Annotated in this window: 53 protein-coding genes and 1 riboswitch (1 of these 54 cut by a window edge); of the genes, 34 read left to right on the forward strand and 19 right to left on the reverse strand. The window is 34.2% G+C overall.

Features of this window, described 5'->3' with window-relative positions; genetic code table 11:
* Positions 1-139 precede the first annotated feature (139 nt).
* Complete coding sequence (locus CD29_RS07370) at positions 140-1,519, forward strand: NCS1 family transporter (protein WP_036184810.1); 1,380 nt, start codon at positions 140-142, stop codon at positions 1,517-1,519.
* A 104-nt stretch (positions 1,520-1,623) separates the two neighbouring features.
* Here CD29_RS07370 and CD29_RS07375 read toward each other — a convergent pair whose 3' ends face one another.
* A complete protein-coding gene (locus tag CD29_RS07375; RefSeq protein WP_036184812.1) occupies positions 1,624-3,282 on the reverse strand; it encodes a PucR family transcriptional regulator in 1,659 nt (552 codons plus the stop codon).
* Between the two features lie 199 nt (positions 3,283-3,481).
* Between CD29_RS07375 and CD29_RS07380 the strand changes: the two genes are divergently transcribed.
* From CD29_RS07380 to arcC, 9 genes are all read left to right on the forward strand, one after another.
* Entirely contained in the window at positions 3,482-4,861 is a 1,380-nt protein-coding gene (locus tag CD29_RS07380) for a uracil/xanthine transporter (RefSeq protein ID WP_235801795.1), read from the forward strand.
* Between the two features lie 387 nt (positions 4,862-5,248).
* Positions 5,249-6,493, forward strand: coding sequence for an allantoate deiminase (allC, locus tag CD29_RS07385; RefSeq protein WP_081976183.1), 1,245 nt, complete (start codon positions 5,249-5,251; stop codon positions 6,491-6,493).
* Between the two features lie 88 nt (positions 6,494-6,581).
* Positions 6,582-7,355 carry a (S)-ureidoglycine aminohydrolase gene (allE, locus tag CD29_RS07390; protein ID WP_036184816.1) on the forward strand — a complete coding sequence of 258 codons (774 nt, stop codon included), beginning with the start codon at positions 6,582-6,584 and terminating at the stop codon, positions 7,353-7,355.
* A 66-nt stretch (positions 7,356-7,421) separates the two neighbouring features.
* On the forward strand, positions 7,422-8,471 hold the full coding sequence (allD, locus tag CD29_RS07395; RefSeq protein WP_036184817.1) for an ureidoglycolate dehydrogenase: 1,050 nt from the start codon (positions 7,422-7,424) through the stop codon (positions 8,469-8,471).
* Between the two features lie 31 nt (positions 8,472-8,502).
* Positions 8,503-9,552 (forward strand): ureidoglycolate dehydrogenase, encoded by a 1,050-nt coding sequence (gene allD, locus CD29_RS07400; RefSeq protein ID WP_036184818.1) that lies wholly within the window; start codon positions 8,503-8,505, stop codon positions 9,550-9,552.
* Positions 9,553-9,670: 118 nt separating this feature from the next.
* A complete protein-coding gene (fdrA, locus tag CD29_RS07405) occupies positions 9,671-11,416 on the forward strand; it encodes an acyl-CoA synthetase FdrA (RefSeq protein ID WP_036184827.1) in 1,746 nt (581 codons plus the stop codon).
* A 199-nt stretch (positions 11,417-11,615) separates the two neighbouring features.
* Positions 11,616-12,890, forward strand: a complete 1,275-nt coding sequence (locus CD29_RS07410) for a YlbE family protein (protein ID WP_036184830.1) — start codon at positions 11,616-11,618, stop codon at positions 12,888-12,890.
* Entirely contained in the window at positions 12,891-13,805 is a 915-nt protein-coding gene (locus CD29_RS07415) for a DUF2877 domain-containing protein (RefSeq protein WP_052124047.1), read from the forward strand.
* 11 nt (positions 13,806-13,816) lie between these two features.
* The gene (arcC, locus tag CD29_RS07420; RefSeq protein WP_036184833.1) at positions 13,817-14,752 is read left to right on the forward strand and encodes a carbamate kinase; all 936 of its coding nucleotides are present in this window, start codon (positions 13,817-13,819) and stop codon (positions 14,750-14,752) included.
* Positions 14,753-14,863: 111 nt separating this feature from the next.
* Here the strand turns inward: arcC and CD29_RS07425 are convergent, their stop codons facing one another.
* On the reverse strand, positions 14,864-15,265 hold the full coding sequence (locus CD29_RS07425; protein ID WP_088322118.1) for a hypothetical protein: 402 nt from the start codon (positions 15,263-15,265) through the stop codon (positions 14,864-14,866).
* A 268-nt stretch (positions 15,266-15,533) separates the two neighbouring features.
* Between CD29_RS07425 and CD29_RS07430 the strand changes: the two genes are divergently transcribed.
* From CD29_RS07430 to CD29_RS07450, 5 genes are all read left to right on the forward strand, one after another.
* The gene (locus CD29_RS07430; protein WP_036184836.1) at positions 15,534-16,472 is read left to right on the forward strand and encodes a nucleoside hydrolase; all 939 of its coding nucleotides are present in this window, start codon (positions 15,534-15,536) and stop codon (positions 16,470-16,472) included.
* 536 nt (positions 16,473-17,008) lie between these two features.
* Entirely contained in the window at positions 17,009-18,946 is a 1,938-nt protein-coding gene (abc-f, locus tag CD29_RS07435; RefSeq protein WP_036184839.1) for a ribosomal protection-like ABC-F family protein, read from the forward strand.
* Between the two features lie 99 nt (positions 18,947-19,045).
* A complete protein-coding gene (locus CD29_RS07440) occupies positions 19,046-21,094 on the forward strand; it encodes a catalase (protein ID WP_036184842.1) in 2,049 nt (682 codons plus the stop codon).
* Positions 21,095-21,357: 263 nt separating this feature from the next.
* Complete coding sequence (locus CD29_RS07445) at positions 21,358-22,209, forward strand: DegV family protein (RefSeq protein WP_036184844.1); 852 nt, start codon at positions 21,358-21,360, stop codon at positions 22,207-22,209.
* A gap of 126 nt (positions 22,210-22,335) precedes the next feature.
* The gene (locus CD29_RS07450; protein WP_036184848.1) at positions 22,336-23,184 is read left to right on the forward strand and encodes a pyridoxamine kinase; all 849 of its coding nucleotides are present in this window, start codon (positions 22,336-22,338) and stop codon (positions 23,182-23,184) included.
* 84 nt (positions 23,185-23,268) lie between these two features.
* Here the strand turns inward: CD29_RS07450 and CD29_RS19630 are convergent, their stop codons facing one another.
* Positions 23,269-24,324 (reverse strand): transglycosylase SLT domain-containing protein, encoded by a 1,056-nt coding sequence (locus tag CD29_RS19630; RefSeq protein WP_052124048.1) that lies wholly within the window; start codon positions 24,322-24,324, stop codon positions 23,269-23,271.
* Positions 24,325-24,759: 435 nt separating this feature from the next.
* Here CD29_RS19630 and CD29_RS07460 point away from each other — a divergent pair, with 435 nt between their 5' ends.
* Positions 24,760-25,269, forward strand: a complete 510-nt coding sequence (locus tag CD29_RS07460) for a YehS family protein (RefSeq protein WP_036184849.1) — start codon at positions 24,760-24,762, stop codon at positions 25,267-25,269.
* 213 nt (positions 25,270-25,482) lie between these two features.
* Here CD29_RS07460 and CD29_RS07465 read toward each other — a convergent pair whose 3' ends face one another.
* Together CD29_RS07465 and CD29_RS07470 are read right to left on the reverse strand one after the other, a co-directional pair.
* Positions 25,483-26,586, reverse strand: coding sequence for a GH25 family lysozyme (locus CD29_RS07465; protein ID WP_052124049.1), 1,104 nt, complete (start codon positions 26,584-26,586; stop codon positions 25,483-25,485).
* 189 nt (positions 26,587-26,775) lie between these two features.
* The gene (locus CD29_RS07470) at positions 26,776-27,348 is read right to left on the reverse strand and encodes a uracil-DNA glycosylase (RefSeq protein WP_036184850.1); all 573 of its coding nucleotides are present in this window, start codon (positions 27,346-27,348) and stop codon (positions 26,776-26,778) included.
* Between the two features lie 140 nt (positions 27,349-27,488).
* On the opposite strand from CD29_RS07470, the gene CD29_RS07475 reads away from it, so the two are divergent.
* Both CD29_RS07475 and tlp read left to right on the forward strand, forming a co-directional pair.
* Entirely contained in the window at positions 27,489-28,268 is a 780-nt protein-coding gene (locus tag CD29_RS07475) for a formate/nitrite transporter family protein (protein ID WP_081976177.1), read from the forward strand.
* A 74-nt stretch (positions 28,269-28,342) separates the two neighbouring features.
* Complete coding sequence (gene tlp, locus CD29_RS07480) at positions 28,343-28,579, forward strand: small acid-soluble spore protein Tlp (protein WP_036184852.1); 237 nt, start codon at positions 28,343-28,345, stop codon at positions 28,577-28,579.
* Positions 28,580-28,635: 56 nt separating this feature from the next.
* On the opposite strand, the gene CD29_RS07485 is transcribed toward tlp, so the two are convergent.
* The 3 genes from CD29_RS07485 to CD29_RS07495 form a co-directional block, all read right to left on the reverse strand.
* A complete protein-coding gene (locus tag CD29_RS07485; RefSeq protein ID WP_036184854.1) occupies positions 28,636-29,322 on the reverse strand; it encodes a DUF4386 domain-containing protein in 687 nt (228 codons plus the stop codon).
* Between the two features lie 88 nt (positions 29,323-29,410).
* Complete coding sequence (locus CD29_RS07490) at positions 29,411-29,635, reverse strand: helix-turn-helix transcriptional regulator (RefSeq protein ID WP_036184855.1); 225 nt, start codon at positions 29,633-29,635, stop codon at positions 29,411-29,413.
* Positions 29,636-29,638: 3 nt separating this feature from the next.
* Positions 29,639-30,085, reverse strand: coding sequence for a hypothetical protein (locus tag CD29_RS07495; protein WP_036184856.1), 447 nt, complete (start codon positions 30,083-30,085; stop codon positions 29,639-29,641).
* Between the two features lie 289 nt (positions 30,086-30,374).
* Between CD29_RS07495 and CD29_RS07500 the strand changes: the two genes are divergently transcribed.
* From CD29_RS07500 to CD29_RS07510, 3 genes are all read left to right on the forward strand, one after another.
* Positions 30,375-30,770, forward strand: coding sequence for a VOC family protein (locus CD29_RS07500; RefSeq protein WP_036184859.1), 396 nt, complete (start codon positions 30,375-30,377; stop codon positions 30,768-30,770).
* Positions 30,771-30,983: 213 nt separating this feature from the next.
* Entirely contained in the window at positions 30,984-31,721 is a 738-nt protein-coding gene (locus CD29_RS07505; RefSeq protein ID WP_036184861.1) for an alpha/beta fold hydrolase, read from the forward strand.
* A 119-nt stretch (positions 31,722-31,840) separates the two neighbouring features.
* Complete coding sequence (locus CD29_RS07510) at positions 31,841-32,212, forward strand: cytochrome-c oxidase (protein ID WP_036184870.1); 372 nt, start codon at positions 31,841-31,843, stop codon at positions 32,210-32,212.
* 94 nt (positions 32,213-32,306) lie between these two features.
* On the opposite strand, the gene CD29_RS07515 is transcribed toward CD29_RS07510, so the two are convergent.
* A complete protein-coding gene (locus CD29_RS07515) occupies positions 32,307-33,551 on the reverse strand; it encodes an aminopeptidase (protein ID WP_036184872.1) in 1,245 nt (414 codons plus the stop codon).
* A gap of 179 nt (positions 33,552-33,730) precedes the next feature.
* Here CD29_RS07515 and CD29_RS07520 point away from each other — a divergent pair, with 179 nt between their 5' ends.
* Positions 33,731-34,099, forward strand: coding sequence for a DUF1801 domain-containing protein (locus tag CD29_RS07520; RefSeq protein WP_036184874.1), 369 nt, complete (start codon positions 33,731-33,733; stop codon positions 34,097-34,099).
* A 34-nt stretch (positions 34,100-34,133) separates the two neighbouring features.
* Here CD29_RS07520 and CD29_RS07525 read toward each other — a convergent pair whose 3' ends face one another.
* Positions 34,134-34,526: a thiol-disulfide oxidoreductase DCC family protein gene (locus CD29_RS07525; RefSeq protein WP_036184877.1), complete on the reverse strand. Its 393-nt coding sequence runs from the start codon at positions 34,524-34,526 to the stop codon at positions 34,134-34,136.
* Positions 34,527-34,735: 209 nt separating this feature from the next.
* Between CD29_RS07525 and CD29_RS07530 the strand changes: the two genes are divergently transcribed.
* Positions 34,736-35,521: a hypothetical protein gene (locus CD29_RS07530; protein WP_036184879.1), complete on the forward strand. Its 786-nt coding sequence runs from the start codon at positions 34,736-34,738 to the stop codon at positions 35,519-35,521.
* Positions 35,522-35,622: 101 nt separating this feature from the next.
* Here the strand turns inward: CD29_RS07530 and sstT are convergent, their stop codons facing one another.
* Positions 35,623-36,843, reverse strand: coding sequence for a serine/threonine transporter SstT (gene sstT / locus CD29_RS07535; RefSeq protein ID WP_036184882.1), 1,221 nt, complete (start codon positions 36,841-36,843; stop codon positions 35,623-35,625).
* 662 nt (positions 36,844-37,505) lie between these two features.
* On the opposite strand from sstT, the gene CD29_RS07540 reads away from it, so the two are divergent.
* Together CD29_RS07540 and CD29_RS07545 are read left to right on the forward strand one after the other, a co-directional pair.
* On the forward strand, positions 37,506-38,915 hold the full coding sequence (locus CD29_RS07540) for a DHA2 family efflux MFS transporter permease subunit (RefSeq protein WP_036184885.1): 1,410 nt from the start codon (positions 37,506-37,508) through the stop codon (positions 38,913-38,915).
* A 286-nt stretch (positions 38,916-39,201) separates the two neighbouring features.
* Positions 39,202-39,699, forward strand: a complete 498-nt coding sequence (locus tag CD29_RS07545) for a CarD family transcriptional regulator (RefSeq protein WP_052124051.1) — start codon at positions 39,202-39,204, stop codon at positions 39,697-39,699.
* A 63-nt stretch (positions 39,700-39,762) separates the two neighbouring features.
* On the opposite strand, the gene CD29_RS07550 is transcribed toward CD29_RS07545, so the two are convergent.
* Positions 39,763-40,179 carry a DUF1284 domain-containing protein gene (locus CD29_RS07550; protein WP_036184896.1) on the reverse strand — a complete coding sequence of 139 codons (417 nt, stop codon included), beginning with the start codon at positions 40,177-40,179 and terminating at the stop codon, positions 39,763-39,765.
* A gap of 201 nt (positions 40,180-40,380) precedes the next feature.
* Positions 40,381-40,905, reverse strand: coding sequence for a ribonuclease H-like YkuK family protein (locus tag CD29_RS07555; protein ID WP_036184899.1), 525 nt, complete (start codon positions 40,903-40,905; stop codon positions 40,381-40,383).
* A 123-nt stretch (positions 40,906-41,028) separates the two neighbouring features.
* On the opposite strand from CD29_RS07555, the gene CD29_RS07560 reads away from it, so the two are divergent.
* Complete coding sequence (locus CD29_RS07560) at positions 41,029-41,781, forward strand: DUF3298 and DUF4163 domain-containing protein (RefSeq protein ID WP_081976179.1); 753 nt, start codon at positions 41,029-41,031, stop codon at positions 41,779-41,781.
* Between the two features lie 336 nt (positions 41,782-42,117).
* On the opposite strand, the gene CD29_RS07565 is transcribed toward CD29_RS07560, so the two are convergent.
* On the reverse strand, positions 42,118-43,170 hold the full coding sequence (locus CD29_RS07565; protein ID WP_036184902.1) for a tartrate dehydrogenase: 1,053 nt from the start codon (positions 43,168-43,170) through the stop codon (positions 42,118-42,120).
* Positions 43,171-43,284: 114 nt separating this feature from the next.
* Positions 43,285-44,175, reverse strand: coding sequence for a 4-hydroxy-tetrahydrodipicolinate synthase (gene dapA, locus CD29_RS07570; protein WP_036184904.1), 891 nt, complete (start codon positions 44,173-44,175; stop codon positions 43,285-43,287).
* Between the two features lie 119 nt (positions 44,176-44,294).
* A riboswitch (Lysine riboswitch) is annotated at positions 44,295-44,474 on the reverse strand.
* A 286-nt stretch (positions 44,475-44,760) separates the two neighbouring features.
* Between dapA and CD29_RS07575 the strand changes: the two genes are divergently transcribed.
* Complete coding sequence (locus CD29_RS07575; RefSeq protein WP_169716163.1) at positions 44,761-45,222, forward strand: hypothetical protein; 462 nt, start codon at positions 44,761-44,763, stop codon at positions 45,220-45,222.
* An 80-nt stretch (positions 45,223-45,302) separates the two neighbouring features.
* On the opposite strand, the gene CD29_RS07580 is transcribed toward CD29_RS07575, so the two are convergent.
* Positions 45,303-45,758, reverse strand: coding sequence for a hypothetical protein (locus tag CD29_RS07580; protein ID WP_036184908.1), 456 nt, complete (start codon positions 45,756-45,758; stop codon positions 45,303-45,305).
* A 230-nt stretch (positions 45,759-45,988) separates the two neighbouring features.
* Here CD29_RS07580 and CD29_RS07585 point away from each other — a divergent pair, with 230 nt between their 5' ends.
* A complete protein-coding gene (locus CD29_RS07585; RefSeq protein ID WP_036184910.1) occupies positions 45,989-46,201 on the forward strand; it encodes an alpha/beta-type small acid-soluble spore protein in 213 nt (70 codons plus the stop codon).
* An 89-nt stretch (positions 46,202-46,290) separates the two neighbouring features.
* On the opposite strand, the gene CD29_RS07590 is transcribed toward CD29_RS07585, so the two are convergent.
* Positions 46,291-47,214 carry a ketopantoate reductase family protein gene (locus tag CD29_RS07590; RefSeq protein WP_036184912.1) on the reverse strand — a complete coding sequence of 308 codons (924 nt, stop codon included), beginning with the start codon at positions 47,212-47,214 and terminating at the stop codon, positions 46,291-46,293.
* 103 nt (positions 47,215-47,317) lie between these two features.
* The gene (locus tag CD29_RS19635; protein ID WP_052124053.1) at positions 47,318-47,986 is read right to left on the reverse strand and encodes a restriction endonuclease; all 669 of its coding nucleotides are present in this window, start codon (positions 47,984-47,986) and stop codon (positions 47,318-47,320) included.
* A 196-nt stretch (positions 47,987-48,182) separates the two neighbouring features.
* Between CD29_RS19635 and CD29_RS07600 the strand changes: the two genes are divergently transcribed.
* Both CD29_RS07600 and CD29_RS07605 read left to right on the forward strand, forming a co-directional pair.
* Positions 48,183-49,445: a cytochrome P450 gene (locus CD29_RS07600; RefSeq protein WP_036184914.1), complete on the forward strand. Its 1,263-nt coding sequence runs from the start codon at positions 48,183-48,185 to the stop codon at positions 49,443-49,445.
* A 24-nt stretch (positions 49,446-49,469) separates the two neighbouring features.
* On the forward strand, positions 49,470-50,645 hold the full coding sequence (locus tag CD29_RS07605; protein ID WP_036184916.1) for a DHH family phosphoesterase: 1,176 nt from the start codon (positions 49,470-49,472) through the stop codon (positions 50,643-50,645).
* Positions 50,646-51,045: 400 nt separating this feature from the next.
* Here the strand turns inward: CD29_RS07605 and CD29_RS07610 are convergent, their stop codons facing one another.
* Positions 51,046-51,702, reverse strand: coding sequence for a hypothetical protein (locus CD29_RS07610; RefSeq protein ID WP_036184918.1), 657 nt, complete (start codon positions 51,700-51,702; stop codon positions 51,046-51,048).
* 236 nt (positions 51,703-51,938) lie between these two features.
* Between CD29_RS07610 and CD29_RS07615 the strand changes: the two genes are divergently transcribed.
* The 4 genes from CD29_RS07615 to CD29_RS07630 form a co-directional block, all read left to right on the forward strand.
* Positions 51,939-52,991 carry an LLM class flavin-dependent oxidoreductase gene (locus tag CD29_RS07615; RefSeq protein WP_036184920.1) on the forward strand — a complete coding sequence of 351 codons (1,053 nt, stop codon included), beginning with the start codon at positions 51,939-51,941 and terminating at the stop codon, positions 52,989-52,991.
* 315 nt (positions 52,992-53,306) lie between these two features.
* Complete coding sequence (locus CD29_RS07620; RefSeq protein ID WP_036184924.1) at positions 53,307-54,608, forward strand: glycosyltransferase family 2 protein; 1,302 nt, start codon at positions 53,307-53,309, stop codon at positions 54,606-54,608.
* 182 nt (positions 54,609-54,790) lie between these two features.
* Complete coding sequence (locus tag CD29_RS07625) at positions 54,791-55,564, forward strand: DUF4097 family beta strand repeat-containing protein (protein ID WP_169716164.1); 774 nt, start codon at positions 54,791-54,793, stop codon at positions 55,562-55,564.
* Between the two features lie 159 nt (positions 55,565-55,723).
* Positions 55,724-57,671: the 5' portion of a polyprenyl synthetase family protein gene (locus CD29_RS07630; protein WP_036184926.1), read on the forward strand. It continues 425 nt past the right edge of the window; 1,948 of the gene's 2,373 nt are visible here — the first part of the coding sequence; the start codon lies at positions 55,724-55,726; the stop codon falls past the right edge of the window.

The raw sequence follows: 57,671 nt of genomic DNA on the forward strand, positions 1-57,671 counted from the left end.
AACTACCTAATATTGGGGAGGAAAATTATTATTCAAAATGCAAACACTAACTAATGTGAATTAATAAACAAAGTGTTTAAACTTTTACTTATCGTTAATATATCGCAGCAAAATACATCAAGAAAAAGGAGTATGTCATATGTCAAACGATACTAACATGACAAATATTGAACAAGTTTCGGTTTTGGATAAATCACTACACCCAAAAACTGATAATGAAAGAACTGTCAATTCAAAAGATTATATATTCATGTGGATTGGCGATGGAGTTAACATAGGGAATATGACGTTAGGTGCCAGTGTAATTATTGCAGGGATCGCAACGTTAAACCTTTTCCAAACTATTTTGGCAGCATTAATTTCAATCGCAATTATTTCAACGATTTTCGCATTAAATGATCGACTTGGTTATAAATCAGGTATTCCATACGTTGTCCAATTGAGAATGGCTTTCGGAACAAAAGGTACAGTTATTTCTTCATTACTACGAGGGGTACCCGCTATCGTATGGTATGGTGTTCAAAGTTGGATCGGTGGTACAGCATTAAATGAGATAGCTAAAATTGTAACAAATGGATCTTTTGACAACATTTTTATCTGTTTCGTAATTCTTCAATTAGTACAAATTGTAATTTCACTTTACGGTTTCCATGCTATTAAGTGGGTAGAGACAATTGCATCTGTAATCTTCATTATCGGACTTATTTATGTATTTTGGATTCTTGTAACACAGTATGGTACTGAAATTACTACAACTTGGGTACAAGCTGAAGGTACTTGGGGATTACCATTCTTCGCATTAATTATGGTGTTCTTAGGTAACTATGCAGGTATTTTCGTAAGTGCTGCAGACTATTCAAGAGAATTAAAAACAGGTCTAAGCAATACTAAGCGTGGAGCATTATACTTTATTCCAATTACACTTTCATACGGTTTCGTTATTGTAATTGGTGCAATGTTAGCTGCAGCAACAGGAATAACAAATCCTGCAATTGCATTACCAGTAGTACTTGATAATGATATTCTTGCAGTAGCTGTTTCAGCGTTTATCGTATTTACAGTAATTGCTACAAACATGGTGGCAAACGTTATTCCACCAACATATGTAATTCAATTATTAACTAAAATGAAATACAAACCAGCTGCGATTTTAGCAGGATTACTTGCACTAGCTGCATTCCCTTGGTTACTAATACAAGAGTCTTCAGCACATGGACTAAATATGTTCGTACTAATCTACTCAGCATTTTTAGGACCAGTTATCGCAATTCTTTTAGTGGATTATTATATTATTCGTAAACAAAAAGTAGATATTACTGATTTATACAACGACGGAGGTTCGTTTGCGGGGTACAATCCTGCTGGTCTAATTGCAATGTTCGTCGGTGCTGGAGCAGCATTTATCCTAGTAGACATCGCATGGATTATTGGGTTAGTTGTAGCAGGACTTACTTATTATTTACTTACAAGATATGCATTTAAAGGTTCAAGCTTCAAAAACGGAACATCTTTTAAATAGTTAGCTTAAAACAATACCTCATGGTGAGTATCTCCCATGAGGTATTGTTTTTGTCATTTTAAAATGAGTCCAGTTTTCTCACTAGACTCATTTTTAGATACATATTAATGGTTTACTACATTTTCATCTTCATTTAGTATTGCGCCAATAACAAGTGCAACACGTATTCTCAAAGAATCAGCTGGATCGCGAAGGGAACAGTTTAGCACTTCCTCTGCTTTTGCTATTCGATATTTCACTGTATTTCGATGGACAAATAATTTTCTAGAAGTTTCGGAGATTTCGCATTGAGAATCCAAATAGACTTGAATTGTTTTTATTAACTCTATGTCTTCTTTTGTTTTTGGAAAAGCTAATGATTTTAATGTATTTTCATAAAGCGCTTTTATATCTTTCCGAGGAAGCGCTTTTAATAATTCCTCTAAATCCCTTGTTTTGTAATATTTAATAAAACCATTTAATTTTTGTTCATAACCTTGGGTAATTGCTTCTACAGCTTCCTGATAGATTGTAGGTATTTCTTTAAGGGATGGAACAGAATGGCTTACACCAAATGAAAGGGTAAAGTCCCCATTGAAATTTGTTTGGATTTTTTCTAGAAATTGAGTAATTATATTAACTTGCTCATCACCATATTTCTGGAACTGTACAACCATTGCAAAGTATTTTCCCTTTGTGAATAGCGTAGCTGTTACACCTTCATTAATAATTTCATCTTCGATTTGATCGTAAACAGTATTATGAAGTTCACCTATTTTTTTTTCGTAAAGTTGTAACGATTCGTACTCTTCACCTTTTGTATCGATTGTGCAAACTATGCAAACATTCTCCATATTTTTTTGTAGTCCGTAATAGTTTGATCGACTTAATATTTCTTCGTCTGATTGAATCTTCATTTCAATAAGATCTGCGAAGAAATTGTTTTTTAACAATCTAGCATTTTCTTCGATTGCTTGCTCCTTGACTATTGTAAACGATATAACGTTACCAGCTTGTTCTATTGCCATTTGTGATGAAGGGTAAGGTAGAGTAAGTGAGTCAAATATAACGAGCATACTTGGATATTGCCGTTTCGTATGAACTGAAAATGTTGTAACACTTTCAAGTTCCCTTGAGGGAATTGTGAAAGTAGTACCTTCTCTTGCAAGAGGTAAGTCTTCTTTTACTTTCTCAATAACTTCCTCTTTAACTTGCTTCATGGATTCCTTTATAAAATGGTGACTTTGAGCAATTTCCTCACCTCTATGGTTTAACAAAAGGCAAGGTCGTGCCAAAAGGTGACCTAATTGTTCTAATAATGCACTAAGGCTATAACCTTTAATTAGCATATCAGAAAACTCTTTTTGAACATGCAACGCATAATATAATTGCTCGGCCTCATGATCATTTAAGTAATTTAAAATATGACGGGAAACTTCCCCTAATGTATGTGCTGTAGGTAAGTCGATAATCGGAAATGCTAAATTATCAGCTAATAGTTTTACTTCGGTCGGCAGCTGATGGAAGAATCGATTAATTTTAATTACAATGCCTGAACAATTTAGGTCGTTCATCTGTTTTATTAACTCACAAAATTCTTGCGTATTATCCTTAAATGCATATCCAGTTGACAAAAGAAGGAAATTTTCTGCCAAAAAATTAATTGCATCCGGCGTATCTGATATATTTACAAATTGTACATTTCTAGTGAGGCCGCGATGGCCAGCAAGTACAACTGCTTCTCTCATACCTTCTAAAATAAATAAATCATTTACAGTTTTCATTCGAGGTTCCTCTCTTTTATCGTACAAATTTTCTGCTTTAGTTACAATTCTGTTCATTTTACGGTATACATAAACAAAAATCAAAGCAAAATTTGTTCATTGTAAACAATAATTTTATTTAAACAGTACTTGTAATCAACTATACGAATAGGTAGAATTATCGAAATATAGAAGTAACCTAACTTTTCATACAGAAAGGGTGATTGTTATTAATGAATTATTAAAATCGAGTAACTGGATCTCAGGCTTGCAATGGCTCTTTTTTATTTTTACCAACATAGTAATTATTCCGATCACTGTTGGAGCAGCATTTGAGCTTTCTCCAAACACAATTGTCAATATGCTACATCTTTCCTTTATCGTGACAGGGTTGGCATGTATTGTTCAAGCTATCTTTGGGCATAGACGTGCCATTATGGAAGGGCATTCTGGGCTATGGTGGGGTGTAATTTTAACTTTATGTAGTTCGGCTGTAGCGCAAGGGATGCCTTTATCACTTTTAGGAGGCAGTTTAACTGTTGGAGTAATAATTACTTCGATATTGACTTTTTTAATGGGTATCACTGGAGTCGGACCACGAATTGCTAAGTTATTTAACCCTGCAGTAATGGGCGCATTTATGTTTTTGTTCGGATGCCAATTGGTTGGAATCTTTTTAAAAGGGATGCTAGGCATTCCATTTGGAAACCAAGCACAGAGTGTGCAAATCGATATTGCTGTATCTCTATTATCAATAGCAATCGCAATTATTGTAATTTTAATTAGTGTGAAAGCACCTTCAAGTATTCGACGTTATGGGTTACTCATTGGAATTATCGGTGGTTGGATTATTTATGCGATTATTTTCAGACCAGAAAATGCTGTAAGTGCAGGGACATCGCTTGGGTTTGAGCTATTTCCATTAGGGAAACCTGCATGGGATATAGGAATAATTGTTACTACAGTAATTGCAGGATTGTTAAACACTGCTAATACATTTGGGTCTTTAAAAGGAACCGAGGAACTGTATAATGTGAAAACAACAAATTCCGAATACAGAGCTTCTTTTACTATTACAGGAATTTTTACTTTTATAGCTGGTATTTTTGGACTTGTTCCAAATTCGCCTTACGTTTCATCAATTGGTTTCTTAAGTCAAACAGGAATAATAAAAAGAATTCCCTTAGTGTTAGGTGGATTTATGTTTCTTGTCATAGGACTCATACCACCGATTGGTAGTTTTTTCTCACAACTACCTTTAAGTGTTGGTAGTGCTGCACTTTTTGTATCATATTTACTTCTTTTCAATTCTTCCTTGAATTTCTTCAAACAGGTTGAATTTAATACTGTTAATATTTATCGTTCGGCTATTCCGATATTTGTAGGTGTTGTAATTATGACCCTTCCAGCTACTTATTTTGTCTCGATTCCAAGTGTGATTCGACCAGTACTTAGCAGCGGATTATTAGTTGGAATTATCCTCGCTATACTATTAGAGAATCTTATAAAATGGGATCGATACGGGGATATTGGGAAAAATCACAAGGAAAATGAAGATAGCTTAAATATAGAGAATTCAAAAGAATTAGAGCTAAAATAAAGAATTTCAATACAAGGCATCTACTCCAATACTGCTGAGTGGATGCCTTTTTCTATAATTTTAGGATGGATAATGGATTTTTAACGGGTTATAAAGTAGGTAAAATTTGGAACATTAGTAAGAGAACAAAGAAGTTATTACTACAAATGTACCTAATTTTTAAGGAGTTATCCATTTCGGAGAAATAATATAAATACCTTTATCTGCTAGTGCTAAAGAATATTTATTTGGTACCGTTTACAATGGTTATAGAACTAAAGATATTAAGTTGATATAAGACTTTAATGCATACTATCGTAAAGTCTACAAACAATAAATAGCGTTACAAACCAATTTAAAAAGAAATATTACATAACGTGGAAAAGGGTGGTGAAATAGGTGAACGATATGAAAAATATAGTGCAAAACCTTGATCTAACCGAAGAAACAGATAGCAGACTTGAATGGTTAGCGGGATACGGAAAAGATCCTAAAGGTGGTGTTTCTCGTTTACTGTATACAAAAGAGTGGGTTGAAGGTCAAAACGCACTGAAAGAATGGATGGAAAGCGAAGGCCTCGAAGCTCGTTTTGATGATATTGGAAACCTATTTGGTACATTAAAAGGTCAAAATACGAATGAAACTATTTTAACTGGCTCTCATGTGGATACTGTTACAAACGGCGGACGTTTAGACGGTGCATATGGAATTGTAGCCGGAATACTTGCGTTAAAGTACTTAAAAAAACATTTTGGTCAACCTTTAAGAAACATAGAAGTTGTTTCTATGGCTGAAGAAGAAGGAAGTCGTTTCCCTTACTCGTTCTGGGGTTCTAAAAACATCGTTGGTTTAGCTAAACGAGAAGATGTAGAAGGTATCAAAGATTTTGATGGTGTTCCATTTGTTGAAGCCATGAAAAACGCTGGCTTTGACTTTAGAGATGAATCTAAGGAAACACGTAAGGATCTAAAAGCGTTCGTAGAAGTTCATATTGAACAAGGTAGTGTATTAGAAAAAGAAGGAATCACTATTGGTGTAGTAAATAGCATTGTTGGACAAAGACGTTATACAGTTGAAATATCTGGTGAAGCGAACCACGCAGGTACAACACCTATGGGATATCGAAAAGATGCTGTTTTTGCTTCAAGTCATATTATTCATGAGATTATTACTATGGCAAAAGAAACTGGTGATCCACTTGTAACAACAGTTGGTAAATTTGAGGCTTATCCAAACATCGTAAATGTTGTACCAGGAAAAGTTATTTTTACAATTGATGTACGTCATACAGATAAACAAGCTATCATTTCCTTTACAGAACAAATGACAGCAAGAATGCAAGAAATCGCAAAAGAACATGAAGTTGAAATGAATATCGACCTTTGGATGGATGAAGATCCAATCCCAATGGATCAAAAGGTCGTTGAGCTGATTGAAAAGCAATGTGATGATAACGGCTTAAATTATAAAGTGATGCACAGTGGTGCAGGGCATGATTCTCAAATTTTTGCTGCACATGTACCTACTGCAATGCTGTTCGTACCGAGTCGTAAAGGTATAAGTCACAATCCGGCAGAATTTACTGAACCGAAAGACTTAGCTGAAGGTGTAAAAGGTCTTATCGGTGCTTTATATGAACTTGGTTATAAATAATTCGCAACATACAACATTGAATTAGCTTCTAACGTATGCGAAATTTAAAAATAAAAAATATTGAGGCAATCAAAGGAGATAAAGGATTATGGGATACCCAAAAGATTTACTTTCTAGCAGATCAATTATTAAACACGGTTTATACGCACTTATTACTCCAGAAGGATTAGTAAATAATATTATTCCTGGATTTGAAAATTGTACGATCTCAATTTTAGGTTCACCAAGATTAGGGGCTAGCTTCGTTGATTACATCGTAACAATGCATGAAGGCGGAAAAAACAGCCAAGGTTATTGCGGTGAAGCAGACGTTGAAACGTTTGTATATGTACTTAACGGTAAAGTGAAAGCAAAAGCTGGGGAAGAAGAATTTGTACTTGAAGATAGTGGCTACTTATATTGCCCACCTGGAGTAAAAATGTACTTAGAAAACTTAGAATCAGGTGATTCTCGCCTATTCCTTTACAAACAAAAATATAAACCGCTTGAAGGTAAAAAACCTTGGACAGTATCTGGCCATGCAAACCAAATTGAGTTCAGAGATTATGATGATATGCACAATGTTCATATTAAAGATCTATTACCAACAGACATTGACTTTGACATGAACTTCCATATCTTATCATTTGACCCTGCAGCAAGCCATCCATTTATCGAAACACATTACCAAGAGCACGGGGCATACTTACTATCTGGTGAAGGTATGTACAATCTTGATAACGAATGGATTCCTGTTAAAAAAGGTGACTATATCTTCATGGGTCCTTATGTACATCAAGCAGCATATGCAGTTGGTAGAGAGCCACTAGCATATGTATATTCAAAAGATTGTAACCGCGATGCATCACTAGATAAAAAATAATTTTAACACCCAAACTTCAGATTTTACTTAATAGCTTGTTCATCAAAAAAAGTAGGTGTCTAAAAAATGAGAGTAACAAAAGAAGAATTAAAACAATTAATAAAAAACAAACTCCATAAAGCAGGTTTAACTGAAAGTCATGCAGATACAGCTGCAGACGTACTAGTATTTGCTGATGCACGTGGAATACATTCACACGGATCAATGCGAGTAGAATATTATTCAGAACGAATTGCAAAGGGTGGAATCAATACAAATCCTAACTTCCAATTTGAAAAAACTGGCCCTTGTTCTGGTGTATTTCACGCTGATGGAGGCAATGGTCTAGTTGCGGCTAAAGAAGCAATGAAGGAAGCTATTGCAATTGCTAAAGAAAACGGTGTAGCAATCGTTGGTGTTGAAAATATGTCACACAGTGGTGCGATATCGTACTTTACTGAACAAGCAGCAGATGAAGATTTAGTTGCTTTAAGTGTTACTTTATCAGATCCAATGGTAGTTCCATTTGGTGGATCAGAGCCTTATTACGGAACGAACCCAATTGCCTTTGCAGCACCAAGTAGCGACGGAAGAAAAATTACATTAGATATGGCAACAACTGTCCAAGCATGGGGGAAAATCCTATATGCTAGATCAAAAAATGAATCAATTCCTGATTCATGGGCAGTTGATGCAAATGGAAATCCAACTACAGATCCACATAAAGTGAATGCATTATTACCTATTTCAGGTCCAAAAGGATATGGACTTATGATGATGGTTGACGTATTATCAGGAATTCTTCTTGGACTTCCTTTTGGTAACAAGGTTACTTCTATGTACAATGATTTAACAGAGTATCGTAAACTAGGTCAACTTCATATCGTTATTAATCCATCATATTTTACTGACTTAAATCAATTTAAACAAAATATTACACAAACAATGGCAGATTTAAATAACATTAAACCTGCTCCAGGCTTCTCTAAAGTATTATATCCTGGTCAAAACAATGATGAAGTAATTGAGAAGTATGAAAAAGATGGAATTGATATCGTCGATGATATTTATGAATATTTAGTTTCTGATGTAGTTCATAACAATAAATACGATAATAAAGACCCTTTTGCAGAGTAAATAGGTTTCTTATTGGAAAGTGGTGAATGGGATGAGAGTAAGTAAAGAAAAATTAAAAGAATTAATTACTAATAAACTTAACAAAGCTGGTTTAACTGAAGAACATGCAGCTGGTGTTGCAGATGTATTAGTTCATGCGGATGCAAGGGGTGTACACTCCCATGGAGCAATGCGTGTTGAGTATTATGCTGAACGAATTGCTAAGGGTGGTATAACTCATAATCCTGAATTCAAATTCGAAAAAACAGGACCTTGTACAGCAGTATTTGATGGTGACAACGGGGTAGGTCACGTTGCAGCAAAACTTGCGATGGACGAGGCAATTAAGATGGCAAAGGAAAACGGAATCGCTGTAGTAGGCGTAAGAAGAATTGGCCATAGCGGTGCCCTTTCCTATTTCGTACAACAGGCAGCGGAAGCTGATTTAATCGGAATTTCTTTATGTCAATCAGATCCTATGGTCGTACCGTTTGGTGGAGCAGAACCTTATTATGGTACAAACCCAATTGCTTTTGCAGCACCAGGTAAAGACGGCAAAAATATTACTTTCGATATGGCAACTACTGTACAAGCATGGGGGAAAATACTCCATGCTAGATCGAAAAATGAATCAATTCCAGATACTTGGGCAGTTGATAGCAATGGAGAACCAACGACAGATCCATTTAAAGTAAATGCTTTACTTCCAATCTCAGGGCCAAAAGGATATGGACTGATGATGATGGTGGATGTATTATCAGGAATTCTGTTAGGCTTACCTTTTGGTAAAAATGTATCATCTATGTACCATGATTTAACGGCAGGCCGTAATTTAGGGCAACTTCATATCGTTATTAACCCAGAATATTTTACGAATTTAAACACATTTAAAGAAGCAATTGCACAAACTATGCAAGATTTAAACAACATCAAGCCTGCTCCAGGATACAACCAAGTATACTATCCAGGCCAAAGAAGTGCAGAAAGAGAAGAAGCATATGAAAAAGACGGCATCGAAATTGTCGACCACATATATGACTATTTAACTTCTGATGTTATTCATAATAACTCATATGATCATAAAAGCCCGTTTGCAAAATAAAATGTAAAATTGCTGTACAAAAGGGGCGGCTAGAAGAAAAGTCGCCCTTTTTGTTTGGAGTTCTTTTCATTTAAATCTTTTATATAAGTACAAAAATAAAGAAGAGGTGCATTTAAACATGCTTTATACAATTGTAAAACAGAATTCATATCAGGATTCAGTTAACTTAATGCTTCTTACAAACAAAATTTCTACTATGGAAGGCATTAACAAAGTTCAAGTTATGATGGGAACTCCTGCGAACAAGGATATCTTCAAAGGTTCAGGTCTTTATACTGAGGAGCTTGAAGGCGCTGCTTCAAACGATATGTGTATCGTTGTTGACACTGACTCAGAAGAAAAAATTCAAGAAGTACTTGATGAAGTAGATAACTATTTAAATAACCAAGCTATTGCAGGTAGCAAAGAAGCTTTCGAAACTGTTCGTTCTTGGGATAAAGCAACAAAAGCTTTACCAGGTGCAAACTTAGCAATTATCTCTACACCTGGACAATATGCTGCAGAAGAAGCTGAAAAGGCTATTGATCGTGATATGCACGTATTAATTTTCAGTGACAACGTAACTGTTGAAGATGAGCGTCGTATTAAAGAAAAAGCACATGACAAAGGTCTATTAGTAATGGGTCCTGACTGTGGTACAGCAATCGTTTCTGGTGTACCTCTTGCATTTGCTAACGTTATGAAAACTGGAAAAATTGGTGTAATCGGTGCTTCTGGTACTGGTATTCAAGAAGTTATTACACAAATCGACCGTTTAGGTGCTGGTATTAGCCATGCAATCGGAACTGGTGGACGTGACTTAAACGATAAAATCGGTGCTATTACAATGTTAGATGGTATTAAAGCATTAGCACAAAATAGCCAAACTGAAGTTATTACATTAATTTCTAAGCCACCTGCAAAAGAAGTACGTGACCAAGTAGTTCAATTACTACAAAGTCTTTCAAAACCAGTAGTAGCAATCTTCCTTGGTGAAGACCCACACAACCATGAAGGTAATGTTTACTATGCAAATACTCTTGAAGAAACAGCTGCAATTGCTGTTGATCTTGTAAGAGGCAACGAAGTTAAACCAAACTACAACACTTTACAAGGTGAAGTACCAAGCGTTGAGCTAAAACCTGAACAAAAAACAATTAAAGCTCTATATTCAGGTGGAACTTTAGGATATGAAGCAGCTACTCTTATTGCTAGAGGCCTAAACTATGATAATTCAGGTGCTCACGAAGAAGGTTACTTATTAAGTACTGACGGATTTGAAGTAATCGACCTTGGAGATGATATTTATACTCAAGGTAAACCACACCCAATGATTGACCCTGATACAAGAATTCAATACTTCCAAAAAGCAGCTCAAGATGAGTCTACTGCAGTTATTCTTTTTGATGTTGTTCTTGGATATGGTTCTCATGAAGATATGGCTAGTGCATTAATTCCTGGAATTGAAAAAATCCAAAAAGAAGCACAAGCAAATGGCAAAAACATTTACTTTGTTGCAACTGTATGTGGTACTGACCAAGATCCACAAGGAATTGATGATCAAAAAGCTAAATTACAAAAAGCGGGAGTAATTATCCGTGACAGTAACAACCAAGCAGTATTAACTTCTTTAGCTATGTTAGACATGCAAATTGAAGAAGTACAAAAAGAAGTAGTTGCTGGTACTGAAGTAGCAAAAGTAGATGTAACAGTTTCTGAAGCAATCGAAAGATTATTAACTGAAAAACCAAACGTTGTTAACGTAGGGTTAAAGAAATTTACTGAAGCAATTACTTCAACAGGTGGAAGAGTTGTTCAATACGATTGGCGTCCAGTTGCTGGCGGTAACCCAAGAATGCGTAAAATTTTAAGTTTACTAAAATAATTTCGAATTCTAAAACTTCTACTTTAAACCCTTAAAAAAAGTCATAACTCACAAAAGGTGGTGTTCTTCACCTTTTGTGGCAGATCGACTCTGTAAAATTAGGTCGATAAAAAAATATCGATCTTGTACATAGGGGATAATCTTTGAAGTCGGATGGTTGTAAAAAATTGGAATTAATGAATGTTCAGGAGGAATTATAATGTACGGACAATATAAAACAATTGATGAAGCAAACAGAGCGGTTATCGATAAAGTTGTATCAAGTTCTCCATTTTTAGTGGATGTTGTTCCAGCTAAATCTGTTATTGAAGAACTAAATGGTAAAGTAATATTACACGCAGGTCCACCGATTAAATGGGAAAACATGACTAGCCCAATGCAAGGTTCTTGTGTAGGTGCAACTTTATTTGAAGGTTGGGCAAATGATGCTGATGAAGCACGTAAAATGTTAGAAAATGGCGAAATTGAGTTTATCCCATGTCACCATGTAAACGCAGTAGGACCAATGGGTGGTATAACTTCTGGAAGCATGCCTGTACTTGTTGTAGAAAATCGTGACGGTGGAAACCGTGCTTATTGTACTATGAACGAAGGGATCGGAGCAGTATTACGTTTCGGCGCATATTCTGACGATGTTATCAACCGTTTAAAATGGTTCAGAGATATTTTAGGACCAACTATTGCAAAAGCACTTAAAGTTAAAGGCGATGGCTTAAACGTTAACGTTGCTATGGCAAAAGCAATTACTATGGGTGATGAGTTCCACCAACGTAATATTGCTGGTTCTCTTATTTTCTTAAAAGATATTACTCCATACATCTTACAAACTGATGTAAATGAAAAAGACAAACTAGACGTTATTCAATTCTTAGCAGATACTGACCAATTCTTCTTAAATATTGCAATGGCTACTGGTAAAGTAGTAATGGATACAGCTAGACAAATTCAACATGGTACAGTTGTAACTGCAATGTGCCGTAACGGTTATGAATTCGGTATCCGTATTGCAGGAATGGGTGACGAATGGTTTACAGCACCAGTTAACACACCTCAAGGTTTATTCTTTACAGGATATGATCAAGATATGGCTTGTCCTGACATGGGGGATAGTGCAATTACTGAAACATTTGGTGTTGGTGGATTCGCTATGATCGCAGCTCCTGGTGTTACTCGTTTCGTTGGTGCAGGTGGTATGGACGATGCAGTAACTACAAGTAACGAAATGATGGAAATCTGTATTGATCACAATCCAAACTTCTCAATTCCAACATGGGATTTCCAAGGCGCTACTCTTGGAATCGACGCAAGAAAAGTTGTTGAAACAGGTATCGAACCAATTATCAACACAGGTATTGCACATAAAGAAGCAGGCGTTGGTCAAATCGGTGCAGGTACTGTACGTGCTCCATTAGCATGTTTCGAAAAAGCAATTGAAGCTTATGCTGTAAAACTTGGTCTAATTGACCCACAATAAATGAATAATCATACTCTTTTTGGAGAGGGATATAGTTATCTAATTCCTCTCCTTCTTTTTAAAAAAGAGAAGGCATTTGTTCATAGTCGTTTCACAAATGGCTTCAATATCAAAATGGGGGATTCTCTCATTTTTATCGGAACGACGAAAAACGGCCAACTTCCATTTGGAATCCATCTCCCTGAATATGATACTGCATTAGCAGTTACCTCAGTGAACAACGGTGAAGCTGTTCAATGGAATGAAAAAACGAATTCCATCGAATTTTATAACTTTGCGATTAGCTTGAACAAAGCAAATCCGTATAAAAATGAACTAATAAAATTAAAAAGTATAGAAATATTTGTAAGCAGCATTAACCAATTTAAATCCCAGTTAATGGAATTAGATGAACGCACTGGATTGGATGTCTTTATCAGAGATTTTATAAACGAGTTTCAAGTAAATAATAATCATAATCTAAGTGGTATTGATTTGTATTTGAACTTATTAATAAAATCGGCGATAACAAGTGATGAGCAAATGATGGACAAAGCATTTCGATACTTCCTAGGAAGAGGTAATGGCCTTACTCCATCAGGAGACGATATGGTTGTTGGATTACTTGCATTTGATGCTGTATCGCATTTCTTATCCCCCAGGTTTTATGAAAAACTTTCTGAACTAATAGAAGGTGAGTCCATTACAACTGATGTGGCAAGAGAATATTTGCGATATGCACTAAAACATGAGTTCAGCTCAACCGTTTCTAATATGGTCAATACACTTGCTAGCGGGGATACCGCTAAATTTGACATGAATTTCAAGGACTTGCTTGGAGTTGGACATAGCTCGGGACTCGATACATTATTTGGTATACTAATTGGTATGCTCACTTTTGAAACGATAAATAATACAACAGAAACTAATTTTTAAGGAGTGTTAATATGAGCAAAATCGTTCTAGCGATCGGTGGAAATGCCATCATCAAAGAAGGACAAAAAGGTACAATTGAAGAACAACAACAAAACCTTGTTGAAAGTGCTGGACCAGTACTTGATTTAATGGAACAAGGACATACAGTTGTAATTACTCACGGTAACGGACCACAAGTTGGTAATACGTTAATCAGAGGGGAAATGGCGAAATCAGTTATCCCTGAATATCCTTTACATGTTTATGGTGCAGAAACACAAGGTAACATCGGATATTTAATCCAACAAATCTTTAAAAATGAAATGGTTAAACGTAATATCAACAAAACAATTGCGACAGTTGTTACTCAGTCAGTTGTATCTTCTGATGATCCAGCTTTCCAAAGCCCAACAAAACCAATTGGACCATTCTATTCTGAAGAAGATATGGAGAAAATCGTTGCTGAACGTAACTTAACATTCGTTGAAGATGCTGGTCGTGGATACCGACGCGTTGTTGCATCGCCAAAACCAGTAAGAATTGTTGAGAAAGAAGCAATTGAAACATTGCTAAATAACGGGATTTCTGTTGTTTCTACTGGTGGCGGTGGTATTCCAGTTATCGAAAACAACGGTAAACTCGAAGGTATTGAAGCTGTAATCGATAAAGATTTCGCGAGTGCATTACTCGCTGCTGAAATTAACGCAGACTTCTTATTCATCTTAACGGGTGTAGAACAAGTTGCTATTAACTTCGGTAAACCAAATCAAGAAAATTTAGCTGAAATGACAGTTGAAGATGCTCTTCGTTATATGGAAGAAGGTCAATTCCCTAAAGGAAGTATGGGACCAAAAATTGAAGCTGCAATTCTTTTCCTACAAAAAGGCGGAAAAAATGTTATCATTACTTCAATTGACAAACTTCAAGATGCAGTAGAAGGAAAAACTGGTACTCGAATTGTTCAATAATTAAAAAAGCAAGCTAGGTTTGTCCTAAACTATTAATGAAAAGTACCTCTAATGTAGTATCGCTACTTTAGAGGTACTTTTTTTTATTTATATGAAAAATAAAAAAATCTGTTAACGCCAGCGCAAAACAACTAATAATTGGCAGCATTTAGATCTGAATTCTAATCTAATCCCATCAGGATTAAAGTAAACTTCTATTTGTGAAGTAACACCATTTGAACGAATTAACCGCTTAACTTCTTCTCGATTAGAATGTTGCGCTGCATCCATTACTTTTGTACTGAAATCTTTTGAAGTTGAAAACATTTCAACTACTTTATTAGCATCACTCATTAGCTTTTGAGTTTCCTTAGCGGATTCGTGTAAAAGAGTAGTATCGACTGGAGGCAATTGGCTACGCTGGGCGGTCTGATATAAAAGATGAGGGTTAACAGTAATAGGTGCTTGAACTATGTGATTAGCAGGATTTTGATAAAAGAAATTGTGTGGATGTGGCTGTTGAAAAAAATACATAAATATACCTCCTTCCACAATTGAATAACTTACTTCAAGAGTATGCCAAATTGTTTAATCTTTATGGGCAATGAACTGATTTTAAAACTTTTTGATAGTCCATAGAATGGGACTGTTCCAATGTAGTGGTTTAAACATAAATTCAGGATTTAGATATGAAAGATAAAGTTAAATCATATTGTATAAGTAAAATACAAATTACCAAATAATAGGTGATTAATTCCGCGATTGGAAGGATCATTGTGGATAATTATTGGAGAAAAAAGGAGTGCTATCTATTACAACTAAGAAGATTTTATTTTTCTGTGACCCTGGAATTGACGATTCTTTGGCAATTATGTATTCCATCCTAGATCCAGAAATTGAACTAGTTGGCATTGTAGCTAGTTATGGGAACATAACAAAGAATCTGGCTACAGCAAATGCCGCATATTTAGTGCAATTGGCTGGTAGAACTGATATTCCAGTTATACCTGGTGCATCTATGCCGGTTCAAGAAGATGAAACCTTAAGAATATATCCAGAAATTCATGGAAAGGAAGGTCTTGGTCCGATTCAACCGCCTCGTAATTTTCAATATCAAACATATCCTTTCGACATGATCCGCGTCATCATAGAAAAATACGGGAAAGAACTTATTATAGTAGATACAGGACGTTCAACTACCTTGGCAACGGTATTTAATTTGTATCCGGAACATGTAAAAATGGTTCATTCGTTTTATATAATGGGTGGAGCATTCTTTGTTCCAGGTAATGCATCAGCGCTTGCAGAAGCAAATTTTTATGGTGATCCAACCTCAACCAATATTGTTCTAAAGAACGCACATAACCTGACTATAACTCCTTTGAACGTTACACAATATGCTGTCATTTCTGAGGCTCTAATGAAAGAAATCACTCAAAATAATAAAAGTGTTTTTGCACCTTTGATGGAACCAATATACAAATATTATTTCGATTTTTATAAAAAAAGTAACCCTGGTATTTTAGGTGCACCTATTCATGATCTTCTCACTATTATGGTAGTAAAAAATCCAACACTTGTAGATTACATACAATATGATCCAACAGTAATTGAGAGTACAGATGCAAAGGGTATGTCATATATTGATATTCGACCAACAAGTGAAAAAGGGAAAACTAAAATTGCCGTAAATCTTCATTATGATGCATTTCTAGAAGAGTTTAAGAAAGTTGTGCTGTAAGGATTAAGAATCCTTATGTAGAAGAATTGGTAATAAAAGTATTTACAGAAAAAATATATAATGGCATAATGTAGATATTCTAATAAAAGGGAGAGTAAGTATTTATGATGCCATCTAATTGCTAATATTAATTTATTTTAGTATTAATAGGATTTATTTATGAGTGTGAAAATTGCCTAATTTAATTAGGTTTATTTGTTATGCTCTTTATGAATCGGGCAATTTAGAAGGATTACTTACTTAGCTAAATCTAGAATATTTATTGGTATGGGGTACTGTATCATCATTATGCACTTTTTTAATGATGGCATTTTAATGCGTTTACCTCACCAAATTAATTCATATTCAATGACTATTTAGGCTGTAAGAGGATTTTTCTTCTTACGGTCTTTTTTGTTACCTATTCTGCTAGGCACCCAAATTTTAGGACATCTCGAGTGCAAAAAATACTAGGAATTATGAAACTATAGTAAGGTCTTCTGTTAGCCCTTTCCATAAAAAGTGTAACTTTTACTATGGAAATGAGGGAAAAATTTATGTTTGAGTTAAAACTGATCGGAATAAAAAAATATATGGAAGCTACGCTTGTCGTAAATAATATATCCTTTGAGGCTTATGAGGGGGACAGAATTGGAATTGTTGGAGCGAATGGTAGTGGGAAAAGTACCATTCTTAAACTCATTGCGGGTATAGAGCAAATGAATTATTATCCTGGTTACCCCCAAACATCAAGTCCTGGTTATGACGAAGGGTTGATTAAAATGTCAAGAGGTGCAAGTTGTGCATACCTTGAGCAAATACCGACTTATCCTGAAGGGTTAAGAGTGAAAGATGTATTAAATTTAGCCTTTGAAGAACTTGAATTAATTGAAGAACAAATACGAGAGTTAGAAGGGAAAATGCAAACTTTAGAAGGAACCGACCTTGAAAAGACTTTAAATAGATATAGTGACTTAGTTCAACAATATGAACTAAAAGGCGGATATGAAAAGGAAGAAAAATTAAGCAAGGTTTGTACAGGTTTAAAGTTTGATGAGAGTTTTTTAAATAGAGATTTTGATCTATTAAGTGGTGGGGAAAAAACGACTGTTGTTTTAGGGAAACTTCTAATTCATAACCCAAACATACTACTACTCGATGAACCTACAAATCATTTGCATATGGACTCAATTGAATGGCTAGAAGGCTATTTAAATAGTTACAAGGGTATCGTCATCATCGTTTCACATGACAGATATTTTTTAGACAACGTTGTCATGAAGATTGTGGAGATAGAGGATATGGAATCTATATCTTATAAAGGAAACTATTCATCCTATGTAAGCCAAAAAGAAGAAAATATGCGGATTCAATACGAGCATTTCCGTGAACAACAGAAAAGTATAAAAAATATGGAACAACAAGTTAAAAATTTAAGAGACTGGGCTATGAGAGCAGACAATAACAAATTCTTTCGAAGAGCTGCAAGTATACAAAAGAAACTCGACAAAATGGATCGAATAGATAAACCTACTTTTGAAAGGCGAAATATGCGGCTGAATTTAACTGCAACAGAGCGTTCAGGAAATGAAACTATTAAAGCTGTTGAACTATCAAAGTCTTATGGCGATAAAATCATTTTTAAAAACGCAGATGTACTAATTAAGTACGGTGAAAGAGTTGGGTTGATAGGTCAGAATGGAAGTGGCAAAACTTCCTTTATAAAAATGTTATTAGGTGAAGAATTACCGGATTCTGGTTCTGTACAATTAGGTGCTAATGTGATGCCAGCATATCTACCACAAAAAATCGCATTTAATAATGAAGAAAGCACAGTTCTCGAAACATTTAGAGAAAATATTTCGATTTTGGAAGGAAAAGCTAGGGAATATTTATCGAAGTTCATGTTTTATAAAAGCACGGTCTTTAAAAAAGTAAAGCATTTGTCAGGTGGAGAACGAATCCGATTAAAGCTTGCTTTGCTATTATACCAAGATATTAATTTATTAATACTAGATGAGCCAACAAATCATTTAGACATTGAAAGTATTGAAACTCTTGAAGAAGCATTAGATGATTTCGAAGGGACAATTTTCTTTGTATCACATGACCGATACTTTATTAATAAAATTGGTCAACGTATAGTAGCTATTGATAACAATACATTTAAAAGCTATCCGGGTAATTATGATGAATATAAAAGTGAAAAAGACAAACTGAACCTAATTGATAAAGAAAAACATGCAATTAAAGAGAAAAAAGATAAACAGAAAAGCACGAATCTATACGAACGAAGTGAAAACAAAGAAAGGAAAAAAGAAAAAGCTTTAACAAAAATTGAAAAGCTTGAGAAAGAGATTAGTGAGATTGATGTAGAAATGTTAGCAAATCAAAGTGAATATGAAGTCCTTGATAAGCTTAACACTAGAAAAGTTGAATTAACTGAGGAGTTAGAATGTATGCTCAATTTGTGGGTGAGTTTAGAAGAATATTAAATAGAGGTAAATACACTAACATTGAATTTTATGAAACTTCCTGTCGATAGAATATTTTTGAAAATATGCTCATACATTTTATCGATAGGAGGGCAAATCATGAATGAAAAGAATCAGGTAAATGAAAATAGCAAAAATGAGCAGTTAGAACAGTTTCTTGTCGAAGATGAAGGAAAGGCGCTTACAACGAATCAAGGGCTGAAAATGTCTGAGGATGAATTTTCATTAAAGGCTGGAGAACGTGGGCCGACCTTAATGGAAGATTTCCATTTTCGTGAAAAACTCACACATTTCGACCATGAAAGAATTCCAGAGCGTGTAGTACATGCAAGAGGATTTGCAGCACATGGGTTTTTTGAATTATATGAAAGCATGAAAGATTTTACCCGGGCAAAGTTTTTGCAGGATCCTTCTGTAAAAACACCCGTTTTTGTCAGGTTTTCTACTGTTAATGGTGCGCGTGGTTCTTCTGATACTGTTCGTGATGCAAGAGGTTTTGCCACAAAGTTTTATACTGAAGAAGGAAATTATGATTTAGTTGGTAATAATATTCCTGTATTTTTCATTCAAGATGCTATTAAGTTTCCAGATTTAGTACACTCCTTTAAACCAGAGCCTGATAATGATATTCCTCAAGCTTCTACTGCCCATGACACATTTTGGGATTTTGTAGCGAATAACCAGGAATCAGCCCATATGATTATGTGGATTATGTCTGACCGGGCTATACCAAGAAGTTTCCGAATGATGGAAGGGTTTGGTGTTCATACATTTCGTTTTGTTAATGACCAAGGGAAGGCACACTTTGTAAAATTCCATTGGAAACCAAAACTAGGCGTACACTCTCTTGTTTGGGATGAATCACATAAACTAGCAGGAATAGATCCTGATTTTCATCGGAATGATTTGTGGAATGCAATTGAAAATGGCTTCTTTCCAGAGTACGAATTAGGAGTTCAATTACTAAGGGAAGAAGATGAGTTTAAACTTGGGGTCGATATATTAGATGCAACTAAGATCTGGCCAGAAGAAATTGTTCCGGTTAAAATCATTGGGAAAATGACATTAAATAGAAATGTTGATAACTTTTTTGCAGAAACCGAACAAGCTGCATTTCATCTTGGTAATGTAGTACCTGGGGTGGATTTTACCAATGATCCTTTACTTCAAGGTCGTCTATTTTCATACTTGGATACACAGCTAATTCGCCTTGGTGGACCAAATTTCCATGAGATTCCAATTAACCGTCCTGTTGTACCTTTTCATAATAATCAGAGAGATGGGTATCACAGGCAAACGATCAATAAAGGAAAAGTGAACTATCACAGAAATTCTTTAGCAGGAAATACTCCTTCCCCTGTTCCACCTGAAAAAGGTGGGTATGAATCTTACCAGGAAAAAGTTGAAGGTCGTAAAATTCGTGCCAGAAGTGATAGCTTTAAAGATCATTTCTCTCAAGCTACTCTATTTTGGAATAGTATGAGTGACGTAGAAAAGCGACATATTATCGAAGCATTTCAATTTGAGCTTGCAAAAGTAAAAAGTGAATCAGTTAAACAGCAAGTTGTCGATATGTTTGCAAATGTAAATTTGGAATTAGCAAGGAGTATAGCTGAATATATTGGGGTTAACCCGCCGGCTTCAGGTGGTTCAAATGTAACTACATCTTCTCCTGCACTTAGCCAACTAAATACAGTATTTAGTCCTGAAACACTTACAGTTGCAGTCATAGTGACAAAGGGGTTCAATGGTCCAGATGTGAAATATGTATTAGATCACTTAGTTGCTGCGGGAATTCAACCAAAAATTATTAGTGAAACAATTGGTGAAGTGTCTGGGACAAATGGGGTTAATCTGAATGCGGAATTTACATTCTTAACAGCAAAGTCAGTCCAATTTGACTCTGTCTATATAGTAAGAGCAAGCAGTAGTAGCCCTACGTTTAACAAACAGATAGCTCATTTTACTGATGAGGCCTTTTCCCACTATAAACCAATTGGCGCAAGTCCTGGGCTAAATCAATGGTTGGAGAGAAATAATATTGCTGGTCAACCTGGAGTGGTCATCAGTGAAAACCTAGAGCAATTTACAAAAGAATTGATTGATGCTATATCACAACATCGTTTCTGGGATCGAAAGGTAATATAAATAATGTAAGATTTAAGAAAAAAATTAGTAGAAAATAGAGAGAAAAGAACGTGTTTTCCTAGCGTTCTTTTTTTAATGGGGAATTTTTGAAAAATATTATACGGGAAGTGTGTAATTAATTTAATTCCTTTAATCTTCAGTGTTTGAAAGTATTTATAATTTTCTAAATATTAGAGTGGAAGAACCCAACATTTGATGTATAGTTAAACATATAAAACATAAAGACAAACGCAAAACGCTGTGTTTGGTAGAGGAGATGTCTAATGGGAAGAATAATATTAACTACAGAAAGTGGAGCGGATTTGCCGATAGATTTAGTTGAACGATATCAGATTCAAGTAGTTCCAATGCACGTAATTATGGATGGCAAGGATTATTTGGATGGTGAACTTCCTGTTGAAGAAGTTTTTGATTATCATCAACGCACTAAAAAAATCCCATCTACGGCAGCAACGAACGAACTTGAGTACCATGATTTATTCACAAAAATTAGAGAAGATTTTCCAGAGAGCGTAATTATTCATATTGGCTATACATCAAGAGCATCTGCTTCGTTTCAAAGTGCGGTAATCGCAGCACAGGATTTTAAAGATATTTACCTTATTGATGCATTGAACGTAACAGGTGGTTTAGGTGCCATTGTGTTGTATGCAGCAACTTTACTTGAAGAAGAACCGACTATTGAACCTAGTTTGTTAGTAGAAAAAATTGAATCAGTAGTACCTAAATCAAGGCTAGCCTTCATTCCTGGAAGCTTAGACTTTTTAAGGGCAGGAGGACGTGTAAGTAATGTTGCCTATATCGGAGGTGCGTTGTTAAAAATTAAACCTTGCATCGAACTAAAAGATGGAAAGCTTGTTTCAACTAGAAAATATCGTGGGAAAATGAGTGTAGTTGCAGAGAAACTGATGCAGGATTATTTAAATGAATACAATATCGACCGACAACAGTTGTACCTGCTTTACTCTATTGGACTTGATGATAGTATAAAGAAACGGATTGATGAAATCGCAATAGAAGAAGGTTTTAAAAATGTAAAGTGGATGCAAGCTGGTGCTATGATTTCTACCCATGCAGGACCAGGAGGCTTTGGAATAGCGGGATTAGAGCGGTAATAAAAAAGGGGGTGTCTTGATGACATCCTTTTTTGCATTACTACTTTTAGGATTAAATAAGTTATTGTTCTTCATTTTATGGTACGATGAAATAAATTCGTTTTGGTACATCTTTTGGAGGTATTTATGAAAAAGGTCGCTGTAATTCAGGATTTATCATCTTTTGGGAAGTGTTCGTTGACTGCAGCAATTCCAGTTCTTTCTGTCATGGGCGTACAAGCATGTCCATTACCTACAGCAATATTATCCGCTCAGACTGGTTACCCGAGCTTCTTTTACGAAGACTTAACATCTAAAATGCAATTTTTCGAAGAAGAATGGAGCAAGATGAATGTAACCTTTGATGGAATCTATACAGGTTTTGTGACTGGGAGAGAGCAAATTAACAACATTCTTAGATTTTTAGATAAATTTAATCACGAAGAATCACTTGTTCTTGTTGATCCTGTTATGGGAGACGAGGGTGAAGCATATAAGCTAACGACAGATGAATTGTTAGATCGAATGCGAGATCTTGTTAAGTGTGCAGATGTCATAACTCCTAATGTTACGGAGTGTTGTCTATTAACAGGATTAGCCTATGAGAAATTACATAATTATACAGATGAGAAGGATTTTCTAAAGGCACTTGAAGATGCAGGTAATACTTTGCATCAATTATCAGATGCTAAAGTAATTATTACTGGTGTGACACGACCGTCTAGTAATGCAGGAAAGCGGTTTGTTGGCAATATGTATTTGGACGGAAATAAAACCTTTTATTCTGAAATGGTTTATAACGGAAAAAGCTATTCAGGGACTGGTGATTTATTTGCCTCTGTATTAATGGGAAGTATGATGCGTGGTGAGAATATTGAGAAGTCAATTCAACTCGCAGAACAATTTCTGACTGCAGCAATTGACGATACTTATATAAAAGGAATACCAGAAGTAGAAGGTGTAAACTTCGAGAAGTATTTGAAAATGTTAATTTAAAAAGATGGTTACCTTTGAATATTAATATAGTAATTTTGAAATAAAAATGCCTATGGAAGTGTTTATTTTCCATAGGCAATTTGTTTACATATACTCGTTTTGAATTAACGCGTAGGATTCTCTTACTTTTTCAATATAGTTCGTTGCTTTACCTGTTCTACGGAAGCCAGTTTTCCCCTTATTATAGGAACTTAGTACAGCCTCATCTAATGCAGTACCTGTTAATCCTTGATTTTTCCAATAATCTATTAAATCGGCTAGAAAGTATGTTCCCCATTGCATATTTACGTAAGGGTCTAGTGGAGCATTAGGTGTTCCAAGTGTTTCAGAAAGCCACACGTGGTTGATTGAATTGATTTGGAAATAGCCGAAATCTGAAGTTGCTCCAATAGCATTTGGATTGAATTTACTTTCATGCTCCATGACAGCCAAAACTTTTTCATACTCTAAACCGTATTGAACACATAACTTATACAAATACTCTTGATGTTCATAGGGGATTGGGAGTTTTTCGCTATATGGGAATGATGGTTGCTGTGCAATGATTGTAACATCTAATGCTGGATCGTTTTCAATTTGTGTATCTAAGTTTTCAGTGGTTGGATCGTTTTCTTCTTTTTTCTCTGTTGTTGAATCTTCTTGAGGTACTTCAGTTTCAGTGTCTTCTTCTATAGCCGGATCCTCGTTTGATGTACTTTCAGTGTCTTCGTCGGTTCCCTCGTTTCCGACAAGCTCATCTTGATTTTCCTCAGCGATGGATTTCCCCAAAGTAGGGTTATTTTGAAGCAGTGCAAATGTAGAAGTATCTTTAGCTGTATTATCTTCTGATGAATTTTCGGCTAAGGTTAAACTTCCGTGGAGTTGTAGTATGTTAGAAGGTTTAAATACGGAGTTTTTTTCATGTTGTTCAATCGTAGATTCGTTAGAAGTTGTATTATTTTGTAGATCAACAGCTGATGTTATTTTCGGCTCAAATTGTTCTTTTTTTACTTCTTGGTATTCATCAGTTGAAATAGATTCTCTATCTTGCCCTAGGCTAATGACTACAAAATAAGTCATTAGTACGAAAAAAACAAGAATTCCAATATGTGTTAAACGCATGCCAATTCTTTTAAACAAACTATTATTTCCATGATTCATAGGAATAGAATTCCTCCTTAAATTAATCTCATATAAAGTTCAATTTTGTGGGTGTTTTTATTCCCACTTTCCAGGTTGGAGTCTTACAGGACACTTATACCGGGAAAAAATTGAAAACTCTCCATAAAAATCTTCTATACTACAACTCTTTCTAGATATCATGGACAAAGAAGTTTTCTTTTAAACATACGAAATACAAAAATCGTTTGAGAATTGATAGACTTGATTGTCTCTAGTGTGAATATCCTAAACTTTAATTACCTTCATTGAAAAAGAGAGTAGATATTTACCGTTTCTATCTACTAATAGAAAAAATATGGTTATAGGGTTTCGTATGGTAGAATGAAAAGAGTTTATTTTGATGAATAAAGTGAGAATACTTTGAGAAACTGTACTCGTTCTCAGAATTAATATTTTTAGACAAGGAGATCCAACATGACGAATAATGATTTGTTAATTCGATTACGCTATGCGCTTGATATAAAAAATACGGACTTAGTAGAGATGTTTCGATTAGGTGGGATGGATTTCACCAAAGAGGAAGTATTGAAGATTTTTACTAAACCAAAAGTAGATGAAGACGGGGTTGCAGATCTAACACCAACGGATGAGTTTATTCCATGTGATTATGAAATGTTAGAAGCTTTTTTAAATGGATTGATCACTTTTAAACGTGGAAAACAAGAGCAAAAACAAGGTCAAACACAAGCTCCTGTTCCTTCTAAGAAGGATACGCCAAACAATTTATTTATAAAGCGAGTAAAAGTGGCATTAAGTTTAACAACTGAGGATATGATCGCTATTTTCTACGATGCAGGACTGAATGTTTCTAAAGGCGAGATTGGGGCAATCTTGAGGAAAGCAGATCATCGTAATTACAAAGAGTGCGGAGACAATTTCACACGTAACTTCTTAAAAGGATTAACGATGAGGTATAGGGACTAGATGAGGATTTTAATCTATATAAAGTTTTAAAAAGTAGTGTTACAAGAAGTTGAAGTTGGCTGCCTTCGTAAATGGCTCTAAAAATCCGCTTAATGGACTTTATAAATAGAAAATGAAAAACCGAGCTACTTTCTTAAACACTAATTAGCGTTTAGAAGTAGTAGTTCGGTTTTAATTGTGGGAAGCTACAGATCTAATCCACAACAAAATCTTTTAACTAATTTTCAACAGATCACCTGGATAAATTAAATTACGGTTTTTAATATTATTTTCCTTCACGAGTTTATCTACAGATGTTCCAAATTTTTTAGCGATATTCCACAGTGTATCACCAGACTTAACAACATAAGTGTTTGATTTATTGAAACTACTTTGGCTGGAGTTATTTTTTACAATGTGAAGTTCATCCCCAGGATAGATTAGATTAGGATTTTTAATATTATTTGTCTCTACTATACTTGAAACCGTAACACCAAAATTCCGTGCAATTCGATAAAGAGTGTCACCTTTTTTTATTACATAGGTTGTATTCGTCTTGACGGGATGAGTCTTAGAATCTGTTTGTTCTTTTTCAATAGGTACAGTAGGTGTTTCTTCGATCGTATCAGGTTGTTTCTCACCGGATGAATCCTTTAAAAATATTCCATCATTGAAGATATTTAAATCGGCATTGCCATTTATACCTTCAACTGTTCCAGAATCTGTATATTGCCAGCCTGCCCATGTGTCCCAAATGATATCATCCCAAGGTTTGTTTCCATCATATTGAGCAACCCATAATGAATATTTCGTTAAAGACTCATCAAATACATTTGTTGCGTTACTCGAGTTACTATAGATCGCTACTTCTTTACCTGAAAGCTTTTCGACTTCTTCTGCAAAAGCTAGAGTAATTTGATTAATTTCATCTATTGATAGTTCCCCAAAATCTTCAAAATCTACAGCAAGCTTAGCTTCGAATGATTTATCTTGGATAACTGAAACAAAAAATTTAGCTTCAGCTAAAGCATCTGAAACAGACCTTGCATTTACGTAATGGTAAAACCCTACCTTCAAGCCAGCTGCTTTTGCACCATCATAGTTTTTCTCGAAGTATGGGTCTATCCAGTCAATTCCCTCACTGGATTTAATATATACGACTTCAATTCCCGCATTTGCTACTGCTTCAAAATCAATATCTTCCTGATGTCTACTTACATCAATTCCACGATACTCTGTCGTTCCTTCGGGCTCAATTGCATTAACAATCACACTACCAACTAAAGAGAGAATAGCAAAACTAATCAATGCGAGAAATATCTTTCCAAGAATTCTCACCGTCTCACCTCCTTCTTTCTACTAAACTATGCAAAGTAAAAAGAAGGACTTGTGCGAATATAACGGAAAAGCGTTAAAGCATTGTCTGATTGTAGTATAGAGTAGGGCAATACGAGAATAGTAAAGAAATACTAAAGAGAACAATCAAAATAAAAACCCGATATTTATTAATATCAGGCTTCAATGTAGTTATTTAAATTCATCTAAACGCTTTGCCACAAACATCCAGTCATCTAAAAATAATGGCCATAGGTTTGGTCGTCGCCTTACTGCTAAAGGATGATAAGCTACAGTGTTTTGGTAACCTAACATATCATGCCATTCCTCTCGTAATGATTTAACGTCTAATTCAGTATTTTGAAAGAAGGATTGGACTGAAACGTTGCCGAGACAGAATATAAACTTTGGCTTGTTCAGTTGTATCTGTTCTAGAAAATGATTTATGCAGATTTTTCTTGTTTCTTCTTTATCATACGCTTTTTTCGGTCTTCTTTTTAAAACAAAAGTAACATACAAGTCGTCAGCAGTTAACCCAACCTCATTGGCTGCTTTTTGCAATGTTTGTCTAGTTCCACATAAAAATGGTTTGTTTTCCCGATCCTCACGGGCACCAGGGTTATCCAACAATATATAGATAGGTGCTTGTGGATTTCCCTCCCCCCAAATCATTCGGGTACCGTGTTTTTCTAGACCACATTCGCTACAATTCTTTAAATGTTCAGGTATTGGATCTTCTGGCCATAAAGTGCATAATTCAGTCAATAATCTTTCCCTCCCCAAGAAACTTAAATATATTATATCCATGCACTAATAAGAATTAATCTCATAGGTTGCGATACAAATATAGATGTGGTAAAAGTTACTAAAAGGGAAATACATATTGGTTAAACAGGGGGATGGGGATGGACTATAGTCCGAAAGAAATTGCACAAGTTGCAATCGAAAAGGGAACAGAAAAGGTGAAAATGTCGATAACGACAATGTTCTTTTTAGGGTTTTTAGGTGGTTCCTTCATCGCAATAGGTTACCTCGCATGTATTCGTATGATTGGTACTATGCCAATGGAATGGGGAAGCTTCGCAACTTTCTTAGGTGCGAGTGTATTTCCGCTTGGGCTAATCTTAATCGCATTAGGGGGCGGGGAATTAGTTACTGGTAATATGATGATGGTAAGTATTGCTTACTTAGCGAAGAAAATTAATCTAATACAGTTATTGCGCAATTGGTTTTGGATCACTGTTTTTAATTTGTTAGGGGCTTTATTTGTTGCATATTTTTTTGGTCACTTTATTGGGCTAACAGAAGGTACCTTTTTGGAAAAAACTGTACATACAGCAATGGGGAAAGTGGAAACAAGTTTTTGGGAAGCATTTGTATCTGGAATCGGATGTAATTGGCTTGTCGCAATGGCAGTCTGGTTAAGTTTTGGAGCTAAAAGTTTTGGTGGGAAAATAGTTGCGATATGGTTCCCAATTATGGGATTTGTCTTAATTGGCTTCCAACATGTTGTGGCGAATATGTTTATCATTCCTGCTGCTATTTTTGCTGGTGAATTATCTTGGACAACTTTCTTGCCGAACATGATTCCTGTTTTTTTAGGGAATGCTGTTGGAGCAGTAGTATTTGTTAGTATGTTTTATTATATATCTTTTAAAAAAGAGGATAATAAAGTTGAAGCATAATGAAAAATTGGTTTTTCGGTATACAAATGTTAAAGCAAAGCAAACTAATCCTAATTCTTTATTGGAGGGTTTGTATGGAAAATCAAAAACAACCAAAACCAGATAATCGTTCTAATAACGTGGAACGATTACATGACATGATTGAAAATACAGAGAGAAAATTACAAGAAGCTGAAATTAGTGCCGAATTTGAACCACCTGAAAAACGAACTTGGATTAAAGAGAAAAACGAACGTCGCAGACAATCCATAGAGGCTATGAAAGAAGAAATGAAAGATGAAATGGATGCGCGGCAACGAGGAGAAGTCTAGTTACGAGCCAGAGACATTAAAAAGTTGTCTCTGGCTTTTTTGTGTCAATAAAAGATCTATTTCATTTTGTATGAAATTTCATTAAATCCTTTAATAAGGAGCCAAACAGCAAGAATCATTTCATTCGCTGCTACTGGAATTGCAAATAACGCTCCCCAAACGGAAAACTGTGAGAAAACGCCAAACAATTCTAATAGGGCTGCGGAAAATACAAGTATTGAACCTGTAATACCTAGAATAGATATAAATCTTGGAACGAGCTTAGTTTTGAAAAAGATATAGCTATACATAATCGTGTTAATTCCTAACATGAAATTGGCCCCAAGTAATAAACACCAATCATGAATCGATCTAAGAACAACACCAGCAGAATGATAAGTAGTTGTATCAATAGCACCTGAAGCAACAAATTCTCTACTTAAACTCAACAAAGCTAACATACTGATAACACCAATTGTAAGTATAACTGCCTCCATAAATCTAAAGCACACATGCCAAAGAGCGATGGTTTCATTATATTTTCTTAAAATAGGATACATTGTAGTTGCAGTTCCTATTGCAGAAACAACAAGAACTAGTTCCATTAATGCACCTAACACAATTTGGTTTCCATGTTCTGCACCATCGATTAGATAATCACTTCCGTATTTAAGCGGACCATATAACAGAACGCCAATAACAGCGGTAACAGCTGCCAGCAAGAAAAGTACACCTACAATATATGAACTTTTTCTAATGTTCAACGTAATTTCTCCTTTTACCATTTTTGAAAGAAGATCACCGAAATACTTAAAGGTTCGTTCTCGTACGTGTATAAAATGCAAATGTTAACTACTTTTCCTGTTCTTCTGTGTAAGAGAATATATCCTCCACCCCAAGGTTGAAGACACGAGAAATCTTAAAAGCTAATTCCAAGGAAGGTGAGTATTTTCCATTTTCAATGGCAACAATTGTTTGCCTTGTCACACCGACTAGATCTGCTAACTGTTGCTGTGTCATTTCATGATGGTTGAATCTTAGAACTCGTATGGTGTTACTGATGTGACATTTGGCCATATTCTAAACTCCTCTCTGGTACAAAAAGATTTTCCATACAATACTGAACGCTTCAGATAAGAAACCTGAAAATAGTAGGATGATAAACATCGTAGAAGGCGTTGAGTCGAATAGTAACGACCCCATCGCAACAAAGAATCCCAAAATAAATATGAAATGAGATACTCTCATGGCTTTTAAATCGATAATTTTGTCAAACTCATCTGAAAAAGACGGCGCAGACTCCTTCGTAATAATTCCATTGATTATGATAAAAATGATTTCAATAATTAAACGGAGCACTATTGTTACAGGAATTAGTATTAAGATTGCAGTTGCCCAGAAGCGGAACAACTCGACTCCCTCTACATTTCTCTCTAAGTACTGCTGATAGACATACCAAAAGTAAATACCAAAAACAAAAATCGCACTGACCAACTGCATAATGTTCTTTTTAACTTGATAAGTCAAAATTAATATACCTCCAGTCAAATTATTTTTACAGGGTGTAAAGTATTATATGCATGATGTAATGTAAATGATACGTAGTGTAAAATTTATTTTACATTTAGGGATAAAATATGTAGAAATTCCATAAATCGGAGAGTTTAAGAAAAGAATCAATAATACTTTTACACAATGCTATGAATTAATAATTACAATTATTTTATAGCATTGTATAAAAATACCAAGTATGATGAATGATAGTATCGTATTCTTTAATAGTTATTCTATTAACAAAAATACAGGAGGTAATATAATGGGAAGACCGTTACATTTTGAAATTCATGTAGATGACATGGAACGTGCAAAGAAGTTTTATGGAGAAGTATTTGGGTGGAAATATGAAGATTGGACAGGCTTTGCTGGTATGCCTTATTTTGGAGCGGTGACTGGTGATGACAGTCAACCAGGAATTAATGGTGCATTAATGCAAAGACAAAGTGCAGCACCTGAATTAGGACAACCGATAAATTCTTTCGTAGTTACCATGGGTGTGGAAGACTACGATGCTACTGAAGCGAAAATACTGGAGCACGGTGGAAAAGTGGCATTACCAAAATACGCATTACCAGGAATGGCATGGCAAGGATATTACCTTGATACGGAAGGAAATATCATCGGTATTCATCAACCAGATCAAAACGCAAAATAGGAACTTCACAAAAAAGCTACTTAACTTCCCTTTATAGGAAGATAAGTAGCTTTTTTTATGAATGTTAAATAACTATAGGTAGGGTGTTGCAGAAAATAACGATGGTGCCGTCTCATTGAATCACGAAAAAGTATGAAACTGACTAAATCATCCTCACATTTGGTTTACTAAAGCTTAAAATGGCAAAGGTAATGAGAGAAGGGAGGAATATATATGCTAAATTATACAAGACAAGGGGAAGGGGAAGTTCTTGTATTAATACATGGCTTTTTAGGATCGGTTGACGTTTTTAAAAATGTGACTGAGGAATTTGCTTCACGTTATGATGTGATTGCCGTTGATTTACCTGGACATCATAAAAGTAAAATTGAAAGAGTATCTTACTCTGTTTATGATTACGCAATGGCTGTAGCGGATGTATTGCAGCGTGAAAGAGTAGAAGATGCAACCTGGCTTGGTCATTCTATGGGTGGTTATATTGTATTGGCAGCTTTAGAAAGAGAAGTTGCGAAGATTAAACAAGCAATCTTAGCTTATTCATCAGACTTATCTGATACAGATGAGCAAATTGAAAAGCGCTCCAAACAACAAAAACAAATATTAGAAGATGGAGTTCAAGGTTTCGTAGATGAAGTGATTAGTGCATTCTTTAGTAAAAATGCCCAAAAAGCTACGATTGAATATGCAAAACAAATTGCATATAAAGCATCCCCAGAAGGGTTAACAATTGCTTTAGATTCAATGAAATCTAGACCAAATCAACATTCATTTATTGAACAAACAACAACTCCAATATTAGTTATAGAAGGTACTGAGGATAAAGTTGTTAAACCAATTGAAACGAAAAATCCTAATGTAATGAAAGTCTATACGGAGACTGGACACTTAGGAATGTTAGAGGATCCTAAAAGTTTTATAACAGCTGTTAATAAATTTATGGAAAATGTGTGAGTAAAAAATCTCACACATTTTTTATTTCTTCAAATAATCGTGTAATTTGTAGCATATTGTTGTACTAAGTAGAATGACAGATACAAAGGTCACTGATTTTATGGAAAGGAGGTGAATCATTGGGCATACGATTTATTAAAATTGCAGGAGTTTATTTTGTCCTTGCTGTTATCTTAGGACTTGTAATGGGAATCATTCAAAATTTTGCTTTTACTTCTGTACACGCACATCTAAATCTACTTGGTTGGGTTTCAATGGCTTTATTCGGATTAATTTATAGTGTATATAAACGTGCTGGGGAAACAACATTAGCAAAGGCACATTTTTGGCTTCATAATATTGGTTTACCAATCATGCAAGGGACCCTCTTTGTCGAATTATTAACTGGTAATACATCATTAACAATTGGAATTATCATTGGGTCACTAATTGTTGTACTAGGTGTACTATTATTTGTATTAAATCTATTCTTAAGTCTTAAAGAAGTATAATAGATTAATAAAAAGCAATCTCCTCAAAGGTTAGATGAGGGGATTGCTTTTTGATATTATTTAAAATTCGAGAAATAATTGTATCTAGGAAATATTAAATTGCCCAATCTCCATTACGGAATACTGGCACCACTGTACCGTCTTCTTTAATACCGTCAATGTCCATTTGAGCAGAACCAATCATAAAGTCAACATGGACTGTTCCTGTATTTAGTCCATTTTCTCTTAATTCTTCAGCAGACATTTTTGTTCCACCTTCAATTGTCGTTGGATAAGCTGAACCAATTGCAAGGTGATTTGACGCGTTTTCATCAAATAACGTATTAAAGAATGTAATACCTGATTGTGAAATTGGCGATGGATCTGGAACTAAAGCGATTTCTCCTAATCCTGTTCCACCTTCATTATCAAACACTAATTTTTTCATTGCCTCATCGCCTGTTTCAGCTGAAATGTCGACAATTTTTCCATCTTTAAATGTCACTTCAATGCCTTCAATTAAAGTACCAGCATAGCTTAATGGTAATGTGCTGCGAACGACGCCGTCCATACGACGAGTGTCTGGAGCAGTGAACACTTCTTCTGTTGGCATGTTTGCAATAAACTCTTCACCTTTTGGATTGTAGCTTTCCGCACAAACCCAAATATGATTTTTAGGCAATCCTAAAGTTAAATCTGTTCCAGGTGCTGTGTAATGTAGTGCATCAAATTGGAACTCATTTAATTTAGCTGCTTTTTCATTTAATGTTTGCTTATGCTCATCCCATGCAGCAATTGGATCTTCTTCATATACACGACAAGTTTTGAAAATTTGGTCCCATAAAGCAGCTACTTGTTCTTCAGACGTAGCTAAGTTAGGGAAAACTGTAGCAGCCCAACCAGCTCCTGCTGCAGCAGCAACAGTCCATTTTAAATCATCGTTTTGTGTAGCTTTTCTTTGTGCGTGGAACGCTTTTCCGGCAACTTGTTGGTATGCAGCTACTTTTGCAGGATCTGCTTCATTTAGTAAACCAGGATCGCTTGATACAATAGATAAACGACTTACACGTTTATTTAATACGTGATCTTCAACTTCATCAATTTCATATTGCGGAATATCAGTTAAAACTTCAGTAGGTTGGTGTAAATAATGAAGTTTTGAAATTTCATCATCAGACCATTTAACAATTACTTTTTCTGCACCTAAAGCGTATGCTTCACTTGTAACTAAACGAGCTAATGGTGCCTGGTCAACATTAATCGTCATCTTTACCCAATCTCCCGGTTGTACATTAATCCCTTTTGATACAAGAAGTTTTGCGTATTTTTTTAAATTTTCTTCGAAATTATTTGCTACCATGTAAATTCACCCCTGTTAATTTATTTCCCAATTTTACCATACTTCATAGTATAGTGTTTATTTTTTCTCTCATATTTTATGGCCCAAACAATATTTAAAAATATGTACAGGTGGTATATGTTTCACTGGTTATAACTAAAGGATATAATTGGTAATATACTTATGTGGAGGCGAACTATATGACAACAAAAGGAAGATTGGTAAGAGAAGTTGACCAATATATTGCAAAGTTACCGGAAAATATTCAAACGATTACTGAAACGTTAAGAAAAATTATAATAGAAACCTCAACAGAATTAGTCGAAGAGTACAAATGGGCAATGCCTAATTACTCATATAAAGGGTTAGTATGTTATTTACAATCCTCTAAAAAACATGTAAACCTTGGATTTCATAGAGGAAATGAACTTCAAGAAATAGATACAAATGAGTTGTTGCAAGGTACCGGGAAAAGTATGAGACATATAAGAATTACTAATATTGAAGATATACAATTAGAGGTAATTAAAGGATTTATACTAGAAGCAATTCGCCTGAATGAGGCTTAAATAGATTATTTACTGAAAAAAGGAAGGAACGATTTTATGATAAGAATCGTTCCCTATCTTTAGGCAAGGGAAGCATACAACTTTCTTTTTTACCAAACCATTTATATCGATTTTTTGCTATATATCTATAGACGTAATTTCGAATAGGTTTTGGGATAATGATGAAGAAATATAAAAGCTTATATGCACCTTTTAAATATTTACATACACGTAGTGCTGCTGTTGACTCAAAGTAGCAATGGTCACCATCAATTAGAACAAAACTATCAATATTGATAGGAGCATGGTGTAAATTTAATAGATTCTTTCCAACATCACTTTGCAAGGATGCAAAGTGAAATGTATATTTAGGATCTCTTTTAATGATAAGTTGCACACTAGAATCACAAAAGTTACATTCCCCGTCAAATAAAATAATTCTTTTCAAATTCTTCACCTCAAAAGATATTCTCTATTCGTTCAAAGTTTTCGTCCACTTCATTGTATTTCATGAAATTTTTAGTTCTGATTAAAAAAATATATACATATACTTCAGAGTTAATGAAAAGAAGATAATTTAATGAAAATATTGTTTTTTGGTCCATTTTCTAAAGCCGGTATTAACACTTCTTATAATTATAATAGGAGGATAAGAGGATGGAAAATGAAATCATCCAAAAAGAAGAGGATCAGCAAGATGGAGGAGAGAAAAAGGGACGTGATTTAGACCACACACTAGAAATTATAGTGGTTGTAATGCTAGGTATTACTGCGCTACTAACTGCATGGGCTAGTTGGATTGGTGCATTACATGGAGGCAATCAAGCTACAAATTATGCAGAAAGTAATAACTTTGCTTCGGAAGGTAATTCCGAATACAACGCTGGTGTTCAAGGTATGATGCAAGATATGCTTTTATGGAATGAAATTAGTGATTTGCAAATTGATATTATGTTTGCACAAGCGAACGATGATGAGTTAGTTCTAGAGCAAGCTTCGAATAAACTATTTTATAAACTAAATGATAATCTATCCGATGAAATGGCAACTGCATTAGGTTGGGATACTGAGAATGTAAGTGATGATCCGACTGAAGCTATTAGTCAATGGATGGAAAATGAAAAAGCATTAGTATCACCATTTACCGAGGATGGCTTTACAGATTCGTATTTTGAAGCGGCCAATGTGTTACTAACAGAGTCAAAAACGAAACTTGAAGAAGGGCAGAAGGATAACACAAATGGTGATGCCTTTGGCTTAGTAACTGTAGTCTTTGGAGTTGTGCTATTCTTGCTTGGTATTGCTGGTACTATTAAAAGTCAAAAAAATCGAATTGTTATTATCTCCATTTCTTTAATCAGTTTCTTAATGGCTACTATTTATATGTTTACATTACCATTACCTACAGGATTCAATATAATGAGTTTCTTTGGTCAAGGTTAAAGTTACATGCTAAGATGAAATTGTCTGTAGTGAAATAAAAAACTGTCCTCATCTGTGAGATGAAGGACAGTTTTTTTTAATTAGAAAAAATATGAGGATATTTAATTAACCTTAGCGTCTTTTCTTTTTTTCGCTATATCAGCAACTGCAGTAAATAATACGTCAGATGATGAGTTTAATGCAGTTTCAGTAGAGTCCTGTAACACGCTGATGACAAATCCAACGCCAATAACTTGCATCGCGATATCACTTGGAATACCTAACAAACTACAAGCAAGTGGAATGAGTAGTAAAGATCCGCCAGCAACTCCGGAAGCTCCAGCAGCAGAAACTGCAGATACTACCATCAGTATAATTGCTGTCCAAATGTCGACTTGTACATCAAGTGTATTTGCTGCAGCAAGTGTTAATACGGAAATGGTAAGTGCAGCTCCAGCCATATTTATTGTTGCCCCTAATGGAATGGAGACAGAATAAGTATCTTCATCTAGCCCTAATTTTTTACATAAGTTTAAGTTTACAGGAATATTTGCAGCTGAACTACGTGTGAAAAATGCAGTTAAACCACTTTCTTTCACCGTTCTCCAAACAAGTGGATACGGGTTTTTGCGAATATAGATAAAAGCAATTAATGGATTTACTATGAACGCTACAAAGAATATAGATCCAAGTAATAAAATTAAAAGTTGTCCATATTCAGCTAATGCTTGTATTCCATTCGTAGAAATAGCAGTGAAAACAAGTCCCATAATCCCAAATGGTGCTAATTCAATTACCCATTTTACTAGAGTTGTAATTGCTTCGGATATGTTTGCAATGGCTGTTTTCGTTGTATCGGCAGCCTTTCTTAATAAGAATCCTAGTAAAAGTGCCCATATAAGAATACCAAGATAGTTAGCATTTAATAATGCATTTACAGGATTATCTACTACATTAAAGAGTAATGTTTGAAATACCTCTAAAATACCACTCGGTGGAGCCACGTCAGAAGCCCCTTCAGTAAGAGTTAATGTGACAGGAAATAAGAAGCTAGCGATAACTCCAACGACTCCAGCTGTTAATGTAGCAATTATATATAAACCTAGAATAGATTTCATATTTGTTTTTTTTCCGCTTCCATGGTTGGAGACTGCATGCATAACTAAAAATAAAACAAGAATAGGTGCAACAGCTTTTAGTGCACTTACAAATAACGATCCGAACAAAGCTACCCATTGTGTGTAATCAGGAATTGTAACAGCAAAAAGTACCCCGATGATGATCCCTGCTAGTATCCGTCCAACTAAACTAATTTCTGTCCATTTAACAATGATGTTTTTCATGTTGTACCCCCAAGTTAATAAATAAATATTTTTACAGTGAACATTTGTACTGTCTGAATGGACAGTTTAATAGAAAATAGTTTAACACGATTCTCTTATTAGGGAAACAAGAAAATAAAAATATTTATATTATTTATTTTATTTGTAAAAAGAAAAATAACATTTTAGTAGAACAATTGAAAAGTGTTGCTCTATTAATTATTTAAAGTATAACAGCAGTGCAACTGTTATACAACAGAATAATTTTTCCAATTAATAAAACATTATAAAATTTCAGATTTATTATTTGGAAAATAAATTAGGATTATATAAATGGATTGTTTTAACTTTAAAATAGTATTAATAATAATAATTTTTTATTTAAAATTTACGTTTAAACCATTGACAGCGTTTAATGTTGAATTGATGGACTTGTAAAGGTTTTCATATGGGATACAAGTTGAAATTGTTTTTATATAAAAACAAATCTAATGTGTCTAAAATGTGAAAATATGTACTATAACAGTATGTAAATTATCTTGAATTCTAAAGAAAATTTTTGATAAAGTTACAAACAGACCGGTTGGTAGGCTTTGGGTGATAAGGATACAAGCAAACCATTAAAAGTTATTTCAGAAGCATTTCCACGAATGGTCATAGTTCATAGATAGAAGGAGATAAAAATGGAATCACATTTGAAAGTAAGAAATCCAAAATTAATAGCATTTGTATTGATGGCAGGTGCATTCATTGGACTATTTAGTGAAACGGCATTAAATATGGCGTTGACAGATATAATGGGTGAGTTCGTTGTTGACCAAACAGTAGCTCAATGGGTAACGACAGGGTATTTATTAGTATTAGCAATTTTTGTTCCAATCTCGGCATTTTTAGTACGTTGGTTTACAACAAAGCAATTAGTTATTGCTGGTTTGATATTATCTTTAGCAGGCGCATTGCTTGGGGCTTTAGCTGTTAGTTTCCCAATGCTGATGGCAGGGCGTGTTGTTCAGGCGATTGGTACTGGGATTATCATTCCAGTAATGAATATCGTTGTTTTAGTTATTTTCCCGGTAGCTAAACGTGGGTTAGTGATGGGGGTTATGGGGCTGGTTATTACAACTGCTCCAGCAGTAGGTCCAACATTAGCAGGGTTCATTATTAGTGCATTAGATTGGACTTGGATTTTTTGGATTGTAGCAATTCTTTATGTTCTTTTATTGTTTAGTAGTTTTAATTTAGATAATGCATCCGATATAACAAAACCAAAAATCGACCTATTATCAATACTTTTATCAACGGTTGGTTTAGTGGGTGTTATTTACGGTTTGAGTATGTTAGCAGGTAATGTCTTTACAGCAATAATTGTTTGGTTACCAATTTTAATTGGTCTAATTGCAATATTGTTATTCGGAATTCGTCAGTTAAAAATGGAAACGCCAATGATTAATATACGTGTTTTTAATATTCCAATGTTCACATTAGGTACATTAACAATGTTCCTAGGGATCTTAATTATTTTAGCTGCAGGTATTCTTTTACCGATGTACTTAAAAGGTGCATTATTAGTAAGTGCTGCTGTAGCAGGTTTATCATTATTACCAGGTAACGCAGTGAACGTTATTTTAGCTCCTGTTGTTGGTGGATTATTTGATAAATCAGGCGGTAATGCTCGTGGATTTATCATCTTTGGTGCATTATTTATTGTTATCGGTACAGTCATTTTTGCTACAACATTATCGGCAACAACATCTTTATGGCTAGTAATTTTAGCATTCATTATTCTGTTCTTTGGTATGACGTTTGTTATGATGCCAGCTCAAACAAATGCTATGAACGTATTACCACGTAAATGGTATGCGGATGGTGCTGCCGCTATGAACACATTAAACCAAGTTGCAGGTGCTGCAGGTACATCTATTGCAATTACATTATTTACAACTGGTCAAAAGAATTTTGAGACTAATTCACCAAGCAGTTCACAACAAGAGATTCTTGCAGCAGGTACTCAAACTGCATTTACATTTGTCGCGGTAGTTGCTGTAATCATTCTAGTATTATCATTCTTTACAAAAAATCCAAAGAAACAATAATTTCATAGATTAAGCTCGGGTAAGAAGGGAAGTTTTAAAATGACAAATCATTTTAAAAGTATTTATTAGCAGTTGATGGTTCAACAGAAGCAGAATATGCATTCCACAAATGTACTTGTTATTAGAACACCAGAACAATAAAAAAATAAAATTCAGGCTATTACAAATAGACTGTAAAATGTGAGATAATTAGATTATAAAATATATGATTTCAAAGAGCGCTCCTTCGTGTTATCGATTGCGCTCTTTGATTTCTTTTAAGTTGAACAAAAAGGAGATATGTATAATGTTTTCGATTGGGGATACAGTCTTTTATGGTGCACATGGAGTATGTATTGTTGAAGATATCCAAGAACAAACATTTTCGGGAAATACAAAATCTTACTATATTTTACGTTCACACCACGATAAAACCTTGAAGCTATTTCACCCAGTAAATTCAGATGATTCAAAATTAACACCAATCGCATCTAAAGAAAAGGCAGAATTATTATTAGAAACGTTTAAAAATCCATCTGATGAGTGGAACGATCGTGCAATTGACCGAGTAAACAACTATCAAAAGATATTAGAGACAAATAATGATTTTAAAATTGCTCAAATGTTAAATACAATTTTGAGAAAGAAATATGAATTGGAACAAGAAGGCAAGAAATTAGCAAGTCAAGACCAGCAAATTTTAAAACAAGTAACACCTATCTTTAACAAAGAACTTTCTGTTAGTTTAAAAGTTACGGTTGAAGAAGTTGCTGAAAAAATAGACGAACTAATTCTAAAAAATTAAAATTCCCTTGGCATTTCTTTTGTTAAAGAAGTGCGTTTTATTAGATGAAACAAAGGCAAGAGGTTATTTCACTTCCCATAGCCCCTTGCCTTCAAGAATATGCTGGATACCTTCCTCGCAAACACCGTAAGATTTCCAATTACATGTTTCGCAAACAGTTTGAATATCCGAGGGAACAACAAATTTTTTTACCCTGCTTTCGATCTCTTGCCACATTAGTTTTTCTCCGATTTTGAGCCCCATTTTTTCTAATATTACTGCATCTCTCACATAGATATTTTGATTTTTGCAATGATACTCTCCTGAATTGGGGTATTTCTCACACAATTGGTCAGGCCCTTCAACTAATTCAACAAGTGTTTCAGGATGGCTTCTCAATGTTTGGTGAAGCTTCGTCATATTTTCTATATATTCCTTTGAATAGCCCATGCCTCGATAACCTAAAAGACAAAACAGGTGGTGACCACGTAGTTGAACCATTAACTTTCCCCCTTAAACATTACGTTAACTCAATTTATTTTCAGGTTAACTATTAAAATTATAGTATCATACTATAAATGGAAATGTTTATATTTTTCTTGTTCTAATTTAAGGAAGGAAAATTAAAATGTTAATGTTTTCCTACATCTTCTCTTTTGAGGATTGCTAGTAAACTAACTTCATATTTCTTATAAGACGAGGTTATTTCGTAAATCGATTTGCATAACTACTTGCCACAAATGAATGGGGTTTAATCTTTGCCTCTAACCCAATCGATTTCATGCGAGATATCATTTCGTTTACAAATATACGAGTTTTGTTGCGATTGCCTGAACCAATATCAATATGGCCTTCAATAGTAAAACTTGCTCCCTTGTAGATGTGAGGCAACACAATTTGTATTAATTGCTCTTTTTTCTCTTTTGTAAACATCGACACAGCTTCTTCCGTTAAGGATGTTTCATAAGAAATTCGTTCATGTAAATTGGTCATTTTTCTATGAACAATAACTTTACGGAAACACGCCCAAACACCTTTCCGTTCTTGTTGAATAACGATGCCAGTAATAAATTTTGTTAAACTCCCATGAACTTGTGAATCCGTTCCAAACATTAATCGAAAATTTCCGGTAGGGTCTTTTTCCATAAATTGAATGATACAGCGAAATACTTGCTCGAAGGACATTCTTTTTTCACTTATATTTTGAAAGGTGATCCCATTTTCCATCGCTTGCCTACCTTTCTATGTTTTAGTAAGCTAATATTAAAAGTCTATTCATGAAAATTAAAAAATAATTAGTCAAATAAGTGAATTTGTTCTTTAAATTGTATGATTTAATATTATTAGCTCATGATAAACGAAGGAAATTGGAATGAGGTGACAGGTATGATTGCTACGAATTTATTCAAGTTATTCCTTAGTTTTAGTGCATTATTTTCTTACGTTGATTTTGAACAACCATCGAACACGATTGAAGTAAGTGAATTATCTGGTACATCTGTTTCTGTCGAGTCAAAAACCTATAAAGAGGATTTTTTAGTTTATCCACAAGTGACTAATATGAAGGATCAAAATGTGCAAGGAAAAATTAATGAAGTTTTTATTGCCCATATAAAATCTTCTTATGAGGGTTACCTAAAGTTGAAAAACGAAATGGAGAAATTTAAAGAAGAAGACAAAGAGCATTGTAAGGAATTCCCGTACTCTTGTGAATATAGTTACATTACTAGCTATGAAGTTAAGTACAATCATGATGGCAAGTTGAGTGTTTTAATTTATGATGCTACATATTCTGGTGGGGCTCATGGTATTGAGCCGGTAACAATATACAACTTTGATACACAAACAGGGGATAGATATACATTAAAAGACATCATCTCAAATGAGTCAAAGTTTGCAAGTTTAACCGCGTATGTTAAAAAATATATAAAAGAAAATCAGGATCTGTTCTTCGATGAGGAAATGATTGGGGACTTTGCAGTGAATGATCAAACACAATTTTACTTTACTGATAGTGGTATCGATTTGCTATTCCAACAGTACGAAATAGCACCTTATGCAGCAGGTCATCCAACGATTAGTATTCCAAGTTCGGAATTATAAAGATTATGGAAGCCTCGAACACTTTTAAGTGTTTGAGGCTTTGTTATTTAAGTTTGCCGTTAGATTCTAGTAACTCCTCAATAATTTCTAATAACTATCACGGATTTTCTAATAAGTTCTGTATGTTTTCTAATAATTAGCCCACAGAGGCTTGGGACTAGCTTAAATTCTAATAACTTTTCGATATTTTCTAATAACCACCTCGAATTTTCTAATAAGTCATTCGTTTTTTCTAATAAGTGCCGCTTAATAGCTTGAATCTAACCTAACTTAATTCTAATTACAGCTCATCTAACATAAAAAGACCTCTTTCATTGTGAAAGAGATCCTTCATCGTTATATTAAATTTTTAATAATTGCTTCTTTAACTTCACTTAATGTAGAAGTTCCACCAATATCGCCTGTCTTAATACCTGAAGCCAAAGTTTTTTCAATGGCATTTAATAGACGCGAACCCGCTTCATGATTGCCTAAGAAATCTAACATCATTTTACCTGTCCAAATTTGGCCGATTGGATTTGCGATACCTTTTCCAGCAATATCAGGTGCTGAACCATGAACAGGTTCAAACATGGAAGGGTATTCACGTTCAATATTCAAGTTAGCAGCAGGTGCTATTCCGATACTTCCCATAATAGCTCCACCTAAATCTGTCAGTATATCACCGAATAAATTAGAAGCAACAATTACGTCTAATTCTTGTGGCTTCATAACCATATAAGCAGCTAAAGCATCGATATGATTGGAAACTGTTTTAATTTCTGGATAATCAACTTTTACAGTTTCAAATACTTCATCCCAAAATGGCATGGAGTAAGTTAGTCCATTGGATTTCGTTGCACTTGTTACATGGCCTTTTGAATTTTTAGCTAATTCGAAAGCATAACGCATTGCTCTTTCAGTGCCTTTTCGTGTAAATACTGCGTTTTGAATGGCAATTTCATCTGATCCACTATGTATACGACCGCCACTGTCGGAATATTCACCTTCCGAATTTTCGCGAACAACGGTAATATCAAAGTTTTGGGGATTTTTTAAAGGTGACTCAAGTCCAGCTAATAGTTTGGCTGGACGAACATTTATTGACTGTTTCATTTCACGGCGAATTTTGATTAGTAATCCCCAAAGTGATATATGGTCTGGTACGAGTTCAGGCATGCCAACTGCACCTAAGAAGATTTGATCATATTTTTTTAATGTTTCAATACCATCCTCAGGCATCATAACCCCATGTTCTAAGTAGTAGTCACATCCCCAAGGGAAATACGTCCACTCGAATCGAAAACTTCCATCAATCTCTGCAATTTTATTTAATACGTCAATAGCTGCAGGTACTACTTCTAACCCAATGCCATCACCAGGAATTACTGCGATTTTGTATGTATTCATCATGACACCCCTTATAAAGGAAGAATTTAACTGTTAGTGTAATTATACGTGTTAAGAAAAAATAAATAAACAAAAAGAGAGTGGGGAATACTCCACCACTCAAAAGAAAGGTCTCTATAATAGGATTTCATCTTGCAAGTATTGATCCAACACTGAGCGTAATGTATTTAACTGGTCTTCGTTTAATGGTGTCATCGGAAGTCGAACACCACCAACTGGAATACCGTTTAAATTTAATGCAGCTTTAACAGAAGTTGGATTTGGTGTAGCAAATAATATATTCATTATTGGAAGAAGTCTTCGGTGATCACGAGCTGCTTCTTGGAAGTTTCCAAGCTGGAACTTTTTAATCATCGCTTGCATTTCATTTCCAATAATATGTGAGGATACAGAAATTACACCAGTACCACCAATTGATAGAACTGGAATTGTTAATCCATCATCACCACTATATAAAGAAAAGTCCTCAGGTGTTTTTTCAATCATTTCAGCCATAGCATTTAAATTGCCACTAGCTTCTTTAATTGCAACGATATTTTTTATTTTTGATAGCTCAATTACAGTTTCAACAGATAGGTTTACAGCACTTCTACCTGGAATATTGTAAAGAATAATCGGCAGTGTAGTTACGTTAGCAATTGCTTTAAAGTGCTCATACATGCCTTCTTGAGAAGGTTTGTTATAGTAAGGAGTAACAAGCATAATACCATCAACACCAGCATTTTCAGCTTGTTTTGTTAGTTCGATCGATGCTTTTGTGTTGTATGAGCCAGTACCTGCAATAACAGGAATTCGTCCATCTACTACTTTTACAGCAAATTTAAATAATAGTACTTTTTCTTCTTCAGATAATGTTGGAGATTCTCCTGTAGTACCAGATACGACTAAACCATCAGTTCCGTTTGCGATTAAATAATTAATTAAGTTTTCAGTTGCATTCCAATCGATTTCACCGTTTTCATCAAAAGGAGTTACCGTTGCTGTTAAAATTCTTCCAAAATTCATTTCTTCTCCACATCCTTAACCTTTTTTATTAGAAATTAGAGGGAGAAGGGCGTTAGTATTAAACGCAAAAAGCAACAACGAGGGCTCGTTGTTGCTTAGAAATAAAGTTCATTTCCTTCGCGTAAGATAGCCCTCCATATAGTTTCCTACATGACAATCCTGCACTTATTTAATGCAGAACCAGCTCCAAGAACAATGAGGTTTCTTGAAACTTCGGCAAATTCCCCTTTCCACAATTTTCAACGGATCTCATTATCCTCAAGTTGTGTACTAATGGTTTTTGCGCCTCTATCCTTACTTCAAAATTTGAAATAAGAAAATATATAATTAAACAAATAATACCCCTTTTCACAATGGAAAGCAATACTCAAAATTTTAAAAAATTCAGATTAACATAACCTATCGTAGATGGAGGTGTTTTGTTAATTTTATTTATATTTTGTTAATTAAATGTAAATATGAAGCATATAGGATAACTATAGGAATAGTTTAAATAACAACTTTGAAATAGAGAGTCCTAAATAATAATGAGTTACAGGTGATTATATGAAATATAAATTATCGATAAAAATAGCTTGTTACCTTATGTTAGGAATGTTGGCTATCGGATTATACAGTTATTCACAAAAGAATCCTGCAGTATTATTACGAACAGAAATCTCACCAATTGATGAAGAAACATTTATGCAATTAGGATCTTATGAAAAAAATAAGTCCAAAGACCAAAACAACTATCAGGAAGTATCATTTTCGTTGAAAGTAAATTATCCTAACGAAATTGAAAATCTGGAAGTACGTATTCCTCAATATTTTAGTGAACTGTTTGGTAATGATATTTATTTAGGTGCAAAATATAAGGAGTCTAATAACAAAGAAAAGTACCAATTTATTCATGAAGCAGAAATACTCTTATATACAGGTAATGTGACTAATGAAGAAATTCGAAATATACTTGATGAAGGAATTGTAAACTTAAGTTGGGTATATGAAGGTGAAAATATACAGCAGAAATATAACATTGGTGATTCCGTAATATTTATAAAATAAGACTGTAAAACCCGACCTTCTTAAAGAATGTCGGGTTTTACTATTTCTCTAGATGTTATATGTATCAGGCTATTTGAAAATTATTTTCTCAAAGATACAAAGTATTTAAAAGTAGTACCAATAACAATAAGTAAAACAATTAAAATTAAGATATATTGAAAATTTAATAAAAGTAATTGCCAGCCGTTTTTCACTGCGAAAATTAGATCAATAAAAATCACGTGTGCAATTAATATCAAAAGCAGTTTATTAAATTTTGAATCGCGTTTTGAAACAATGGCTTTCCCCATTTGAAATAACAATACAATTAATATAAATATTCCTGTAAATATTAATAAGGTTGGCAAAAGTAAATTCATGAAAAAGCTAATTTGGTCATTGCCATCAAAAACAAGATCAACTAAGGATGTCCCTAATTCAAGTTCCGCCATTATTGGTTTAGATAACCATCTAGAAAATAAAAACATTAAAAATGTTAAGGCTAGTCCAACAGAATAAAATATTAAATCGAAACTGTCCTGACTTTTTTTAACCAAACAAGTTCTCTCCCCTCAAATCCCAATTATTTTGGTAATTTAATGTATGTTGTAGAGAGCGCAATTAAAACGGAGAATTGGTTGTAGTAGAACTCTTTAGTTTATATTTTTTCCCTTATTAATTTAAAAGTTAAATTGATAAATGATTATTCATATCTATTGTAAATATTTATTAATGTATTAAAAAAGCCTCCTTCGTGCATTCTAAAATACACAAGGAGGTGAAAGAAATGGCTTCTAACAACGGTAGTTCAAATAAGTTAGTATTTCCTGGGGCACAAGCTGCAGTGGATCAAATGAAATATGAAATTGCACAAGAGTTTGGTGTTCAGTTATCAGCAGATAATTCTTCACGCGCTAACGGATCAGTAGGTGGAGAGATTACCAAACGCCTTGTGCAAATGGCTGAAGCACAATTAAGAGGTAGAACTCCAAGCGAATAATTAAACGTATATGGATGAGGTTGATTCTTCTAGAATCAGCCTCTTTAAATTTTGGTGGATTCTTATTTCAGTAAAGTTATCGCCAAGTTTTAGCGAACATATTCACTTTCAATGGAAGAAATTTTTTCGTATAACAATTTGTTCACAGGAACGTTAATGTTGTGTTTTTGTGCATATTTTAATACTGTTCCAGAGAAAAGTTCAACTTCGCTTAAACGCTTTGCATCAACGTCTTGTGCCATTGATGGTTTTCCTTCGGGACTTAAGGTACCAAGAACGGTTAACCAATAACTCAAATCATCTTCTGATAGCCCAATACCTTCTTTTTCTGCTACTTTTATAACTTCACGCATTGCAGCAATCATAGTTTGACGGGCTTCACCTTCTTTTAAAACCTCTCCATAGTTACTTTTATAAACTGCTACTGTTTGGTTTACTCCGACATTTAACATGAATTTGCCCCAAATTCGATGTTTCATATTTGTGTCAATCTCATAAGGTAGCTCTACAAGTTGAAAAAACTTTTCTACAGCTCTTGTTTGTTCAGAGATTATACCTGATTTACGATCTCCGAAAACGAGCTTTCCTTTATGATGATATGTTAATTGATTGTCAACTTTAACCGCATCCATCCCTTGTGCAACACAATATAAGACGTTATCAAAACCGAATGCCTCACCAATCATTTCCTCGCTAATAATGCCATTTAAAGCAGACATAAAGATCGTATTTGGTCCGACATGATTTATTACGGATCGAATTGCATTTTGTAAGCCTTCGAATTTAACAGTAAAAAGAATTAAATCAGAAGGTGGAATGGACTCTTCAGGTGTTACATAATTGAAATCACAAAGTTCTCCATTACAATAAATTCCAGTTTTTAAATAACGATTAATACGGTCTTGATCAGCAATTATTCTAACATTTTCCTTTGAGAATTTTTTTGAAAAATGGTGTGCGTACATAATTCCTAAAGCACCTAATCCGATAATTGAAACAGTTTTAATCTCCATAGAATCGCTACCTTTCACATAACTTATATGTACTTTAGTGTATCACATAAAAAATACCAGGCACTCAAGCAATTATAAATTGTTTGAGTACCTGGCACTTAAGTTATTTATTTAATATGAATGAAAAAGCTGCAGCAAAGCGATATTTTTTATTTGTCGTTTTTAACATTTTCGTAAGTTCATCTCTGTCAATTAACTTGATTCCCTTACGCTTTGCCAACTTTTTAGCAGATGATGTGTAGTATTGGTTTGTTATTACAATTGCTCCGTTTGCAGCGTATTGATTTAGCGCCTCTATCGCCTCGTGGATTGTACCAGGACCAACTTTCTCACTCTTACGTTTTGTTTGAACTACATAAGTTTTTATACCTTTTTTGATGATTAAGTCTGCTCCTAGCTCTGAGCCATTTTTTAATACGGTAGTATAACCTTGTGTTTCTAAAATTGGCTTTAAAAATTGAGCTACTTCAACACAATTTAATTGATTTATCCTTTTCATGTCAACTTTGTACATTTTACTATAAGTCATCTTTTTAAACGGCTTAGCAAAAGATTTCAAAAGTACAATTATTTTGTTCATACAATAAGAACCAAATGGTTTATATAAAAATGCTAGTACCACAAAAAGGATTAGATAGAATTGAACATTCGTAAAACTAGGCTCAATGGATAGCCAATTAAATATTGCAATTACAATTCCAAATCCTAAAAAACTAAGTAATAGTAAGTGTGTTAATCTATTTTCTCTTACCTTTGAAGTATGTCGACTCATTGCTGTCATCCTTTAATCATTTTATTTGCCGAATTGAACATAATCTGCAAAAACAGATCATTAGTATGAACTAATTTAGGTCAATCTGTATTTAGCTAATAGTATCGACAAAATTTGCACAAATTATGATTGAGGTCGAAGAATGTGTAATTTTAAACATTCATTTTTACTAACGAAACTAAGGAGATGTCGCTTTATGTCGAATAATCAAATACCTAGGGAAGATGGAATCGATCATACATTACCTCTATTAAAAGAAGGTTATGAGTTTATTTTAAATAGAAAGAGGAGTTTCAATTCCAATATTTTCGAAACGCGCATTATGGGGAAGAAATCATTATGTATGAGTGGAAGGGATGCTGCTCAAGTATTTTATGATACACACTTATTTCATCGTGAAGGTGCAGCACCTAACCGATTAGTGCAAACTTTATTTGGCGAAAACGGCGTTCAATCGCTTGATGGGCAAGCGCATAGACACCGAAAAGAGATGCACATGTCTATCATGAATGAAAAAAATATAAAGAAATTTCAAGAGCTAGCAATTCAATATTGGGAAAAAGCGCTAGATCACTGGACAAAAAAGGAAGACATTGTTTTGTATGATGAAGTTAAGGAGCTTCTATGTAAGGTAGCATGCACTTGGGCGGGAGTTCTTGTTGAAGAAGAAGAAATAAAATGGCTTACTAAAGAACTAAGTGAGATGTTTGAAGGAGCTGGAGCAATAGGTCCAAATCATTGGAAGGGAAGAAATGCCCAAAATAATGTAGAAAAGTGGATGGGCGAATTAGTTGGGAAAATTCGAGAAGGTAAACTTATACCACCAGAAGATACAGCATTATATCAATATACATGGTACAAAGATTTAGATGGAAACTTACTTGATCCTTCAATCGTTGTTGTTGAATTGTTAAATGTTTATAGACCTATGGTAGCGATAGCAGTCTATATAAACTTTGTTGCATTGGCACTAATTGAACATCCTGATGAAATAGAAAAACTAAAAAATGCAGATGAGAAATATACCTATATGTTCATTGATGAAGTAAGAAGATATTATCCGTTCTTCCCATTTATCGCTGCAAAAGTTAAAGAGGACTTTACATGGAGAGATTATAAAATTGAAAAGGGTACATTAGCTTATTTAGACATTTATGGCACAAATCATGATGAAAACTTATGGTTATATCCACAAGAATTTAACCCAAACCGCTTTGCAGACCAAGGTAATGATCGTTTCAGTTTTATTCCTCAAGGTGGAGGTGAATATTTAACAGGTCACCGCTGTGCTGGAGAGCAGTTAACGATAGAAATGATGAAAGTAAGTTTAGATTATTTAGTAAATCATATGGATTACGAAGTGCCTGAACAAGATTTAACTTTTGAAATGAATGAATTTCCAAGCATTCCACGTAGTCGAGTTATACTGAGAAATGTAGAGAGAAAATTAACTCACTAATGATAATTACTTTGAGGTGGAAAAATGTATAAGTTGCTATCCCATAACGATTTAGATGGGGTTGGATGCGGAATTTTGGCGAAACTTGCCTTTGGTCAAGATGTGACAGTTCGCTATAATTCTATATCATCCCTAAATCGAGAAATTGAATATTTTTTAGAAAAAGATTCTCCGGAGACATTTTTGTTTATAACGGATCTATCCCCAAATGAGGAAAATGAGCATAAATTGCAGCAGTTTTATGAAAAAACTGGAAATGTCCAACTAATCGATCATCACAAAACTGCGCAGCATTTCGATGAATATCAATGGGGATATGTACTAGTTGAAGACGATATAGGCCGATTAACGAGTGCGACATCGCTCTTTTTCGAATACTTAGTAAATAATAATTATTTAACTAAGTCTACAGCAATTACCGAATTTGTTGAGCTTGTAAGACAGTATGATACTTGGGAATGGGAGAAAAATGAAAACCATAAAGCTCATTCATTAAACTCATTATTTTATTTAGTGTCGATTGACGAGTTTGAAGAAACAATGTTAGAGCGTTTGCAAACAAGTGATCGTTTTGATTTTGATGAGTTTGAAAAGAGACTTCTTAACATGGAAGAAGATAAAATTGAACGATATATACGACGAAAACGTAGAGAAATCGTACAAGCAAAGGTTGGAAATTATTTTGCTGGGGTTGTTTACGCTGAGTCCTATCACTCAGAACTTGGAAATGAGTTAGGAAAAGAGCATCCACATCTAGATTATATAGCTATCCTGAATATGGGGGGGAAACGAATTTCGTTCCGTACAATCCATAATCATATAGACGTGTCAGAAATTGCAGGACATTTTGGTGGTGGTGGTCATCAAAAAGCTTCGGGGTGTAATTTAGTTGAAGAAGCATATAAACTATATGTATTAGATACATTCCACTTTGATGCTATTCAAGAAGATGCAAAACGAAATCGACATAATTTAAAAGAATCTACATTTGGTGCTATGTATAAAAGTCGAAGTAATGATTTGTTTTTTGTTTACCCTAAAGATGAGAAATGGATTATTGAGCATAATAAAGTCATTTTAAAAGAGGTTTTCGAAAGTTATTTAGAGGCTGAAATCTTTTTAAAGAGAACTTTTGAGGCAAGGCTTGTACGTGATGAGGAATTCGTAGAGTATTTGATGAAAGAAGTTAGAAAATCATAAATACTAAAACTGAAAAAGGAACTGAGGCTGGGACAAAAGATAACTTTCAACCAAGAGTCAGTATTACGTATGATAAAAATCTGCTATTAGAAAGTCGTTCGTTGGAGAGGCATGCGAAGACTCTCTCGAAAATACTAAAGTATTTTCTCGTTGCGATGATAATTCAAGGAAGCATTCCTTGTCCTGCAGGACGTAGAAGCAGTCATGAGACCCCGGAGAGCTTTAGCTCCCGGAGGCTCATGGCTTCCCTGCGGAAAGCGAAGCATGCATCGGAAACGAACGTCACTATATTAAAAAAGTACAATCCAATTTGAATGATGGATTGTACCTTTTCACTTATGTCCCAGCCTCGTTTAGTTTTTATATACAACCTGTTTAGTTATATATTGTACAAATTTAATTATGAGTTATGATCTTGTATGTTAAATAGAAACTCCCACTTTTCTTGATTTAATATTTCCTCTTGATGTAGTTGGAACCCACCACCTAGAAATACAGTTGTTCCTTGTATTGCAATAACCATTGCTTCAAGTTGATTATCAACTTTCCTATACACATCGCCAATTGAAGGTATAAATTCATCATCCAGTAACTCATTTTGGGTTTCGTCATCATCTATGGAATTATCTTTAACTTGATAATCGATTGGATTGCTAATTTCTAATCGTCCTGGAACCATTAACAAGTATTCACTATGTTTAATTCCATTTGAATTTTCAGTAACTACTCCTTTTGATTCGACAGATGCAACGATTTCAATCTCATTTAAAGAGTAATGATCGAAATAATCTGGGTCTGGATTCGTAATTAGTATATAGTCGCCAACTTGTGCAATTCTTTCTTTACTTAGTGTGTATCTCTTTTTGTTAAAAATAAAACTATCGAATTCTTTTGGTTGATATTTTTCAATCTCTTTTGCAATACATAAATGTTGTGTCATATCTCGTAATCGATATAGGTGAACTGATTGCTTAAACATTGTTTTGACTGCGTATACCTTGTGTAACTCATTGTTGTAGTAAACAAATTGTCCTTTTCGAACTTGTAATAAATTCATGAATCTTCCTCCAAAGTTCAACAGTATAATTAAAGTGATGTATTGCATTGCAAATTGTTAATTTCGCCAATCTTACAGGTAACTTACTAAATATTCTTTTCCAAAAGTGTAGAAATATAAGAAAATCTTTTGAAGTTCTATTGATAGACAGGAAAATTGAAAGTTCAACAAGTAGTAATGTATGATTTACATAATAAGATATAACTATTGAAGCGGGCAGATTGGGGGAAATTATTATGGAAATAGGTTTAACGACATTTGTAGAAACAACACCAGACGTTAAAACGGGTAAAGTAATTAGTCATTCAGAACGATTACGTGAAGTAGTGGAAGAAATTGTTCTTGCAGATGAAGTTGGTTTAGATATATACGGGGTGGGAGAACACCATAGAAAAGATTACGCTTGTTCAACGCCTGCAGTGTTATTAGCAGCAGCAGCTTCCAGAACAAAAAATATTCGACTATCGAGTGCGGTTACAGTGTTGTCTTCAGATGATCCTGTACGTGTTTTCCAAGAGTTCTCAACTGTCGATGCAATATCAAATGGACGTGCTGAAATTATGGCGGGGAGAGGCTCCTTTATCGAGTCATTTCCGTTATTTGGTTACGACTTAAAAGATTATGATGAGTTATTTGATGAAAAATTAGATTTATTACTAAAAATTCGTGATAACGAAATAATAAATTGGGAAGGAAAACATCGCCCTTCTATTAATAACAGAGGTGTATATCCTAGACCAGAGCAAGAACAGTTACCAATTTGGATAGCTAGTGGAGGAACACCTCAATCTGTGGTCCGTGCGGGTGTGCTAGGATTACCTCTTGCACTAGCAATTATTGGAGGCAGTCCTCTACAATTTGGTGCGCTAGTTAAATTGTATTACCGAGCTGCACAACAGGCAGGACATGATATATCAAAACTTACGGTTGCATCGCATTCCCATGGTTTCGTAGCAGACACGACTGAGGAAGCAGTAGAAAAATTCTTCCCTCCAACTCAACAAGCTATGAATGTACTTGGGAGAGAGCGCGGTTGGGGACAATATACTAAAGAGACATTTGATCATGCCCGTAGCTTAGAAGGGGCACTATATGTTGGTGATGTTAAAACCGTCGCAGAAAAAATCATTTACCTTCGCAAAAGCGTCGGAGTAACTCGTTTCATGCTTCACTGCCCAGTAGGTTCAATGCCGCATGAAGATGTAATGCGTTCAATTGAATTACTAGGTAAAGAAGTCGCTCCAATTGTACGAGAAGAAGTTGCAAAGTGGGAAGCTGAAAATCAATAAAATTTAATTCAAGCTGTTTTTATAGATATTTTGTCTATAGAAACAGCTTTTTTTGTGAGGAAAATAAGTAAAACTAATCATTTCCAACAAAAATTTACATATTATGCATTTTTACTCCACAAAAGGGATATAACTAGAAATATTGAGTTCAAATAGGGGATATAAGACGATTTACAAAGTGTAGGTAAAAATTTTACAAAATTTACAGAAAAAATTAAAACGTTTTTGGGATCTATTCGTCTTATATTTATACAATCTCATTTTAAAAGTAGTTAATAAAAGTCTTTTCATCATGTTCCATGTGGAGGCATAAACTTGAATTCTCAAATTACAACATTTATAGAAAACTTTAATTTTTTTATGTTTTTATTATTTGCTTTTATGTATTTATATCAAATGATTTATATGATCATTGCTTTTAAGGCAAAACGAGCGCTTAAGCGAGGGAAGGATAATATTAAACTCAACAAAATTGGTGTAATTATTGCAGCAAGAAACGAAGAAGTTGTAATAGGTCAACTCATTAACAGTATTCATGCACAGGGATACCCGAAAGAATTTATCGATATATTTGTTGTTGCGGATAACTGTACAGACCAAACGGCACTTGTTGCTAAAGAAGCTGGTGCAATTGTAAAAGAAAGGTTTAACACAGATCAAGTTGGTAAAGGTTATGCTTTAGATTTTATGTTGAAATTTATTGACAAGGAATATTCTTATAAGAATTATGATGGATATCTTGTTCTAGATGCTGATAATCTACTCGACAAAAACTATATTGCAGAAATGAATAAAACATTTAACGAAGGATACCGCGTAATCACTAGCTACCGGAACTCCAAAAACTATGACCAAAATTGGATATCAGCAGGTTATGGACTTTGGTTTTTACATGAAGCAGAGTATTTTAACTTACCTAGAATGACACTGAACAATAGTTGTGCAATCTCTGGTACAGGTTTTTTAGTAAAGTCAGACATATTTAAAGAAAATGGTGGTTGGGTTCACCATCTGTTAACTGAGGATATTGAATTCTCTGTTTCTCAAATTCTTAAAGGAGAGAAAATTGGATATTGCAGAAATGCTGTCCTTTATGATGAACAACCAATTACATTTAAGCAATCATGGCATCAAAGATTACGTTGGGCAAAAGGATTCTATCAAGTTTTTAGTAATTACGGAAAACGTTTAATTGGTGGGATTCTGTTTAAAAGGGGAAATAGATTTTCATGTTATGATATGGCAATGACCCTTATGCCAGCAATGCTAATAACTTGTTTTAGTATAGCTGTAAATAGTAGCTTCTATTTAGCTGCAATCCTAGGTTTTATTAATGAGAAGGAAATTATTCTTGTTACTACGATGTCGATTATTAAATCCTTTGTTTGGTACTATAGCATTTTGTTTGTAATAGGGTTTATTACAACCATTTCAGAATGGAATCGAATTCATAGCACTGGTTGGAAAAAAATTATGTATTCTTTTACTTTTCCATTATTTATGTTTACGTATATTCCAATTGCAATTGTTGCCTTATTTAAAAAGGTTGAGTGGAAACCAATTCCGCATACTGTAGCGAAAACGATTGATGATGTACTTGAAAATGTAAAAAATTAATAGGATATTTCAAAACTACACTCGCTAAATCTAGCAGTGTAGTTTTTAAGTTTTAATTCTTCAACTACCAGACTGAAATAGGGCTCAAGACGTAGATGAATTTACATATGAGGGGCATGTTGCTTTTATTTACTTTCATTTATCATGTAGTTATAGCAAACAATTGAGAGGGCGATATGAAAATGAAAAAATCCTATATAATTATAATTCTTGTTTTTCTTATTGGAATTAGTTTAGTTAATGTAGCTTGGGGATTCTTTACAGGTGGCGGCAGAGAAGATGTTCAAATTGAGGGTAAACAATTTAATCAGATAGAGATTGATACGAAAAATGCTGACATTAATATACAAGTTACTGATGGTAGACCTTTTGTAGAATTAGTCAATAAAGACAAGTATAACTTATTAGTTGAAGTTGAAGGGAACACACTTGATATTGAAGTGGATGAACCTTGGTTTAACTGGTTTTCGTTTGATTTTTCATTCCGTACTCCGAAGTTAAATGTGTTTTTACCTAAAGAAGTGTATGAGACGATAGAAGTAAAAACAAACAAAGGAGCAATCGTTGTTAACCATTTAGAAGTAAAAGAATTAAATACAAAAACTAATAATGGAAAAATTGTTCTGAAAGATGTAGACAGTTCAGCCGTTATGACAGACTCAAGTAATGGAAAAGTAATTTTAGAAAATGTAAATGGGAAGATAATTGGTGGAACGAATAATGGAGATATTACCATAACGAAAGATGTTATTGATCAACCAATGGAGCTTAAGACAAATAATGGAGATGTAACAATTATTACAAAATCTGAACCTGAAAATGTTACTTATCAATTTAAAACTCATAATGGAAATGTAACTGTTTTTGGTTCCGAATACTTTGATACAGTAAAAGGGAATGGTGAAAATATAATCCAGTTAAGAACGCATAATGGAAATATATCTATAAAGAAGTAATAATAATATAAAAGGCTTAATCGGTTTAGCTGGTTAAGCTATTTTGTTTTTTAAACAATTCAACTATATATCGTTTTAAAATGATGAAAGAAATAATATAGTTTAAAGGATAGTGTCTTTGTTTGGATGTTTAAAGTAAATGTGTAAAGGTGAGTTTTGATGAATGAAATATACGTAATAGATGCAAATAGGTGTTATATGGAAGCTGAAAGGAAAGCGAATGAATACTTTTCCTTATTAAAAGATCAAATACTTGAACAAACATATGTCCAAACATTAACAGAAGACATTCAAAAGTGGAAAAAAAATCATGTTCATACAGGTGTGCTGTCATATATAGGGGGTAGGAAAGATACCCGTTCCAATTTAGATTATCGACAGTATATCCATTGGCTTGAAAATAAAGGGAAATTAAAAGATTATTTAGAACGAAGCGTCTCTTATATTTTTTTACGAGATTTAGGGAGAACTTTGAATTCAAAAGCCACACAAAAAAGAATTACCCATATTGTAAACAACTTAATCGAGCAAATGAAAAATCCAAAAGATCATAAGGATGAAATTGCTGAACTATTTAGTTTTAAAGGAATGTATCGGAAAGCGCAAAAAGAAAAAGTAGAAACAACAATGATTTGGTTGTTTGAAAAACTTCAAAATGTAACGAAAAACTTACCAGAAGAAATGGATGCATTAAATGCAAGAAGAAAGCTGATTAAAATCATAGCTGGCGTAATGATGCATGTAAATGAAGAAATGGATGAGTCATATGCAGAAGATAAACGTGTGCAAAAATTTGAAAACGCAATCCGTTTAGGCTATTCCTATGGTCTAACCTATCCATTTGTCGATGATTTACTAGATTCAAATGTATTAAATGCAGATGAGAAAGATCGTTATTCAAATATTATCCGTGAGACGTTATTAACAGGTAGAGTACCGGATTTTGGTGAGGAGTGGCAGGAGAAAAATCAGAAGCTAATGCAATATATCCATTCAGAATTAAAAGAAGCCTTCATTTATATGAAAGATTGCCAGCAGGAACAATCGAAATTTTATGAACAATCCTATGTTTTCTTCCATTCCCAAGAGGTTGATCGAAACAAAGACTTAAGCTACAGCCATTATTCAAACGAAAATTTATTTATACCCGTTATTTTAAAATCATCTTCTTCAAGGCTAATTGCGCGGACAATGGTGAATGTGGAGGAAGATGAAGGATTTGAAGAACGGACTTTCTTTTACGGAATTTATAATCAACTCGCAGATGATTTTGCAGATATGTTTATAGATGAAAAAGAGGGTGCTGTAACCCCGTATACTTATTTTTTAAAACACCATCAGACGCGAAGTGATTTAATCAATCCTTTCGAAATGTACTGGACAGTTATCTACAATTTAATTCATCATGTTTATCATTCAGATGAAAAAACACGTGAAGTTATATTAGACCGTGCCATCAATGGATTAAAGCGTTTTAAAGAGAAGCATGGAACTGAAACTTTTGAAAATGTAATGAGTATTTTCGCATTAAGAAACAGTAAAATTCAAAAACTTATTATACAAATGATCAATAAAGCAGATGATGTTGATTTTTATGACAAACTCTTACGAGACCAAATGTTAACTTCCTTTAAAAATGAGAAGGAAGAACTCGAACAATTTTCAAATACTATAAAAGAAGTTCAAACTAAAATAAACAATAAACTAAAAATCGATTCGGAAAGTAACTTATCCGTAAAAGAATCAGTTATTGATGCTGCAAACTATAGTTTGGACAGTGGTGGAAAACGATTACGTCCTATTATTACATGGTTTATGGGAGTAAAAATTTATGGATTAAACGAAGCAGACCTATTTCCACTTCTTAAATCATTAGAATATATGCATACTGCTTCATTAATTTTTGACGATCTACCTTCACAAGATGATGCGTCAACACGACGGGGACATCCAACGGTTCATCAAATTTATAATGTTGCAACTGCAGAATTAGCTGGGCTTTATTTAACTCAAAAGGCATTTGAAGAACAAGCATCGATGGAGAAATTTGATGCAAAATCTGTGTTGAAGCTGATCCAGTATGCAGCCAAAATGACTGCTGAAATGT

The organism is Ureibacillus manganicus DSM 26584, from assembly GCF_000772945.1.
GTDB classification, from domain to species: Bacteria; Bacillota; Bacilli; order Bacillales_A; family Planococcaceae; genus Ureibacillus; species Ureibacillus manganicus.

What these genes read in the sequence shown, in the direction of transcription:
- CD29_RS07370 (WP_036184810.1), top strand. Translation starts at nt 140, where the DNA reads ATGTCAAACGATACTAACATGACAAATATTGAACAAGTTTCGGTTTTG.
- CD29_RS07375 (WP_036184812.1), bottom strand. Translation starts at nt 3,282, where the DNA reads ATGAAAACTGTAAATGATTTATTTATTTTAGAAGGTATGAGAGAAGCA.
- allC (WP_081976183.1), top strand. Translation starts at nt 5,249, where the DNA reads ATGAAAAATATAGTGCAAAACCTTGATCTAACCGAAGAAACAGATAGC.
- allE (WP_036184816.1), top strand. Translation starts at nt 6,582, where the DNA reads ATGGGATACCCAAAAGATTTACTTTCTAGCAGATCAATTATTAAACAC.
- allD (WP_036184817.1), top strand. Translation starts at nt 7,422, where the DNA reads ATGAGAGTAACAAAAGAAGAATTAAAACAATTAATAAAAAACAAACTC.
- allD (WP_036184818.1), top strand. Translation starts at nt 8,503, where the DNA reads ATGAGAGTAAGTAAAGAAAAATTAAAAGAATTAATTACTAATAAACTT.
- fdrA (WP_036184827.1), top strand. Translation starts at nt 9,671, where the DNA reads ATGCTTTATACAATTGTAAAACAGAATTCATATCAGGATTCAGTTAAC.
- CD29_RS07410 (WP_036184830.1), top strand. Translation starts at nt 11,616, where the DNA reads ATGTACGGACAATATAAAACAATTGATGAAGCAAACAGAGCGGTTATC.
- CD29_RS07415 (WP_052124047.1), top strand. Translation starts at nt 12,891, where the DNA reads ATGAATAATCATACTCTTTTTGGAGAGGGATATAGTTATCTAATTCCT.
- arcC (WP_036184833.1), top strand. Translation starts at nt 13,817, where the DNA reads ATGAGCAAAATCGTTCTAGCGATCGGTGGAAATGCCATCATCAAAGAA.
- CD29_RS07425 (WP_088322118.1), bottom strand. Translation starts at nt 15,265, where the DNA reads ATGTATTTTTTTCAACAGCCACATCCACACAATTTCTTTTATCAAAAT.
- abc-f (WP_036184839.1), top strand. Translation starts at nt 17,009, where the DNA reads ATGTTTGAGTTAAAACTGATCGGAATAAAAAAATATATGGAAGCTACG.
- CD29_RS07440 (WP_036184842.1), top strand. Translation starts at nt 19,046, where the DNA reads ATGAATGAAAAGAATCAGGTAAATGAAAATAGCAAAAATGAGCAGTTA.
- CD29_RS07445 (WP_036184844.1), top strand. Translation starts at nt 21,358, where the DNA reads ATGGGAAGAATAATATTAACTACAGAAAGTGGAGCGGATTTGCCGATA.
- CD29_RS07450 (WP_036184848.1), top strand. Translation starts at nt 22,336, where the DNA reads ATGAAAAAGGTCGCTGTAATTCAGGATTTATCATCTTTTGGGAAGTGT.
- CD29_RS19630 (WP_052124048.1), bottom strand. Translation starts at nt 24,324, where the DNA reads ATGAATCATGGAAATAATAGTTTGTTTAAAAGAATTGGCATGCGTTTA.
- CD29_RS07460 (WP_036184849.1), top strand. Translation starts at nt 24,760, where the DNA reads ATGACGAATAATGATTTGTTAATTCGATTACGCTATGCGCTTGATATA.
- CD29_RS07475 (WP_081976177.1), top strand. Translation starts at nt 27,489, where the DNA reads ATGGACTATAGTCCGAAAGAAATTGCACAAGTTGCAATCGAAAAGGGA.
- tlp (WP_036184852.1), top strand. Translation starts at nt 28,343, where the DNA reads ATGGAAAATCAAAAACAACCAAAACCAGATAATCGTTCTAATAACGTG.
- CD29_RS07490 (WP_036184855.1), bottom strand. Translation starts at nt 29,635, where the DNA reads ATGGCCAAATGTCACATCAGTAACACCATACGAGTTCTAAGATTCAAC.
- CD29_RS07500 (WP_036184859.1), top strand. Translation starts at nt 30,375, where the DNA reads ATGGGAAGACCGTTACATTTTGAAATTCATGTAGATGACATGGAACGT.
- CD29_RS07505 (WP_036184861.1), top strand. Translation starts at nt 30,984, where the DNA reads ATGCTAAATTATACAAGACAAGGGGAAGGGGAAGTTCTTGTATTAATA.
- CD29_RS07515 (WP_036184872.1), bottom strand. Translation starts at nt 33,551, where the DNA reads ATGGTAGCAAATAATTTCGAAGAAAATTTAAAAAAATACGCAAAACTT.
- CD29_RS07520 (WP_036184874.1), top strand. Translation starts at nt 33,731, where the DNA reads ATGACAACAAAAGGAAGATTGGTAAGAGAAGTTGACCAATATATTGCA.
- CD29_RS07530 (WP_036184879.1), top strand. Translation starts at nt 34,736, where the DNA reads ATGGAAAATGAAATCATCCAAAAAGAAGAGGATCAGCAAGATGGAGGA.
- sstT (WP_036184882.1), bottom strand. Translation starts at nt 36,843, where the DNA reads ATGAAAAACATCATTGTTAAATGGACAGAAATTAGTTTAGTTGGACGG.
- CD29_RS07540 (WP_036184885.1), top strand. Translation starts at nt 37,506, where the DNA reads ATGGAATCACATTTGAAAGTAAGAAATCCAAAATTAATAGCATTTGTA.
- CD29_RS07545 (WP_052124051.1), top strand. Translation starts at nt 39,202, where the DNA reads ATGTTTTCGATTGGGGATACAGTCTTTTATGGTGCACATGGAGTATGT.
- CD29_RS07550 (WP_036184896.1), bottom strand. Translation starts at nt 40,179, where the DNA reads ATGGTTCAACTACGTGGTCACCACCTGTTTTGTCTTTTAGGTTATCGA.
- CD29_RS07555 (WP_036184899.1), bottom strand. Translation starts at nt 40,905, where the DNA reads ATGGAAAATGGGATCACCTTTCAAAATATAAGTGAAAAAAGAATGTCC.
- CD29_RS07560 (WP_081976179.1), top strand. Translation starts at nt 41,029, where the DNA reads ATGATAAACGAAGGAAATTGGAATGAGGTGACAGGTATGATTGCTACG.
- CD29_RS07565 (WP_036184902.1), bottom strand. Translation starts at nt 43,170, where the DNA reads ATGAATACATACAAAATCGCAGTAATTCCTGGTGATGGCATTGGGTTA.
- dapA (WP_036184904.1), bottom strand. Translation starts at nt 44,175, where the DNA reads ATGAATTTTGGAAGAATTTTAACAGCAACGGTAACTCCTTTTGATGAA.
- CD29_RS07575 (WP_169716163.1), top strand. Translation starts at nt 44,761, where the DNA reads ATGTTAGGAATGTTGGCTATCGGATTATACAGTTATTCACAAAAGAAT.
- CD29_RS07585 (WP_036184910.1), top strand. Translation starts at nt 45,989, where the DNA reads ATGGCTTCTAACAACGGTAGTTCAAATAAGTTAGTATTTCCTGGGGCA.
- CD29_RS07590 (WP_036184912.1), bottom strand. Translation starts at nt 47,214, where the DNA reads ATGGAGATTAAAACTGTTTCAATTATCGGATTAGGTGCTTTAGGAATT.
- CD29_RS19635 (WP_052124053.1), bottom strand. Translation starts at nt 47,986, where the DNA reads ATGAGTCGACATACTTCAAAGGTAAGAGAAAATAGATTAACACACTTA.
- CD29_RS07600 (WP_036184914.1), top strand. Translation starts at nt 48,183, where the DNA reads ATGTCGAATAATCAAATACCTAGGGAAGATGGAATCGATCATACATTA.
- CD29_RS07605 (WP_036184916.1), top strand. Translation starts at nt 49,470, where the DNA reads ATGTATAAGTTGCTATCCCATAACGATTTAGATGGGGTTGGATGCGGA.
- CD29_RS07610 (WP_036184918.1), bottom strand. Translation starts at nt 51,702, where the DNA reads ATGAATTTATTACAAGTTCGAAAAGGACAATTTGTTTACTACAACAAT.
- CD29_RS07615 (WP_036184920.1), top strand. Translation starts at nt 51,939, where the DNA reads ATGGAAATAGGTTTAACGACATTTGTAGAAACAACACCAGACGTTAAA.
- CD29_RS07625 (WP_169716164.1), top strand. Translation starts at nt 54,791, where the DNA reads ATGAAAAAATCCTATATAATTATAATTCTTGTTTTTCTTATTGGAATT.